Annotated in this window: 53 protein-coding genes and 2 pseudogenes (2 of these 55 cut by a window edge); 36 read left to right on the forward strand and 19 right to left on the reverse strand. The window is 42.8% G+C overall.

The features are described 5' to 3' along the window. On the reverse strand, positions 1–243 hold the 5' end (the start) of the coding sequence (locus P150_RS0101320; RefSeq protein WP_028896147.1) for a glycosyltransferase. The gene continues 753 nt to the left of window position 1, outside the view; 243 of the gene's 996 nt are visible here — the first part of the coding sequence; it begins with the start codon at positions 241–243; the stop codon falls past the left edge of the window. A gap of 177 nt (positions 244–420) precedes the next feature. Between P150_RS0101320 and P150_RS0101330 the strand changes: the two genes are divergently transcribed. The 12 genes from P150_RS0101330 (at position 421) to P150_RS0101385 (ending at position 11,503) form a co-directional block, all read left to right on the forward strand. Continuing rightward, the gene (locus P150_RS0101330; protein WP_028896148.1) at positions 421–1,917 is read left to right on the forward strand and encodes an oligosaccharide flippase family protein; all 1,497 of its coding nucleotides are present in this window, start codon (positions 421–423) and stop codon (positions 1,915–1,917) included. Beyond that, complete coding sequence (locus tag P150_RS0101335) at positions 1,904–2,893, forward strand: glycosyltransferase family 2 protein (protein ID WP_028896149.1); 990 nt, start codon at positions 1,904–1,906, stop codon at positions 2,891–2,893. Before P150_RS0101330 ends, P150_RS0101335 begins: the two co-directional genes overlap by 14 nt. A gap of 234 nt (positions 2,894–3,127) precedes the next feature. After that, positions 3,128–4,105, forward strand: coding sequence for a 6-phosphofructokinase (gene pfkA, locus P150_RS0101340; RefSeq protein ID WP_028896150.1), 978 nt, complete (start codon positions 3,128–3,130; stop codon positions 4,103–4,105). A gap of 52 nt (positions 4,106–4,157) precedes the next feature. Beyond that, positions 4,158–5,684, forward strand: a complete 1,527-nt coding sequence (gene atpD / locus P150_RS0101345; protein WP_028896151.1) for a F0F1 ATP synthase subunit beta — start codon at positions 4,158–4,160, stop codon at positions 5,682–5,684. A 31-nt stretch (positions 5,685–5,715) separates the two neighbouring features. Beyond that, positions 5,716–5,955, forward strand: coding sequence for an ATP synthase F1 subunit epsilon (atpC, locus tag P150_RS0101350; protein WP_028896152.1), 240 nt, complete (start codon positions 5,716–5,718; stop codon positions 5,953–5,955). Between the two features lie 26 nt (positions 5,956–5,981). After that, entirely contained in the window at positions 5,982–6,395 is a 414-nt protein-coding gene (locus P150_RS0101355) for a hypothetical protein (protein ID WP_028896153.1), read from the forward strand. 6 nt (positions 6,396–6,401) lie between these two features. After that, positions 6,402–7,502: a F0F1 ATP synthase subunit A gene (gene atpB / locus P150_RS0101360; RefSeq protein WP_028896154.1), complete on the forward strand. Its 1,101-nt coding sequence runs from the start codon at positions 6,402–6,404 to the stop codon at positions 7,500–7,502. Between the two features lie 48 nt (positions 7,503–7,550). After that, entirely contained in the window at positions 7,551–7,793 is a 243-nt protein-coding gene (atpE, locus tag P150_RS0101365) for an ATP synthase F0 subunit C (RefSeq protein ID WP_028896155.1), read from the forward strand. Positions 7,794–7,863: 70 nt separating this feature from the next. Continuing rightward, positions 7,864–8,376: a F0F1 ATP synthase subunit B gene (atpF, locus tag P150_RS0101370; RefSeq protein WP_028896156.1), complete on the forward strand. Its 513-nt coding sequence runs from the start codon at positions 7,864–7,866 to the stop codon at positions 8,374–8,376. Between the two features lie 7 nt (positions 8,377–8,383). After that, complete coding sequence (locus P150_RS0101375) at positions 8,384–8,920, forward strand: F0F1 ATP synthase subunit delta (protein ID WP_028896157.1); 537 nt, start codon at positions 8,384–8,386, stop codon at positions 8,918–8,920. A gap of 12 nt (positions 8,921–8,932) precedes the next feature. Continuing rightward, entirely contained in the window at positions 8,933–10,516 is a 1,584-nt protein-coding gene (gene atpA, locus P150_RS0101380) for a F0F1 ATP synthase subunit alpha (RefSeq protein WP_028896158.1), read from the forward strand. 12 nt (positions 10,517–10,528) lie between these two features. Further along, positions 10,529–11,503, forward strand: coding sequence for a F0F1 ATP synthase subunit gamma (locus P150_RS0101385; protein ID WP_028896159.1), 975 nt, complete (start codon positions 10,529–10,531; stop codon positions 11,501–11,503). A 208-nt stretch (positions 11,504–11,711) separates the two neighbouring features. Here the strand turns inward: P150_RS0101385 and P150_RS17760 are convergent, their stop codons facing one another. The 3 genes from P150_RS17760 to P150_RS0101400 form a co-directional block, all read right to left on the reverse strand. Continuing rightward, positions 11,712–11,912 carry a hypothetical protein gene (locus P150_RS17760; RefSeq protein WP_197018025.1) on the reverse strand — a complete coding sequence of 67 codons (201 nt, stop codon included), beginning with the start codon at positions 11,910–11,912 and terminating at the stop codon, positions 11,712–11,714. 55 nt (positions 11,913–11,967) lie between these two features. Beyond that, positions 11,968–12,888, reverse strand: a complete 921-nt coding sequence (locus tag P150_RS0101395; protein WP_028896161.1) for an IS982 family transposase — start codon at positions 12,886–12,888, stop codon at positions 11,968–11,970. 103 nt (positions 12,889–12,991) lie between these two features. Beyond that, positions 12,992–13,837 carry an EFR1 family ferrodoxin gene (locus tag P150_RS0101400; protein ID WP_028896162.1) on the reverse strand — a complete coding sequence of 282 codons (846 nt, stop codon included), beginning with the start codon at positions 13,835–13,837 and terminating at the stop codon, positions 12,992–12,994. Positions 13,838–14,108: 271 nt separating this feature from the next. Here P150_RS0101400 and P150_RS0101405 point away from each other — a divergent pair, with 271 nt between their 5' ends. Beyond that, positions 14,109–15,437, forward strand: a complete 1,329-nt coding sequence (locus tag P150_RS0101405) for a hypothetical protein (RefSeq protein ID WP_036931973.1) — start codon at positions 14,109–14,111, stop codon at positions 15,435–15,437. A gap of 722 nt (positions 15,438–16,159) precedes the next feature. On the opposite strand, the gene pgl is transcribed toward P150_RS0101405, so the two are convergent. The 3 genes from pgl to gnd form a co-directional block, all read right to left on the reverse strand. Beyond that, on the reverse strand, positions 16,160–16,864 hold the full coding sequence (gene pgl, locus P150_RS0101410; RefSeq protein ID WP_028896164.1) for a 6-phosphogluconolactonase: 705 nt from the start codon (positions 16,862–16,864) through the stop codon (positions 16,160–16,162). A 21-nt stretch (positions 16,865–16,885) separates the two neighbouring features. Next, on the reverse strand, positions 16,886–18,382 hold the full coding sequence (gene zwf / locus P150_RS0101415) for a glucose-6-phosphate dehydrogenase (protein ID WP_028896165.1): 1,497 nt from the start codon (positions 18,380–18,382) through the stop codon (positions 16,886–16,888). An 81-nt stretch (positions 18,383–18,463) separates the two neighbouring features. After that, on the reverse strand, positions 18,464–19,939 hold the full coding sequence (gnd, locus tag P150_RS0101420) for a decarboxylating NADP(+)-dependent phosphogluconate dehydrogenase (protein WP_028896166.1): 1,476 nt from the start codon (positions 19,937–19,939) through the stop codon (positions 18,464–18,466). Positions 19,940–20,230: 291 nt separating this feature from the next. On the opposite strand from gnd, the gene P150_RS0101425 reads away from it, so the two are divergent. From P150_RS0101425 to P150_RS0101435, 3 genes are all read left to right on the forward strand, one after another. Further along, positions 20,231–21,604: a DUF5687 family protein gene (locus tag P150_RS0101425; RefSeq protein ID WP_028896167.1), complete on the forward strand. Its 1,374-nt coding sequence runs from the start codon at positions 20,231–20,233 to the stop codon at positions 21,602–21,604. Positions 21,605–21,715: 111 nt separating this feature from the next. Continuing rightward, positions 21,716–22,423: an ABC transporter ATP-binding protein gene (locus P150_RS0101430; RefSeq protein ID WP_028896168.1), complete on the forward strand. Its 708-nt coding sequence runs from the start codon at positions 21,716–21,718 to the stop codon at positions 22,421–22,423. 114 nt (positions 22,424–22,537) lie between these two features. Further along, positions 22,538–22,945 (forward strand): polyketide cyclase, encoded by a 408-nt coding sequence (locus P150_RS0101435; protein ID WP_028896169.1) that lies wholly within the window; start codon positions 22,538–22,540, stop codon positions 22,943–22,945. 414 nt (positions 22,946–23,359) lie between these two features. On the opposite strand, the gene uvrA is transcribed toward P150_RS0101435, so the two are convergent. Further along, positions 23,360–26,209, reverse strand: a complete 2,850-nt coding sequence (gene uvrA / locus P150_RS0101445; RefSeq protein ID WP_028896170.1) for an excinuclease ABC subunit UvrA — start codon at positions 26,207–26,209, stop codon at positions 23,360–23,362. Positions 26,210–26,325: 116 nt separating this feature from the next. Between uvrA and P150_RS0101450 the strand changes: the two genes are divergently transcribed. Together P150_RS0101450 and P150_RS0101455 are read left to right on the forward strand one after the other, a co-directional pair. Next, positions 26,326–26,721 (forward strand): hypothetical protein, encoded by a 396-nt coding sequence (locus P150_RS0101450; protein WP_028896171.1) that lies wholly within the window; start codon positions 26,326–26,328, stop codon positions 26,719–26,721. A gap of 127 nt (positions 26,722–26,848) precedes the next feature. After that, a complete protein-coding gene (locus tag P150_RS0101455; RefSeq protein WP_028896172.1) occupies positions 26,849–27,532 on the forward strand; it encodes a WG repeat-containing protein in 684 nt (227 codons plus the stop codon). A 273-nt stretch (positions 27,533–27,805) separates the two neighbouring features. On the opposite strand, the gene P150_RS0101460 is transcribed toward P150_RS0101455, so the two are convergent. Beyond that, positions 27,806–28,417, reverse strand: a complete 612-nt coding sequence (locus P150_RS0101460) for a superoxide dismutase (RefSeq protein ID WP_028896173.1) — start codon at positions 28,415–28,417, stop codon at positions 27,806–27,808. Between the two features lie 273 nt (positions 28,418–28,690). On the opposite strand from P150_RS0101460, the gene P150_RS0101465 reads away from it, so the two are divergent. Together P150_RS0101465 and P150_RS0101470 are read left to right on the forward strand one after the other, a co-directional pair. After that, the gene (locus tag P150_RS0101465; RefSeq protein ID WP_155952888.1) at positions 28,691–29,863 is read left to right on the forward strand and encodes a hypothetical protein; all 1,173 of its coding nucleotides are present in this window, start codon (positions 28,691–28,693) and stop codon (positions 29,861–29,863) included. Positions 29,864–29,959: 96 nt separating this feature from the next. Beyond that, positions 29,960–30,256 carry a glutaredoxin gene (locus tag P150_RS0101470; RefSeq protein WP_028896175.1) on the forward strand — a complete coding sequence of 99 codons (297 nt, stop codon included), beginning with the start codon at positions 29,960–29,962 and terminating at the stop codon, positions 30,254–30,256. A gap of 540 nt (positions 30,257–30,796) precedes the next feature. On the opposite strand, the gene P150_RS0101480 is transcribed toward P150_RS0101470, so the two are convergent. Next, positions 30,797–31,912 (reverse strand): cation diffusion facilitator family transporter, encoded by a 1,116-nt coding sequence (locus P150_RS0101480; RefSeq protein WP_051617484.1) that lies wholly within the window; start codon positions 31,910–31,912, stop codon positions 30,797–30,799. A 179-nt stretch (positions 31,913–32,091) separates the two neighbouring features. Here P150_RS0101480 and P150_RS0101485 point away from each other — a divergent pair, with 179 nt between their 5' ends. From P150_RS0101485 to P150_RS0101505, 5 genes are read left to right on the forward strand one after another with little or no spacing between them, the layout of a single operon-like run. Beyond that, a complete protein-coding gene (locus P150_RS0101485; protein ID WP_028896177.1) occupies positions 32,092–32,955 on the forward strand; it encodes an RNA polymerase sigma factor RpoD/SigA in 864 nt (287 codons plus the stop codon). Positions 32,956–32,971: 16 nt separating this feature from the next. Then, positions 32,972–33,445, forward strand: coding sequence for a hypothetical protein (locus P150_RS0101490; RefSeq protein WP_028896178.1), 474 nt, complete (start codon positions 32,972–32,974; stop codon positions 33,443–33,445). 16 nt (positions 33,446–33,461) lie between these two features. After that, entirely contained in the window at positions 33,462–34,349 is an 888-nt protein-coding gene (locus P150_RS17765; RefSeq protein ID WP_028896179.1) for a hypothetical protein, read from the forward strand. Between the two features lie 7 nt (positions 34,350–34,356). Next, complete coding sequence (locus P150_RS0101500) at positions 34,357–34,839, forward strand: S24/S26 family peptidase (protein ID WP_028896180.1); 483 nt, start codon at positions 34,357–34,359, stop codon at positions 34,837–34,839. 19 nt (positions 34,840–34,858) lie between these two features. Then, positions 34,859–35,272 (forward strand): PqqD family protein, encoded by a 414-nt coding sequence (locus P150_RS0101505; protein ID WP_028896181.1) that lies wholly within the window; start codon positions 34,859–34,861, stop codon positions 35,270–35,272. 46 nt (positions 35,273–35,318) lie between these two features. On the opposite strand, the gene P150_RS0101510 is transcribed toward P150_RS0101505, so the two are convergent. Together P150_RS0101510 and P150_RS15635 are read right to left on the reverse strand one after the other, a co-directional pair. After that, entirely contained in the window at positions 35,319–36,188 is an 870-nt protein-coding gene (locus P150_RS0101510; RefSeq protein ID WP_028896182.1) for an IS982 family transposase, read from the reverse strand. Between the two features lie 218 nt (positions 36,189–36,406). Beyond that, positions 36,407–37,541 (reverse strand): annotated as a pseudogene (locus tag P150_RS15635) (YhcG family protein). A 165-nt stretch (positions 37,542–37,706) separates the two neighbouring features. On the opposite strand from P150_RS15635, the gene P150_RS0101520 reads away from it, so the two are divergent. Genes P150_RS0101520 through P150_RS0101530 form a run of 3 tightly spaced genes read left to right on the forward strand, consistent with a single transcriptional unit; the run spans position 37,707 to position 41,729 of the window. Then, positions 37,707–38,786, forward strand: a complete 1,080-nt coding sequence (locus P150_RS0101520; RefSeq protein WP_036931976.1) for a DNA cytosine methyltransferase — start codon at positions 37,707–37,709, stop codon at positions 38,784–38,786. Continuing rightward, a complete protein-coding gene (locus P150_RS0101525; RefSeq protein WP_028896184.1) occupies positions 38,786–39,826 on the forward strand; it encodes a restriction endonuclease PLD domain-containing protein in 1,041 nt (346 codons plus the stop codon). Before P150_RS0101520 ends, P150_RS0101525 begins: the two co-directional genes overlap by 1 nt. A gap of 1 nt (position 39,827) precedes the next feature. After that, positions 39,828–41,729 carry a Z1 domain-containing protein gene (locus P150_RS0101530; RefSeq protein ID WP_028896185.1) on the forward strand — a complete coding sequence of 634 codons (1,902 nt, stop codon included), beginning with the start codon at positions 39,828–39,830 and terminating at the stop codon, positions 41,727–41,729. Between the two features lie 39 nt (positions 41,730–41,768). Here the strand turns inward: P150_RS0101530 and P150_RS0101535 are convergent, their stop codons facing one another. From P150_RS0101535 to P150_RS0101550, 3 genes are all read right to left on the reverse strand, one after another. Then, positions 41,769–43,172 carry a hypothetical protein gene (locus tag P150_RS0101535; RefSeq protein WP_028896186.1) on the reverse strand — a complete coding sequence of 468 codons (1,404 nt, stop codon included), beginning with the start codon at positions 43,170–43,172 and terminating at the stop codon, positions 41,769–41,771. A gap of 147 nt (positions 43,173–43,319) precedes the next feature. Continuing rightward, positions 43,320–44,285, reverse strand: a complete 966-nt coding sequence (locus P150_RS0101540) for a toprim domain-containing protein (protein WP_028896187.1) — start codon at positions 44,283–44,285, stop codon at positions 43,320–43,322. 250 nt (positions 44,286–44,535) lie between these two features. After that, a complete protein-coding gene (locus tag P150_RS0101550; protein WP_028896189.1) occupies positions 44,536–45,777 on the reverse strand; it encodes a primase-helicase family protein in 1,242 nt (413 codons plus the stop codon). Positions 45,778–45,994: 217 nt separating this feature from the next. On the opposite strand from P150_RS0101550, the gene P150_RS0101555 reads away from it, so the two are divergent. After that, positions 45,995–46,876 (forward strand): hypothetical protein, encoded by an 882-nt coding sequence (locus tag P150_RS0101555; protein ID WP_028896190.1) that lies wholly within the window; start codon positions 45,995–45,997, stop codon positions 46,874–46,876. A gap of 47 nt (positions 46,877–46,923) precedes the next feature. Here P150_RS0101555 and P150_RS0101560 read toward each other — a convergent pair whose 3' ends face one another. Then, positions 46,924–47,286 (reverse strand): hypothetical protein, encoded by a 363-nt coding sequence (locus P150_RS0101560; RefSeq protein ID WP_028896191.1) that lies wholly within the window; start codon positions 47,284–47,286, stop codon positions 46,924–46,926. A 3-nt stretch (positions 47,287–47,289) separates the two neighbouring features. Next, positions 47,290–48,510: a site-specific integrase gene (locus P150_RS0101565; RefSeq protein WP_028896192.1), complete on the reverse strand. Its 1,221-nt coding sequence runs from the start codon at positions 48,508–48,510 to the stop codon at positions 47,290–47,292. 452 nt (positions 48,511–48,962) lie between these two features. Between P150_RS0101565 and P150_RS15645 the strand changes: the two are divergent. The 3 genes and pseudogenes from P150_RS15645 to P150_RS15650 all read left to right on the forward strand — a co-directional run bounded on the left by P150_RS15645 (position 48,963) and on the right by P150_RS15650 (position 51,892). Next, positions 48,963–50,231 (forward strand): annotated as a pseudogene (locus P150_RS15645) (tyrosine-type recombinase/integrase). 12 nt (positions 50,232–50,243) lie between these two features. Then, complete coding sequence (locus P150_RS0101575) at positions 50,244–51,473, forward strand: site-specific integrase (RefSeq protein WP_036931977.1); 1,230 nt, start codon at positions 50,244–50,246, stop codon at positions 51,471–51,473. An 8-nt stretch (positions 51,474–51,481) separates the two neighbouring features. Beyond that, positions 51,482–51,892: a hypothetical protein gene (locus tag P150_RS15650; RefSeq protein ID WP_155952889.1), complete on the forward strand. Its 411-nt coding sequence runs from the start codon at positions 51,482–51,484 to the stop codon at positions 51,890–51,892. Positions 51,893–51,961: 69 nt separating this feature from the next. Here P150_RS15650 and P150_RS0101585 read toward each other — a convergent pair whose 3' ends face one another. Both P150_RS0101585 and P150_RS0101590 read right to left on the reverse strand, forming a co-directional pair. Beyond that, entirely contained in the window at positions 51,962–52,270 is a 309-nt protein-coding gene (locus P150_RS0101585) for a helix-turn-helix domain-containing protein (protein ID WP_231477557.1), read from the reverse strand. A 5-nt stretch (positions 52,271–52,275) separates the two neighbouring features. Beyond that, entirely contained in the window at positions 52,276–52,560 is a 285-nt protein-coding gene (locus tag P150_RS0101590; protein WP_028896195.1) for a helix-turn-helix domain-containing protein, read from the reverse strand. Positions 52,561–53,303: 743 nt separating this feature from the next. Between P150_RS0101590 and mobA the strand changes: the two genes are divergently transcribed. The 4 genes from mobA to P150_RS0101610 all read left to right on the forward strand — a co-directional run. Then, the gene (gene mobA / locus P150_RS0101595) at positions 53,304–53,729 is read left to right on the forward strand and encodes a conjugal transfer protein MobA (protein WP_028896196.1); all 426 of its coding nucleotides are present in this window, start codon (positions 53,304–53,306) and stop codon (positions 53,727–53,729) included. 103 nt (positions 53,730–53,832) lie between these two features. Beyond that, on the forward strand, positions 53,833–54,039 hold the full coding sequence (locus P150_RS0101600) for a helix-turn-helix transcriptional regulator (RefSeq protein WP_028896197.1): 207 nt from the start codon (positions 53,833–53,835) through the stop codon (positions 54,037–54,039). 11 nt (positions 54,040–54,050) lie between these two features. Further along, positions 54,051–55,109: a DNA cytosine methyltransferase gene (locus P150_RS0101605; protein WP_028896198.1), complete on the forward strand. Its 1,059-nt coding sequence runs from the start codon at positions 54,051–54,053 to the stop codon at positions 55,107–55,109. A gap of 2 nt (positions 55,110–55,111) precedes the next feature. Beyond that, positions 55,112–57,671 carry the 5' portion of an ATP-binding protein gene (locus tag P150_RS0101610; RefSeq protein WP_028896199.1) on the forward strand. 395 nt of this gene lie beyond the right edge of the window, so only the first 2,560 of its 2,955 coding nucleotides appear in the window; its start codon is at positions 55,112–55,114; its stop codon lies off the right edge, out of view.

Below are 57,671 nucleotides of genomic sequence, written 5' to 3' on the forward strand. Positions count from 1 at the left end.
TCCGGCATTGCTTTGACGAAAGTACTTAATGCGCTGATACAATGACAGTAAATCGTTCAAAACAGTATTGGCTGACCCATCATCGACGACAATGATTTCTTTTTCCTCATTGCTCAGCGAAAGACGGAGAATACTCTCAACGCATTCTTTCAGCATCGGATACGGCTGATTGTGATAAGTGATGATAAAGCTGATCAAAGGATTGGCTTTAGAGGCTTGCGGAGTAATCGACTTGGTTTGCATAGGCGTTTTCTTCCAGTTAGGTTAAGTGCGAAATTCTACTGTCCGTGCTTTGAAAATAGTGAGCTTCAGGGCATTTAAAAGCGTTTTCTCAACATTGCAGACGATGATAATTGCACTTAGTTTCATAAATATATATTGCAAAAATAATAAAAACTTTTAACTTCCGTTTAAATATTAATGAAAAAAACAGACGGCTATTCGCATATTGTAAGATATACCGGGCTTTTTGGTGGCGTGCAGGGATTGAACATTCTTGTAGGAATCGTGCGTAACAAGCTCGTGGCTATGTTGTTGGGCCCCGAAGGAATGGGACTTATTTCGCTGTTCAACTCCACGTTGAAGCTCGTTGGCGACTCCACGAACTTCGGTATTCCGATGAGTGCCGTAAAGAATATTTCGGAGTTCTACGACAAAGGATGCGAGGAGAAACTGAAAGAACAGATAAGGATTGTGCGTTCGTGGAGCTTGATAACCGGGCTTTTGGGTATGTTTCTCGCAATGGTGCTGAGTCCTTTGCTGAGCAAGTTTACCTTTTCTTGGCACGGACACACGCTGCACTTTGCACTCCTCTCGCCGATTGTAGCCATAACGGCTGTTACCGGAGGCGAATTGGCGGTGCTGAAAGGCATCCGAAAGCTCAAGGAACTGGCAGTAACGTCTATCTATAATGTGTTGGGCGCACTGGTAACGTCGGTTCCATTATATTATTTTTTCCGCGAACAGGCCATTGTTCCGTCGTTGGTTATAATGGCTCTGATACAAATGTGCATTACCATCGGCTTTTCCTATAAGCTCTATCCTGTGCAACTGACGAAGAGCCGAACCGTTCTCGGCAAGGGTTTCGGAATGATGAAGTTGGGATTGGCGTTCGTTCTTGCCGGCATTTTGGGTTCAGGTGCCGACTTCCTCATCAGGAGTTTCCTGAGCAATGTGGCGGGAATAGAAACCGTGGGACTCTTCAATGCGGGCTATATGATGACGATGACCTACGTGGGAATGGTGTTTTCGGCGATGGAAACGGACTTTTTTCCTCGTCTTTCTGGTATGAACGGAATGGATTTCAGCTTCAATCAGACGGTAAGCCGGCAGATCGAAGTGATGCTCTTGCTCGTTTCGCCCCTGTTGGTCGTCTTTGCGCTCTTCCTTCCCTTTCTTCTTCCTCTGTTATATACGGGCAGGTTTATGCCGGCATTGGGAATGATGCAGGTGGTTATGCTTGCAATGTATTTCAGGGCGTTGAAACTGCCGGTGCAGTACATTCCCCTTGCCAAGGGCGATTCGCTGTCCTATCTGCTGCTCGAGGCTATCTACGACATCGTTCTGGTGCTGCTCGTTATGCTGCTGTTCAACAAATATGGCCTTGTAGGGGCAGGTTTCGGAATTACGATAGCGGGAATCATCGATTTCATCGTTGTTTTCGTCTATGCCAGATGGAGATACAATTACAGACCTACGGCAAATATATTCCTCTATTCAGCCATTCAGATTCCAATCGGCATCCTTACGTATGTCTGCACCTCGTCGCCAAGCCCTTTGGTGTACTGGGGAATCGGAGCATTGCTGGCGATAATGAGTATCGCCACTTCGATAACCATTCTCCGTTCAAAGGTGGGACTATGGAACAGTCTGGCTTCAAAAATTACCAATCGCTTCAGAAAAAATGGCAAGGATTAGTATATTAGTAGCTGTCTACAACGCAGAAAAGTTTCTGAATCAATGTCTTGACTCTTTATTGAGCCAAACGCTGCAAGATATTGAAATTATATGCGTTGATGACGCTTCTAAAGACAGTTCCTTTTCCATATTGGAGGACTATCAGAACAGGGACAGGCGCATAAGCGTGATGCGACTGGAACAGAACTCCGGGCAGGCAGTTGCACGCAACAGAGCTTTGGAAACAGCATCGGGAGAATACATTTGCTTTGTGGACAGCGACGACTGGCTTGCGCCCGATGCCTTATATAATATTGTGGAAACGTTCGATTCTGCCCCCGATACGGATTCCGTGCTGTTCAATGTGGTCTATTATTATGGAGAGCAGCGTCAGGAAGTCTATGCTATGCCTGATTTTGAAAGCAAAACGGGCGAAAAGGCGTTCGTGGACAGCCTCACTTGGAAGATTCACGGTGTGTATGCCGTGAGGAAAGAAATACACAAAAGATTTCCTTACGACGACTCCTCGCGTGCTTACAGCGACGATAATACGACGCGTCTGCACTACCTTAATTCGCGAAAGGTAAGGAAAAGCACAGCCACCTATTATTATAGGCAGCATTCTGATTCGGTTACGCACGCCATAAGTCCGAAGAGATTCGACTATCTTCGTGCCAACTGGAGTATGAAGAAGCAACTGGAGGGCCTGAACGTATCGGATGAAATCCTCGATATATATGAAGAGATGCGTTGGCTGAACATCGTAGGACTCTATATGTTCTACTATCTCCATCGAAACCATTTACCGCCTGAAAGCAGCGAAGAGGGTTTGGCATTGATTAAAAAGATGTGGCAGTCGATAGAAACCGAAAGATTGCCACGCCGTTTAATGCGAAAATTCGGATATATGCCGTTCCGTGGCTGTTGGCTTCTGTTCAGATTACAGGAGGAACTCTATTTCTTTTTGAGAGGATTGCTGAAGAAAAACATTGAATGATGGGCGAGGAAATCTTCATCAGGATAGAATCCGATAATATACAATAAATCATAAGAGAGTCTGTTTGTAAGACGTTTTGCAGGCAATTTGGAACTTTTACAAAGTTGATTTCCCCGGGATAGAAAGAAAAACAAGCAAAAAAAGATTTTTTTCACGATTAGGTTTTGTGAATAAATAATAATTTACTAACTTTGTTGCGCAATTAATCTATGACAAAGACAACATAAGATATTTATGGCTAAGATAAAGACGATTGGTATTCTGACTTCAGGAGGCGATGCTCCCGGTATGAATGCAGCGATTCGTGCAGTAACACGTGCTGGTATATACAACGGATTTTCAATCAAAGGCATTTATCGCGGCTATGACGGTCTTATTACAAACGACATAAAACCTTTTACTACGGAAAACGTAAGTGGCATTATTGGTCAGGGTGGTACGATTTTGAAGACGGCAAGGTCTGCCGGTTTCGCAACGGAAGAAGGCCGACAGAAAGCGTATGAGAATCTTGTGAAGCAAGGAATAGATGCGCTTGTTGTCATTGGTGGAAATGGTTCGCTCACGGGAGCGATGACTTTCGCACAGGAATATGATTTCTGCTGCATAGGATTGCCGGGAACGATTGACAATGACCTGTACGGAACGGACAACACCATCGGATATGATACTACGATGAACACCATTATGGAGTGTGTAGACCGTATCAGAGATACTGCGCAGAGCCACGAACGCATCTTCTTCATAGAGGTAATGGGGCGCGATGCAGGTTTTCTGGCGCAAAATTCAGCCATTGCGAGCGGAGCAGAAGCAGCTATTATTCCTGAGGATTCAACGGATGTGGATCAGTTGGCCCGCTTTATGGAGCGGGGCATCCGCAAGTCGAAGAAGAGTTGTATCGTGATTGTCTCAGAAAGTCCTAAGTGTGGAGCTATCTATTATGCCGACCGTGTGAAGAAAGAATTTCCCGATTACGACGTGCGTGTCTCCATTCTCGGACACTTGCAGCGTGGAGGTCGCCCGTCGGCACGCGACAGAATCCTCGCAAGCCGAACAGGTGTGGGTGCTATTGAAGCCATCTTGCAGGGGCAGCGCAACATTATGATTGGCGTAAGGAACAATGAGGTGGTGTATGTGCCGTTGTCGGAAGCAATCCGTTCCGACAAACCTTTCGACAAGAAACTCATAAAGGTGTTGGCGGAATTGAGTATCTGATTAGAAACCTAAACAATCAGCAAAGAAAATAAAAATATAAAAATATAAGCGTATGTCACAGATAAATGGACGTATATCCCAGATTATTGGTCCGGTAATTGACGTCTACTTTGATGTTCAAGGAGAAGATCCGGAAAAGGTTCTTCCAAGGATTTACGATGCTCTTCGAGTAAAGCGTCCAAATGGACAGGATTTGATTATTGAAGTTCAGCAGCACATTGGCGAAGACACGGTAAGATGTGTTGCGATGGACAATACAGAGGGCTTGCAGCGCGACTTAGTCGTTGAACCCACCGGCAGCCCTATTGTTATGCCTGCCGGCGACCAAATCAAGGGTCGTATGCTGAACGTGGTTGGTGTTCCTATCGACGGTATGGAAACGCTCAGTATGGAAGGAGCGTACCCAATCCACCGTGAAGCTCCTAAGTTTGATGAACTTTCCACACAGAAGGAAATCCTGTCTACCGGTATCAAGGTGATTGACTTGCTGGAACCTTATATGAAAGGTGGTAAGATTGGTTTGTTCGGTGGTGCCGGTGTAGGTAAAACGGTGCTCATTATGGAGCTTATCAACAACATTGCCAAAGGCCATAACGGTTATTCAGTATTTGCCGGAGTCGGCGAACGTACCCGTGAAGGTAACGACTTGATTCGAGATATGCTTGAATCTGGCGTAATTCGATACGGAGAGAAGTTCCGCAAGGCAATGGACGAAGGCAAGTGGGATCTTTCCCTTATCGACAAGGAAGAATTGCAGAAGTCTCAGGCTACGCTTGTATATGGTCAGATGAACGAACCACCGGGTGCCCGTGCCTCAGTAGCTCTGTCAGGTTTGACCGTAGCAGAAGAATTCCGCGACCACGGTGGCAAGAACGGCGAAGCAGCAGATATTATGTTCTTCATCGATAATATCTTCCGTTTCACACAGGCAGGCTCTGAGGTCTCTGCGCTTTTGGGACGTATGCCTTCAGCCGTAGGTTATCAGCCGACATTGGCAAGCGAAATGGGTGCAATGCAGGAGCGTATCACATCTACGAAGAAGGGTTCTATTACATCCGTACAGGCTGTTTATGTGCCTGCTGATGACTTGACCGACCCTGCACCGGCTACAACCTTTGCCCACTTGGATGCTACGACGGAATTGAGCCGTAAGATTGCAGAGTTGGGTATTTATCCTGCCGTGGATCCGTTGGGAAGTACCTCTCGTATTCTTGACCCACTGGTAGTAGGCAAGGAACACTATGATTGTGCGCAGCGTGTGAAGCAGCTTTTGCAGCACTACAATGAGTTGCAGGATATCATTGCCATCTTGGGTATGGACGAATTGTCCGACGAGGATAAGTTGGTGGTAAACCGTGCGCGTCGTGTTCAGCGTTTCTTGTCGCAGCCGTTTACCGTTGCAGAACAGTTCACGGGTATTCCAGGTGTGATGGTTCCGATTGAGGAAACTATCAAGGGCTTCAACTGCATCTTGAATGGCGAGGTGGATGACCTTCCGGAACAGGCATTCCTCAATGTCGGTACAATCGAGGATGCGAAGGAAAAGGCTAAGAAACTTCTTGCAGCTGCTCAGGGCTAAACAAGTTGTAACATAATAACAATAGTTGCTGATGTTAAGTCTAAAGATAATATCACCGGAGAAGATAGTTTTCGCAGGCGAGGTAGACAGCGTTCTCGTTCCCGGCGAAGTGGGCGAGTTCGAGATTCTCAACAATCACGCACCGATTATCTCTACATTGGTTGCCGGTCGTGTGGTTTATGCCATCGGTAGCGAGAAAACGACGCTTCAGGTTCTCGGTGGATTTGTTGAAGTAAAGAAGAACGAGGTAAACCTCTGCGTTGAAATGTAATAGCATCTAACCGTGTGGATAGGCTGATGACGAATATAGATAAGATAAGTAGAACATACAATAAGATAAGTTTGTGGGTTGTTTCCGGGCTTACGCTCGCCGGATTGCTCGTAACACAGGCTTTGATGCGCTCAAACTTCATAATACCATTGGTGGTCAGTGCTGTATTCTATCTTGTCATCAACATATTTTACGGCAAGGCTTGGAAAGCTATTGCCAGCAGTTCTCCTAATTCTTTAGGTAAGTTCTATATGGCAGGCTCGATGGCAAAGATGTTCGTAACGCTGATGGCTGTGATAATCGGGGCTGTCGCTTGGAGAAATAACAAGGAAATGATTGTGGCATTCGTGTCAGTTTTCGTAACTTTTTATCTCGCGAACCTGATTCTGGACTCTGTCTACTTCTTTAAAGTTGAAAAAAATAATAAAATAAACAAATAAGAAGATATGAAATATTGCAAACAACTTCTCTTGTTGATGTTGCTCTTCATTGCGCTTGTTCCGGCAATGGGACGAGATATGAATACGAAGGCAAAGGTCGATGTGGAGGAGATATTGTGGGGACATATCAAAGATTCTTATGAATGGCATATCACTGACATTGGAGGGCACCCAGTCGTGATTCATTTGCCTATCATTGTGAAGAGTTCTACCGGATGGCATATCTTCAGCAGCAGCGAATTTGCTGAAGGACACGGCGAAAGCGACCGTCCCGGACCTTACAATCTTCTCATCAAAAATGGTAAGGATAAGAAGAATCCGAACAAGATAGTTGAAAAAATCAATGGAGAGGAAGTTGCTCCGTTTGATATTTCAATCACGAAGAATGTCTGTACGCTTTTCGTTGATGCCATCGTGTTGCTGCTTGTAATTCTGATTCCGGCAAGATGGTGCAAGAAACACAAGGCAAACGATCCTGCACCAAGTGGTTTTACGGGATTGATGCATATGTTCATTATGAACGTTCACGATGATGTTATCAAGCCTTGTATGGGAGAGGAGGATACACGCAAGTATGGTCCGTGGCTATTGACTTGCTTCTTCTTTATCTTCTTTGCCAACCTGATGGGACTTGTTCCGTTCCCTCCGGGCGGAGGTAACCTGACAGGAAACATTGCTTGTACCTGTTTCTTCGGCGTTTGCACGTTCCTGATTACCAACTTCACAGGTTCTAAGGAATATTGGAAGGAAATCTTCTGGCCTGACGTACCTGTTTGGATGAAGTTCCCGGTACCATTGATGCCGTTTATCGAGCTGTTCGGTATATTCACAAAGCCGTTGGCATTGATTATCCGTCTTTTTGCCAATATGCTGGCAGGTCACGCTATTGCATTGGCATTTGCAGCGATTATATTCATAATGTTTGGTATCGCAGACAATGCTGTCGTGAATTGGTCAGCAGGCTCTGGTATCACAGTCGTAAGCGTGCTTATGAGCGTGTTTATGATGATGTTGGAAGTCCTTGTAAGCTATATTCAGGCTTTGGTATTTACGATGTTGAGTGCAGTATTCATTGCGCAGGCACACGTAAAGCACCACGAAGCATAAAAGAGACTATTTAAAAGTAAAATATTAATAAATTAAAGATTTAAGATTATGTTATCATTATTATTAGCAGATGTTGCTATCGCAAAGTTGGGTGCTGCCTTTGGCGCAAGTTTGGCTGCTATTGGTGCAGGTATTGGTATTGGTCGCATTGGTGGTCAGGCTATGGATGCTATGGCACGCCAGCCGGAAAAAATCGGTGACCTTCGTTCTTCTATGATCATTGCAGCAGCTTTGATTGAAGGTGTAGCCTTCTTTGCTGTCATCGTTGCAATTCTCGCAATCGTAATGTAATAATGAGTAAGTGCCGTTAGGTACTGTAAGATATACTCATTAACAAATAATGTAAGAACAAAACCAGCGTATGGATTTATTAATTCCCAGTAGTGGACTTCTTTTTTGGATGACTGTTGTCTTCCTTATCGTTGCATTTATTGTGATAAAGTTCGGTTTTCCGGCAATTATCAATATGGTAAATGAGCGTAAGGAATATATCGACAGTAGTCTCCGCAAGGCTCACGAGGCTAATGAAAGATTGTCCAATATTCAGAAAGAAGGTGAATCCGTCATGCAGAAAGCACGTGAGCAGCAGGCTCTTTTGTTAAAAGAAGCGACTGCTACACGTGACTCCATCGTAGAAAAAGCGCAAGACAAGGCACGTGAAGAAAGTGCCCGTCTCATTTCTGAAGCTAAGACAGAAATTGAAGCAGAAAAGCAGAATGCTTTCCGTGATATCAGAGGTCAGGTTGCAGAGCTTAGTGTGAAAGTTGCGGAGAAGATTCTTCACGAGCAGCTTTCAAGCGATGAAAAGCAGATGGAATTGATAGGGAAATTGCTGGATAATGTTTCTTCTACTGGAAGCAATGTAAGTAAATAATAAGATTATGGATATAGGTGTAATATCTGTTCGCTATGCTCGTGCCTTGCTAAAGGGAGCAACAGAGCAAAAGCAAGAAGATGAACTCTATAAGGAGATGCAGACTTTGCTTGAGAGTTATTCTCAAGTGGAACAACTGCGTTTTACTATAGACAATCCTATGCTCTCAAAAAACAAGAAGCAGGAGATTCTCGAGATAGCTTGTGGCAATCAGCCTAGTGAACTCTTGAAATCCTTTCTGGCTTTGGTTTTGAAAGAGGGACGAGAAGGGATCCTACTCTTTATTGCGAACTCTTACATCACTCTTTATAGAAAGCAGAAGAATATTATTCAAGGAAAGCTGACTACGGCTGTTCCTGTAACGCCAAGTATTGAGGAGAAGATGAAGGCTTTGGTACACGAGAATGCGCAGGGAACTGTGGAATTCAATACAAAAGTCGATCCTGATATTATTGGTGGATTCATCCTTGAGTATGATACATATAGAATGGATGCTAGCGTGAAGACAAAGCTCAATGCTGTCCTCACACAGTTAATGAAATAAAGAAAATTACACATGTCAGATAAAATAAAACCAAGTGAGGTGTCTGAAGTTCTTTTGAAGGCACTTCAAGGCATCAATGCGGAGGAGAAGTTTGATGAGGTGGGTACCGTACTGACCATCAGCGACGGTGTGGCTCGCATTTACGGACTTCGCAACGCAGAGGCCAACGAACTCCTTGAGTTTGAGAATGGCACGATGGCTATTGTAATGAACCTTGAAGAAGACAATGTTGGTTGTATTCTTCTCGGTCCAACTGCTGGCATCAAGGAAGGACAGAGTGTGAAGCGTACACATCGTATTGCTTCTATCCGAGTTAATGACAATTTCTTAGGACGAGTTGTCAATCCTCTTGGTGAAGCTATTGATGGTAAGGGCGATATCGACTTGACGGATTCATTTGAAATGCCATTGGACCGCAAGGCACCGGGCGTTATCTATCGCCAACCGGTAAAGGAACCACTTCAGACTGGTATCAGAGCGGTAGATTCAATGATTCCAATCGGTCGTGGACAGCGTGAGCTGATTATCGGCGACCGTCAGACAGGTAAGACTGCCATTGCAGTGGACACCATCATCAATCAAAAGAGTTTCTACGAGCAGGGAAAACCTGTATATTGTATATACGTTGCCATCGGTCAGAAGGCTTCTACCGTTGCCAACCTCGTACAAACATTGAAAGACCACGGTGCTCTCCCATACACAATCATCGTAAGTGCCACGGCAGCAGACCCTGCCGCTATGCAGTATTATGCTCCTTTTGCAGGTGCGGCCATCGGTGAATATTTCCGTGATCGTGGTTATTCTGCGCTCGTGGTTTACGATGATTTGTCAAAGCAGGCCGTTGCTTATCGTGAAGTATCGTTGATTCTTCGTCGTCCTTCAGGCCGTGAGGCATATCCCGGTGATGTATTCTACCTCCACTCACGCCTTTTGGAGCGTGCAGCACGTGTGAACGATCAGCAGGAAATTGCAGAGAATATGAACGACCTTCCTGAATGTATGAAGGGACACGTGAAAGGTGGCGGCTCATTGACGGCTCTTCCAATCATCGAAACACAGGCGGGAGACGTTTCAGCGTATATTCCAACGAACGTGATTTCCATTACTGACGGACAGATATATCTGGAAAGTGACCTTTTCAATCAAGGTTTCCGTCCAGCTATCAACGTAGGTATCTCCGTTTCTCGTGTAGGAGGTTCTGCACAGGTAAAGAGTATGAAGAAGGTTGCAGGTACTTTGAAGATTGATATGGCTCAGTATCGTGAGTTGGAAGCCTTCTCCAAGTTCTCTTCAGATATGGATAAGGTTACGGCAATGACATTGGATAGAGGTCGTAAGAACAATCAGCTTCTTATTCAGCCACAATATACTCCGATGCCAGTAGGCGAACAGATTGCTATTCTTTACTGTGGTGTACACGGTTTGATGCACGCTGTACCAGTTGAAAACATCAGAGAATGTCAGGATATGTTCCTTGAAAGCCTGCGTTCAAGCCATCAGGATGTAATTGACAATCTTTCAGCCGGCAAGTTGTCGGATGAAGATATCAAGGTTATTGAAGAGGTAATGAAAAATATCTCCGGACAATTTAATTAAGAGAATTAGTAAATGCCATCTTTAAAGGAAATTAAAAATCGAATAGCCAGTGTAAATAGCACTCGTAAAATTACGAGTGCTATGAAAATGGTTGCTTCGAGTAAACTGCACCACGCACAGGTTGCCATTGAGAATATGCTTCCTTATGAAAGTATGCTTGAGCATATTCTTAAAAGTTTTTTGGTTTCTACTCCTGACACGGATACACCATACGATGTAGAACGCCCAGTCAGGCGAGTTGCGTTGTTGGTGTTTTCTTCCAACAGTTCGTTGTGTGGAGGATTCAATACCAATGTCGTCAAAATGTTTCAAAGCATTGTAGACGAATATTTGAAGCAAGGTCTGTCCAAGGACGATATCGTAGTATATCCAATTGGCCGAAAGGTAGCTGAGAAGGTAACGAAACTGGGACTTAAAAGTGCAGGAAATTTCCAAGAACTTGCTGATAAGCCAAATTCAGAAGAATGCCAACGCATTGCCGTCGAGATAGAGAATCTTTGGATGAATGAGGAAATCGACAGGGTAGAGATGATTTATCATCACTTCAAGAGTGCCGGTAGTCAAATTCTAACCAGAAAGACTTATCTCCCAATCGACTTGGAATCAGAATTAAATGCTGATCACGAGCGCGACTTGACTTCTAATGTTGTAACAAAGAAGACCCAAGAATATCTCAAGAAACACGGCAAGGAAGCTGAGAAAAAGGAAAAGGAAGTAGTTAAGCCTTTGAATGACGACTTCATAATTGAGCCTGATTTGAAGACGGTTTTAACTTCATTGGTTCCTAAACTTCTGCACTTGATGGTTTATACAGCTCTGTTGGACAGCAACGCATCGGAACACGCAGCCCGTATGGTTGCAATGCAGACTGCTACGGATAATGCCGATGAATTGTTGAGAGGATTAAAACTCCAGTACAACAAATCACGACAGGCCGCCATTACTTCCGAATTGCTCGATATTGTCGGTGGTTCAGTAAACAACTAATATAAGAAAAAGTCTCTTAACCTTTTGGTTTAAGAGACTTTTTTATTGAGCAAATACTGCGTGAAATTCTATTGTCAGAGTTTTGGTATTATGTTGAACCTGTCTTTTTCGTTGTAGTCGTTTATAGTTTGGATAAATAAACCTTGAATCTGTTCTTGTTTTCCTTAAAACTCTAAGCCACCATCAGGCATAATTTCTTCAGAACAACTTATTGTTTTCTATTTGTATAAAATCTCTCTAAATCAAAACCGTGTTTCAAGGCTAATTCATAATAACTTTGATCAGGGGCTTCGCCAATGATTCCATAAACTTCTTTTCTGTACTCAGGATAAAATCTGAAATCACGGGGAATAAACTTCCATGAGTCTGGATAATTTGTCCTTTGCATTTCATTCTTTCTGTTTTGCATATAAAGAAGCCTATCTGCAACAGAATATATATACGCCAGTTCGGGATAATAAATCTTAAAAAAGTTCCAGTTGTCTTTTATCTTCCAAATATACTGACAGCCCATCCGGTTTATTTTCAAAGAAACAATACGCCGCCAATGCCGAGCATAAGTTTATGATGAAATTATGTATCGACCTGTGTCTTGAATGTACAAGGTTTGCCTTGTTTTTTAATAACTCATTTATACACTCTATTATATATCTCTTTCGTAGCATGATTTTATCATACACAGGCATAAGTTTGTTTTTCATCTTTGCTTTCAGTCCGTGTACAAGATGTATTCCCTGCTCAAAGAGTCCCTCAAAGAGTTCCCGCTTGATATATCCCCTGTCTGCGAATACTTTTCCATAGAGCACTTTTGTGAAAACAGACCATACCCTTTGATCTCTGTCGGCCACGTTGGCAGGTGTAAGACAGAATGTTATGACCTCTCCTGTGTCATTGCAAAGCAGATGCAGTTTGAAGCCATGGCACCATCCCATTGTGCCCTTTCCGCTCTTGGCAAAGCCCTCAAAAACCCTATTGAAATATCTTCTTACATTATGGCATACAGGTATCATAGTACTATCGACAAAGCTGATTCCCGTGCATTTGCCAAAGGCGTAAAGTTTCATAAAAGTAAGCATTGTAAAGAACTCCCGAGGCATAAGTTCCACAAAGCGATTGTAGGATACTGCGGTGGGAAAACATTGGGCAAGATGAACTTTCACAAAGAACAGATAATAATGTTTGAAGTTTCGGAAAGTCCCAAAATGGCAGCATAGCAAAATGGTCATAATCTCACTTTCACACATACGCCCCTTACGGTGTCTGACATGCTTGTAGCCTTCGTCTGTGGGAGCTATTTGAAGGTTTTTATTCAATTCTGCGCCTAAATTCTTGCAAAACTCATCAATAACACAGAAAATTTCTATAACTTTGTCTTCGGTAATCATCGCTTATATTGTTTGTAATTAATTGATGTTCAACTGTAAAGTTACAAAAAATAAGCGAGATTACCAACATTTTCAACAACTTTCTTATCCCGAACTGGCGTATTTATAGCTTTATTTTCTGTTCATTTTTTCTTCCGAGGAAGTATTGTCCTTTCTTTCGGGTTCTGTTTCCATATTCAATGGCGTGATGCGGACAGTGATGATAGCACGCAAAACAGGTCAGACACTTGCCATTATGAAGCCATTCGGGTTCCATCCCCACTCCACCTCTGATGTCGTTTACCGGGCATACGTTTGCACATATCCCACATTTCACACATCTTTCGCTTTCCACTCTGAAAGGTTTATCGGAAATGAGCCAATTAGTAAATACTGCACCAACGGGTCCGGAAAAGAAACCGGGAATCGGACCTCGCATAAGTGATTGCCATCCTAATGGTTGTGCGTCGTTGCTTTTTGCGCGTTCGTTGAGCAGTTTGCAGAAAGCGGCAGTTTCTTCTTCGGTCTTCTTTAGTTTCTTTTTCTCTTTTTCGGCCGTGTCTACATCCATTCCCGGCAGTCCGACGTAGGATTCCGGCATTATGAGCGAACCTACCAAATGGAGTTCCAACGCTGTTTCAGACTTTATTTCAGCGAATTGCTTTCGGAATCTTTCCATTGTCTTGCCGATAGTGTCGCCGGCTGTGAGCAGACAGAAACAGTAATGTGGTTTCCTCGTGTCCGTAACTTCTTCCGTGAAACTCAGTTTCTGCAGAAATTCGGTTACAATCTTTGGAACTCTCCATCCGTGAACCGGGAAGATGAAACCGATCATTTCCTCTTCCTTGAGTTGGAAATGACAATTCCCTTTCAATGCTTCCGGAATGCTAATGAGTTTCTCGCCCGTCTGATTTGCCACCATCCCGGCTACCCACTTGCTGTTTCCGGTTCCTGAAAAATAGAATATCATTTTGCAAAGATATATATAATTTTCTGATTTCCAATTATATTAATGTATAAATTCTTCGTATTTAGAGTATGGAAACTACATTTGCTGCAACGCATTTTTCCTTCCGACAGTAGCTGAACTCGTGTTTATAGGCGACAAACTGTCCAGTCAGAAAGAAGAAATAGAATGAATTTTTACGAGAAAAAAGAAAGAAAAAATACTGACAAATTAAGAGAATTTTGTAATTTTGCACTCCTTTTTGCCCGATGGGCGCATTAAAAAATTTGATCGAATGTTAGATACAGAGATGGATAGCAACGCAGTTCAGCCTGTCGCTTGGACAGAAGTTAGTTATAAACCAGAGAATTACAATGCTTTCGTTAAGATGGGCTTGTTCGACAAGACCACCGAGTTTCGTCTTTGTCGAGAGGGCGAAGAACCTAAAACCGTGCGACAGAGTTTTGTGGTTTTCCGACAAAAGGGTGCTGAAGAATGGGAAGACGATGCGCCCCTTGGACTTATCGAAGCGATGGTATTGGGCGATGATGATGAGGAAGTGCAACCGGTGGAGATAGTAAATCTTGAAATGCCTGCTGAATCATTCCTTACTATTGTCAGTCAGACGCCTGAATCCACGACTGTAAAGGCAAACTGGTGGCACGGAGAAGTGTCGATTCCGTTTGCAAAGCGCACAGACGAAGGCTTTATACTGAATAAGGCTGATTTTGCTGATGGAAAAAAGCTGTTTTGCGAACTTACTCCCGAGAATGATTCTGTGCCTTTCCAACTGGAGATAGAACTTCCTTTCGTTGGTTTCTCGCTCTTCGATGCTGAAGGTAATATGGTTGTAGGCAATCTGGAAATCGATGCCGACGACTTGAAACACTACACTTACAAGTTTCTCGGAAACGAATCCGACGACCGTTTTGCCATCAGTTTCGACGATCTTTCGCTCGCTTATCAGTATGTATGGTACGAAGACGGCACACTTTCCATTCGCAATCAGCGCAGAAAAATGGAGAAAGTGGGAGAGACAAAGGCTACTGGTTTATTGAAAGATTTGCTCAATGATTCAAGGAACGCTTTAGTAAAGCACAAGGACACTCGATGGCGCATCACGGTTGTTGCAAAAGAAGCCGTAGCCGACGAGCGCGAGATGGCAACAGACCCTACATTGCTCGCCCGTGAGGTTTTCTCGGCAATCAAGTCGGGTAAAGAGGAGGAAAAAGCACTGACAAAACGTCTTCTCAAGATGCAAAACGAAGAGCTTTTCCAATGGTTTTGGCTAAAACAGAAAGACTGGAGCCACGAGCATTTGCTCGACCTGTTGGATATGGCAGATGCAGAATTGGATCAGCAAAAGATGCTGGAGCAGGCACTTCTCTACAATCGTTTCGATGTATTTATGCAGAAGCTCCGCAAAGCCTCTTTGCAGTTGGAGAGCGAAACTCCCGGTGATGCGTTGCAGGCGCGTAACAATAAGCGCAAGATAGCACGTGTTCAGCATCTGTACGACCGTCATTTCTCTGGCGAATCTATCCTTTGGAATGGTGATTTGGGCGTGAGAGAGGAGGTGCTGAACATTCATTGGAACTTCAGAACCTATCTTGAAATTGATTAAGCAGAGGATTGTTTTGTAAGAATAATGTAAAATTATTCTGAAAAAACAGGCATTTTATTTTACCTGAACCAGACGAAACCAACACGAAAAACGGTCATTGAATTGCAAGGATTCAATGACCGTTTTTCATTCTTCTCACAAATGGTTTGCTATCTTGCGAAGATTGGTTTGCATTCTTCGTACAAATGGAATACGTTTTTGCGAAGAATACAACTGATTTTTCAGCCTTTCAAAGTATAATTTAACCGTGTTTTTACGAAGAACACATCGTCAGAAAAAATCAAAAAGAATTATTGCAGAATTATAATCGCTGATAATCAATTGTTTATAAATATGCTAAAATACGCCATAATTTTGGACGAAGGCATCTTTTTTTCAAAATACCCTCATTTTTCGGAGTGTATTGTAAACATAATTCCTAATGATACGCATTTAAACTATCCCTGTAAGGGCTCGCAAAATTCTTGTTATAAAAATTAATCTGCATTATCTGCGCCATCTGCGAGACCATTATCTCTCGCAGATGGCGCAGATTACGCAGATATTTTTCTTTGCAATTCGATTTTATTCTATTTAAACTTTAGATAAACAATCTATTAATCTCTTTTAAAGGAATTTATATAAAACGAAATCAGCGCAATCTGCGTAATCTGCGAGAGCCAATTTCTCTTACAGGTTTACGCAGATTGCGCTGATATTTTATGATTCTGAGAGAGCAGAGATTACTCTGCTGCTGCCTCGTCGGCAAATATTTCAACCTCTCTGAGTGAATGATGAACGATGTAGGCAGCAGGACCGCTGTCAGCCTCATCGGCAAACGATTGCAGAATAGGGGCTTTTGATGCGCCGGTCATCAGGAATATGATGTTCAGGGCGCGCATAATCGGCTGCCCGGTCAATGCCACTCGCTGCTGTCCACTCGTCGGATGCGTTCCAACGGCATAAACATTTTCTGTCGTCAAGAGATTTTCTTGTCCCGGAAAGATGGAAGACGTGTGGCCGTCGTCGCCTGCACCCAGAAGAACCACGTCGAAAACGGGCAACCCTTCTACTATCGGCACTTGTCTGGCTACGAGTGCTGAATATCTTTCGGCTTCTTCTTCAGGATTGTTTTCTCCCATAATGCGAAACACATTATCGGGATTTACAGGCACACGATTGAATAAATGTTCGCGCGTCATTCTGTAATTGCTCTGCGAATCGTCAGGGGCTACGCAACGTTCGTCCACCCAATAGAAACGGATTCGCTGCCAAGGCGTGGCATCCGAAAACTCGTCAGCCCATATATCGAACATCAATGCGGGCGTACTGCCACCACTTAACGCGATGTTGAATACTTCTTTATTGCTTGAATTTATCAGTTCGAGAATATGACGAACCAATGCTTTGGAAGTGTCTGATGGTGTGGGAAATATATTCTTTATCATATTGCATTTAGGCAGCTTGAATTACAGTTCGCAATACAAGTCTGTATTGGTAAGGTTCTTGCAGGGATTGGTCCATTCTGCACCGTGTTCTCTTACGAGTTTTTCGCTCTCGAGAGGTCCCCAAGTGCCGGCAGGATAACCATACAGATGTGCTTCGGGATGCTCTTCCCAATACTTCAGGATGGGATCAAAGAACTTCCACGATGCCTCCACCGCATCGCTGCGGGTAAAGAGTGTAGGGTCGCCCTTGATGCTGTCGTCTATCAGTCTTGCGTATGCATCCATAATGGATTTGCCATCCATACTGTCGTAAGTGAAATCCATTGCAACCTGCTTCACGTCGAAGCCGGAACCGGGCACCTTCATACCGAGGTTCAGCACCATTCCTTCGTTGGGTTGGATGCGAAGTGTGAGTTTGTTGGGACGTGGATGCTGCCCTAACGTTCCCTTGAACATCTGGTGTGGTGCCGCCTTGAAGTGAACCACGATTTCCGTTACCTTCGTAGGCATCTGCTTTCCTGTGCGAATGTAGAAAGGAACGCCGTTCCATCGCCAGTTGTCTATCTCCAGTTTCATTGCAACATAAGTTTCGGTGCGCGAGTTTGGATTGACACCTTTCTCCTCACGATAGCCCTTCTTGTCGCCTTCAGTCATATATTGCCCTCGAACGATGTTTTCATTGAAATCTTCTTCAGTGAGAGGTCTCAGCGATTCATACACCTTTACCACTTCATTACGGAAATAATCTGCATCAAACTTTGATGGTGGTTCCATCGCTGTCAGTGCAACGAGCTGTATGAGATGGTTCTGCACCATATCGCGAAGCGTACCCGTAGTGTCGTAGAAGCCACCACGGTTTTCGATTCCGAGATTCTCAACTGCCGTAACCTCTACGTAGTCAATGTAATTACGATTCCAGAGAGGTTCAAAAATGCCATTGGCAAAACGGAATGCCAGTAAGTTCTGCGCCGTTTCCTTGCCCAAAAAGTGATCAATACGATATACCTGATGTTCCTCGAATGCTGAACTGTATATCCTGTTAAGCTCCAATGCCGACTCAAGATTGTATCCGAAAGGCTTTTCAACGATGATTCGCGATCCCGGAGTGTTCAATCCAGCACGTTTCAGATGCAAAGGCACAACACCATATAGCGAAGGTGGGGTGGCAAGATAGAAGAGAAGATTGTCCGGATTTTCTGTTTTGGTGAGTTCTGCAATGCGCTGACGCAGCAGAGGATAGCCTTCTTCCTTTGCAGGATCTATTGAAAGATAATGCAGATGTCCCACAAACTTCTTCATTGTAGACTCATCCCGTTCCTCTTCCTTCACGAAAATGTGAAGCTGTTCCAGTATGTATTTCTGATATTCTGCGTCTTCATAATCGGTACGTGATACTCCGATGATGGAGAAATCGCCCGTAAGCCGCTCGTCTTTGAAGAGCGAATAGAGAGCAGGCATAAGTTTTCGCTTGGTAAGGTCGCCTGAAGCCCCGAATATTATCATTGAAAAATTATCCATTTTCTTGTGTCTTTGAGATTGAATGATGGACGATGATGCCATCTTTCATCATTTTTCATTGTGCATTATATGTTTCTAATCTCATACATTATATGTTCCCGACTTTGTATTGCCACCACGACCAGTCCAATTTTCGTGGAAAAATTCGCCACGTTCTTTGTCTTTCCGCTCGAAAGTATGTGCTCCGAAGTAATCTCTCTGCGCCTGAATCATATTCGCAGAAAGGTCTGTTGACGTGAGAGAGTAGAAATAATTCAATGCAGAAGAGAAAGCCGGAACAGGCAGCCCCTCTGTTAATGCAAGCGCAACAAGCTGCTTCCATCCGTTCAGCAACTCATTCATTTCGGCAGTGAAGTAAGGGGCTAGCAGCAGATGCTTTGGTTTCTCGCTGCCTTCATACGCTTTTGCAATGTCATTGAGGAATGCACTCCTGATGATACAGCCACCACGCCACATCCGAGCAATGGAAGCCATATCGAGATTCCAGTCAAATTTGTCGCTTGCTGTCTGAAGAACGGAAAATCCCTGTGCATAGCTCACGAGCTTTGATGCGTAGAGGGCGGCATAAACGTTTGACAATAATGTCTCACGGTCGGCTACCTGCTTGACATCTGACTGTGGAAAAGCCGTCGAAGCCAGTCCGCGCATATCCTTTTGAGCCGAAAGACTGCGCTCGAATACGGCCGTTGCAATCAATCCCAACGGCATACCGAGTTCCATTGCGTTGATAACCGACCACTTACCGGTGCCTTTCTGTCCAGCAGCATCGAGAATATGGTCAATCAGGTAGCTGCCGTCTGCCTCACGATGGCGCAATATCTGTGCAGTAATCTCAATCAGATAGCTGTTCAGTCTGCCCTTGTTCCATCCCTCGAATACGTCTGCCATCTCCTCGTTTGTCATACCGCCGAGGTGCTTCATTACCCAGTATGCCTCGGAAATGAGCTGCATATCTCCGTATTCAATACCGTTGTGAATCATTTTTACGAAGTGTCCAGCCCCCTGAGGACCTACCCATTGGCAGCAAGGACTGCCGTCTTCCGCCTTAGCCGAAATACTTTGGAGCACAGGCTGCACGCTTTCCCAAGCCTCTTTCGAGCCACCGGGCATAATGGATGCACCATTCAATGCACCTTCTTCGCCACCGGAAACGCCACTTCCCACAAACAGGAAGCCTTTTTCTTCGGCCAAAGCCACACGACGGTTGGTATCTTCATAGTTTGAATTACCTCCGTCAATCATTATATCGCCCGGAGAAAGCAACGGGAAAAGCTGTTCCATCAATTCGTCCACGGCCTTTCCGGCACGCACCATCATCATAATCTTTCGGGGTTGAGCTATTGATTGAACGAAAGATGCCATATCCGTATAGCCCTCAATGCTTTTACCTTTAGCCCGACCGTCCATAAAACGCTCCACAACACCTTCCTCAATCCCGGGTACTGTACGGTTATATACCGACACCTGCCAGCCATTGTTTGCCATATTCAAGGCAAGATTCTCGCCCATTACTGCAAGTCCGATAAGTCCGATATCCGATTTCTTCTGATTTTCCATCCGTTTACCTTAATTATATATTCGTATTTTATTTTACCAATCAACTGTTGAATTATCTGTGATAGCTCCTATCCTGACGAGCATTATCCTTGAAACAGTATTTCTTCATTCGCAAAGTTAATCAATTTTTTCAGCGATTCCTAATTTTTCCGATTGAAAGATTTGATGTAGCAATAGATAAAATCTATTATATGTTTGCGATTAGCGTATTACTGTCTTCGATAGTTTTGTCTGCACTTTTGCGCTAATTGGAAAATAATATTTATCTTTGTGGACTAAAAATATCTTATTATGTTGAAAACATTAATAACAATATGGTTTAAGCAGAAGCGAAGGAGCTTTAAGTGGCTTACGCTTTTTATGACGCTTTATTTCTACACCATATTCATAGGCAGCTTTGTTTTCGGGCTTATCGAATCGGGAATAACCTACGGAGAACTGAGGGAAATAAACTGGATAGCCATCGTTCCCGTAATTCTTGTTTCCATTATGGGTTTCGACATCATTTCAAAACTGCTGTTCAAGCGTGGAAAAGCCACAATGGATGCGTTTCTGAAAACCCGGCCGGTGGACAAATCCTCTTGGGGAAAGTTCATCGTGGTGGAAAATCTCTTTGAAAACTGGAACATCTTCTGGGCAGTTCCAATGTCAATCGCAGCTTTCATCCTTATGCCGCTGCATCAGGCACTGGTAGCTGCCATACTGATTATCCTCTTTTCGCTCGCCAATGGCATTGCCGTAACGGCCTTCTATACTGCCAAAGGATGGGAATACAAGATGGCAGTAGTTACCGGATGGATTTTCTGGACAGTAGTATCATCGCTGCATTCCTTCAATTTCTTCAACTTGCCTTGGGCTGTTCACGTCGGACTCTTCATTCTGATGTGCCTCTTTTCCATTTGGATAACAGTCTATTACATCTGCAAGTTAAAGGTTTACGTAGAGCCGAAACAGGAAGAAAAGCATTCTACGAAAGTGGGTACACGCTCTCTCTATGCGATGGAATACCGGGCTTTTTTCCGAAGCAAGCGACTGCGCTTCTTCGTCTTCTTCATATTGTTTATGATTTTCAACGCCTACTTGCAGACATCCAACGGCATTGACGAGATAGGACCGTTTATGCACTACTATGGAGTACCATTCGCCATCCTTTTTGCAAGTGCCATCTATCTGCAATTTACCTTTGCCATCGAGGGAAACTTCTTCGACGGACTCTGGAGCCGCCCTGTTCCTGTCAGGGAAATCCTTGTCAGAAAGTTTAATTTCGGTGGACTCCTCACGCTGCTTAGTGGCTTGCTCGTGCTGCCGGTATGCTGGATGAACGACATTGAGCTGCTTTTCGTCCTTTCAACCATCGTGTTGGGCATCGGATTCGCCAATCCGATATTGCTTCTCTTTGCTCTGACTACAAAGCGAATAGACCTCTTCACAACTGGATTTATGAACTATCAGGGCAGCGACTTCTCGCTGAACTCCTTTGCCGTTACGCTGACCGTACTCGGCGGACCGATGCTGATTCTCGCTTTCTGTCCGATGAATATAACCATTCTGCTGTACTTCATCCTCGGCGGACTGGGGCTTGCCGCACACAGACTGATTATCAACAAGATTTCAGAACTATACATCAACAACCGTTACAAGCATTTCGAGCGATACAGAAGCTGATGCCTCCGTGCTTCTGCCCGATAACGGCATTCAGCAATTACCTTATTAATATATAAACAACAGCCCTTCGCATTGACCCAATGCAGAAGTGGAAAACAAAATACAGAATATATGGAAATCAGAATAGAGAACCTCAAGAAGATATACGGCGAAAAGACCGTGATAGACATTCCGGAACTGGCTCTGAATCAGGGAGAACTCGTGGGACTTGTGGGAAACAACGGAGCCGGAAAAACCACATTGATGCGGCTGATGCTCGACCTTATCAAGGCCGACGGCGGACGTGTGCTCTCTAATGGCAATCAAGTGGATGAGGACGAGGCGTGGAAGAAATACACAGGTTCATTTATCGACAAGAGTTTCCTCATCGACTACTACACACCGGAGGAATTTTTCGACTTCATCGGCAATGTCTACGGCATCGATGCTGACACCATTACTGGGCGTCTGTCGCAATTTGAATCGCTGATGCGCGACGAAATCATCGGAACGGGCAAGTATATCCGTAATTTCTCCGAAGGAAACCGTCAGAAAATCGGTATCATTGCGGCAATGATTATCAATCCCGATTTCCTCATTCTCGACGAACCGTTCAACTATCTCGACCCGTCTTCGCAGATAACGATAGCCAAACTGATTCAGAAAATCAACAAGGAACTCGGCACTACCGTGCTTCTTTCAAGCCACAATCTCAACTTCGTTTCCGAAATCTCCACCCGTATCATCCTGATGGAGAAGGGAATCGTGCTCAGGGACATTTCCAATGTGGATGGTTCTGCCGAGAAAGAACTTCAGGAATATTTTGAAGGTACGGAATAATCATTTGGAGTAAGAGAGTTTACGAGCAACAGTCCCGAGCAAATAGCTGAATGGTATGACTTCTATAAAAATGGTTTCGTGAGATAAGGTTATTTTTCAGAGATACTAAAATTTATGTTCATAACGTCAAACATAAAAGCCACGTTTCCGTGCAATTTACAGAGCGTTTGGCAAGTCGTAACATCGCTAACAGACTATTCGTGGAGAAGTGATGTTGAAAAGATAGAGGTCATATCAGACACGCAATTTGCAGAAATAACGAAGAGTGGATATAAGACAACTTTCACGGTAACAAGACAAGAACCTTTTTGTCTTTGGGAGTTTGATGTGGAGAATGACAATATGAAAGGACATTGGGTCGGTGTCTTCAGTGGCAATGAAAAGAATACTACGATTGACTTTACAGAACACATTGAGCCTAAGAAATGGTTTATGATTCCGTTTGTGAAGATTTATTTAAAATATAGGCAAGTTAAGTATGTCAGAGATTTAAGGAACGTGTTAAAAAGAGTACGACCATAGAGTTTTGGAAACCATTATGACAAAATACGAATTGATAATGATGCTTCTCCCTGATTATGGTCAGTTGTTGGGATTATCCTTACAGTGCTGAGCTTACTCTCCGCTTTTTTCTTGATAGGACAAGCGAACAGGCTTACAGGAAACAAGTGCAGATGCAGCGAAGTTTCCAACAGATTTATTCACAACAGCACCGTTCGGGCATTACACTCTTCTTGCTTCTTCTGTTGTTCTGAAACAGCTTTGTAAATAACTGATAATCAATAGATAAAATATCTATTTGCAAACGTGCGAAGAATGCGTTCCATTCTTCGCACGTTTGCATTGCGTTTTTGCGAAGATTGAAATGCAATCTTCGCACGTTTGGAAAACACGTGCAGGTTCGAGAAAATCAAGGGACTGAACAAGGGAAATTCTTTATCCGTTCAGCTTCGCTGCAAGATACTTTCCTGTGATGCTTTCCTTGCGTTTTGCTATCTCTTCCGGCGTACCTGCTGCCACCAGTTTTCCTCCGTTTTCGCCTCCATCCGGACCAATGTCGATAATATGGTCGGCTGATTTGATTACGTCCATATTATGTTCTATCACGAGTACGCTATGCCCTCTCTCTATCAGCGCGTCGAATGCTTTCAGGAGTCGCTTTATATCGTGGAAATGAAGGCCTGTTGTAGGTTCGTCGAAGATGAAGAGGGTTGGTGCCTGACGCTCCTGACCTATAAAATAAGCCAGTTTCACACGCTGATTTTCGCCGCCGGATAGGGTGGAGGAGCTTTGTCCGAGCTTGATATAGCCCAAACCGACATCCTCTAATGGTTTCAGCCGGGCTACTATGGCTTTCTTCTTGAGCGAACCGAAAAACTGAATGGCTTCCGAAACAGTAAGATTGAGCACATCGTTGATGTTCCTGCCGTCCACCATCACGTCGAGTACCTCACGTTTGAAACGCTGACCGTGGCATTCCTCGCATTCCAGCACAAGATCGGCCATAAACTGCATTTCAATGGTAATCTCGCCGGCTCCCTTGCACTCTTCGCATCGGCCTCCGTCGGTGTTGAACGAGAAGAACTGGGGCGTGAAGCCCAACTGTTTTGACAATGGTTGGTCGGCAAACAGCTTTCTGATTTCGTCGTAAGCCTTCACGTAGGTGGCGGGATTGGAGCGCGTACTCTTTCCGATTGGGTTTTGGTCTACAAATTCCACGTGTTTGATATGGCTCACATCTCCACCGAGTGAAGAATATTCTCCGGGGATTTCTGCCACTTCGTCCATCTTTCGCTTCAAGGCGGGGTAGAGTGTGCCTTTCACCAATGACGATTTTCCGCTGCCGCTGACCCCCGTTATCACGGTAAATACGTTCAGGGGTATCTTCACGTCGATGCCCTTGAGATTGTTCATTCGGCACCCGTTCAGCTCTATTGCCAGATTCCAAGGCCTTCTGCTCGTGGGCACGTCTATGGTTTCGTCTTCTGTCAGATATTTTATCGTGTATGATTCGGGCGATTCGGCAAGAAGTTGCTGCTTGTTGGTGTCGTTTATTTCGGGAACTTTGCCTTCATACACGATTCTTCCACCCAGTCTGCCTGCATCCGGACCTACGTCGATGAGATAGTCGGCCGTTCGGATGATTTCCTCGTCGTGCTCCACTACGATAACCGTGTTGCCGATGTTTTTCAATTCCTTCAGAACGTGAATCAGTCGGTCGGTATCACGGCTGTGAAGACCGATTGACGGCTCGTCGAGAATGTATAGTGAGCCTACCAACGACGAACCCAGCGAGGTGGTGAGGTTGATACGCTGACTCTCACCACCGCTCAATGTGTTCGATGGTCGGTTGAGTGTGAGGTATTGCAGCCCTACATCAACGAGAAATTGCAGTCGGCTCGTGATTTCCAGCAGCAATCGTCGGCTTATATCCTTTTCGTGGTCAGTCAGTTGCAGGTCGTTGAACCACTCCTTGAGCTTTCCTACGGGCATATCCACCAAATCGGCAATCGACATTCCGTTTATCTTTACCCATTCAGCTTCCTTCTTCAGTCGCCTTCCGTGGCAGTCCGGGCAGACAGTCTTGCCTCTGTATCGGCTCATCATCACACGGTATTGAATCTTGTATTGGTTTTCCGACACCATCTGGAAGAACGAATCGATGCAGATTCTGTCTGAAACATCGTTCTTTGCCTCGCTCGGAAGACCGTGCCAAAGCTGGTCTTTCTCCTTTTGTGTGAGTTCAAAGTAGGGTTTGAAGATGGGGAAGTTGTCCTTTGCAGCTCTTCGGCAAAACTCTTCCTGCCACATTTTCATCTTATCGCCGTGCCAACACTGCACGCAACCGTCATAGACGGACAAGGTAGAGTTGGGAATCACGAGCCTTTCGTCGATACCCATTACCTTTCCGAAGCCTTCACAGGTGGGGCAGGCACCCAACGGCGAGTTGAACGAGAACATATTATCGTTTGGTTGCTCGAACTTGATGCCGTCGGCTTCGAATCTCGTGGAGAAATCGTAGGTGATGTTTGACGGCAGAAACATAACCCTCAGCATACCGTCGCCTTCATAAAAGGCCGTTTCGCACGAGTCGGTAAGTCGGGAAATCACGTCTTTCGAATCATCAACGGCCAATCTGTCGATTACGAGGAAGATGTCGGAAGCGTTGATATGTGTGCTTTCTTCCTTGTTTCCCTCCATCCAGTCGTCTATTCTTACAATCTCTCCGTTTACGTAGATACGTGCATATCCTTCCTGAACTTCCATCTGAAGCTGCTGATGGATGGTTCTGTCGGCAGTCAGATGAAGAGGTGCGAGGATGCAGAACTTGGTTCCTTTGGAATAGGTCATTACCTTTTCAATCACATCTTCCACGGTGTGCCGCTTCACTTCAACGCCGCTCACGGGACTGAATGTCTTTCCGATTCTTGCATACAACAGGCGAAGATACTCGTAGATTTCGGTAGATGTACCCACCGTAGAACGTGGATTGTGGGAGATTACCTTCTGTTCTATGGCGATGGCAGGCGGCAGTCCCTTGATGAAATCAACTTCGGGCTTTGCCATTCTTCCCAAGAATTGACGGGCGTATGCCGAAAGGCTCTCCACATATCTGCGTTGTCCTTCGGCGTATAAGGTGTCGAAAGCGAGCGAAGACTTGCCGGAGCCCGACACGCCTGCGATAACAATGAACTTCTCTCTCGGAATTTTCACGCTCACATTCGCAAGATTATTTACCCTTGCACCCTTGACTTCAATGAAATTATCTAATTCTTTTTCTGCCATTTTTCAGTAATCGTATGTAAAATACATTTATTTTATAAATACAAAATTACAAAAAAGATTTGGTTTCTTCTGCCATTTCCTGTATATTTGCATTATTATCATAAAGAAAGAATATAATGGGAATTAAATCATTTATTGTAGGTATTTGTATGCTGGCACCTTTATCTATGTCAGCACAAGTGGTTTTTGAGGAAACAAATCAGGTAAACAGCGTAGAAAATTTAACGGTAAACAGCGAATATCAATATTGGTTGAACAGCTATCAGAAGGTTGGCAACGAGATAAACGAGGTTTCTGAACAGTATCAGTCTGAAGTAAACAAACGAGGATATCCAAAGAAGAAGACTGTGAAGAAGAAGATTCTCCTCGTTGCACAGTATATTGACTTGCTCAAACAGCAGAGAGACACGCCTGCTTTGAACCAGAATATTGATTTCAACAAGGTAAACAGAAAGATTGCCGAGTGGGAAAATCAATTAAACGGACTCAACATTCTGCTGAAGAAGATATAATAATATATATGGTGGGAACAAAAAACGATTTGCTCCTGTCATAATTTTCAAAGGTATTGCCCGCAAGTGCGATTTTTCAACATCAAATACTTAATACTCATCTAAAATATAAGGGGAGGTAAATCGTATGGAAGAAGTTAAGATAATCAACGAATATCACGATCCGATAGAGGAAAGACAAATCAGACACTTCGCTTGTATGGAGATGTCTCGTCAGATACACAGATACATTAAAGGTATGCGCGGCTCGAAAGAGCACATGCTCCGTGTGGAGGAAACGCTCAAAGACTTGCCATTGGAACAGAAGGAAAAGGCCATCGCCCTGTATTTCGACTTGAACAGAAAGGCTCTTAAAGGCTTGGATATGAAGGTTGTGCTGGCTCGTGCTATGGCAAATTATTCCGACACCTTCGAATATCTTATGACACTGGTCAATGACAGGCGGAAGATGGTGCGATACCTGAACTTGCTTCGTGAAATATACATCCAGTATCACGAGGTGATTGAGCGCAACGGAAAGTTTGGAATACTCGACCATCAAGGCAATACGATTCTGAGTCCGAAGTACGAATTTGTCCGTACCTGCTATGTCTACGTGGACGATCTGCGGACAATGCCTATCATCTGTCAGTTGGACGGAAAGATGGGACTGGTACTTCCCGACGGAAAAGAAACCGTTGTGGCACCATTCAAGTACGACAGCATTTCGCTGAGAGAAGAACCACCTTATTTTGAGGTGAGATACGACGGCAAGGAAATGCTGATGACTACCGATGGAGTGGAGAAAGAAAAGCCGGAACAGGTAGAATAGGGGACGGCTCTGATAATTCTGCCTGGCAATTCAGGCAATTCTGCCCCGGTAGCTTACCTTATTTAATGACCAATCCAGACAATATAAATTTGATAATGCCATCAGATTTCAGTTTGTTGCGTGCTTTTCAAAAGCATCTGTATAGCTAAGAAAGCGTTTCTGATGCCTAAGAAAATTTTATTTGTATAAGCGAGACGTTCGCATCTGATTGATTAATCTGCCCGAAAACAATTATCCCTGACTGTTCGCATTTGGACAGTCAGGGATAATTGTTTATTTCAGTCGACTCTCAACCACCTTCCAGTCCACGATATCCCACGTAGCCGCAATGTGATCGGCACGTCGATTCTGATAATCAAGATAGTAAGCGTGTTCCCATACATCGAGACCATAGATGGGATTCAAGCCATTTCGGAGTGGATTTCCACCGTTCGGTTCTTTCGTTATAACCAATTTGCCATCCTTATCTTGCGACAGCCAAGCCCAACCAGAGCCGAAAACGGTAGCTGCTGCCTTCTGAAATTCAGCCTTGAAATTGTCGAAACTTCCAAAAGATTCGTTGATAGCCTTAGCTATTTTTCCCTCAGGCCTGTTGTCTTTTACGGGAGACTTGAATTGTGTGAAATATAATGTGTGGTTGAGAATCTGTCCGGCATTGTTGTACATAGGACCTTCAGGAACCGTCTTCACAAGTTCCTCGATGCTCTTGCCGTCAAATTCCGTATCTTTTATAAGTCCGTTGAGCGTGTTCACATAGCCCTGAAGATGCTTGCCATAGTGAAATTCGATAGTTTGCTCGCTGATAACCGGTTCCAACGCATTGTTTGCATACGGAAGCGTTGGCATCTGAATACTCAAAATCAATAATAGTTTTGTTAGAAACATAGTCTTTAAAAATTAATTTATCATTCTATTTTACGTTGCTAAATTAATTATTAAATCCCAATTCCTCAAAAGATTTTCTCTATCAGCTCATAGAACAAACCTATAATCACGCCAAAAGCATTAGTTTCAAACGTTTTCAGATTCCCAAATAATTATATTAAAAACGTAATACTCCTAATATCTTTTCTTCATCCTCACGCTATCTATTTATCATAACTGTGATTACATTTCAAAATACGCTATAATATTCGACAAGTAAATTACGTTAGTATTATGATGAATAGACTTTTATTAATTATAACAATCTGTTTGGGCAGCATTCCAAAGCTGAATGCGCAGAACAATATCGGTCTGATGAAGATTGACAGACGGAATTTTGCCGACACGATACCTGTCAGGTTCGTCGGACACAGAATACTTCTGGACGTGAGAATTGGGAAACGAACCGAGACTTTTTGGTTTGATACAGGCTGTTCGCACACGCTGCTGTTTGATTTTCGGGATTTTGACGTGATTCCAAAAGAATGGAAAAAGTCTGTTGATGCGAGCGGAAAATTAGGTCAGACGCTGAATTGCGTGATTCCGGAAATGCAAATCGGAACAACCGTGGTGCATAACGCAACTGCAACAACTGCACCTTTCGGCAGTCTGATGGATATTGTACGCAAGACGGAACGTGTGTATGGCTGCATCGGAGCTGATTTTGTTTCGGATGGCCGTGCCGTGAAGATTGACATCAAGAACAAGCGCATTATTCTGACCGACAAACCCGAGATTTTCTACGGCGAAGCAGCCGTTTCCCTTCCTTTCAAGTCAAGTGCCAACTGCCCTTATCTGATGGTTGAACCGTTCCGTGGAGTGCGGGATTACGCTATCTTCGATACTGGTTCAAAGCCGTTGCTTTTACTGGGCGACAATATGATGAGACAGATATACGGTAAGCGTAAAATTTCAAAGGATATTTTGCGGCAGACTATCGACCAAACCATTGGCTCAGACGCCTCCGGGCTGTTTGGGCAACAGTCGGAAATGCCAAAAATACTGTACCAACTGGAAGCATTGAAACTTGGCGGTATTACTTTAAGCAATACTTTAGCCAACAATACAACAGGCAAGACAAGATTGGGGACGGAATTATTTGATTATACGTCTGTTATAATAGATTATTCAAGCAATACATTCGGTTTGATTCCGTATAAGGATGAGACTGCAATCGAGGTTCATAATCCGATAGACAATGTGTCATTTTCACTTAGAAATGGCGAGTTCTACGTCAGCAACGTGTGGCCAAAGAGCGTTGCATTTGCAAAGGGCGTGAGAACCGGAATGAGACTTGAGGCAATAGATGGCGACAGGAAAAATCTGACGGAGCGATACTTCCATATAGCCGAAACGGAAGCAAAAGGCCATATACTTACCATTGACGGTATAGAGACAGAGAGATAGATTTTAAGGTTTCGGTTTCATCAGGATTATTGTCGGTTTCAAGATAATTTTCGTAAATTTGCACATCAACAAATCAACATAATAAAAAGGAAAACTATGATTAAAATGTTTGTAATGGACACTTGTCCGTATTGTTCTTATGTAGAAAAACAGGTTGAGGATAACCCAAACTTTGAGATAATCAACATTGGTGCTCACGTCAGGAATCTGAAGCAATTCCTTGATCTGCGCGACGCTCATCCAGCATTCAAGGAGGCAAAGGAAGAAGGCGACGTTGGCATTCCCTGCTATGTGCTCGAAGACGGTTCGGTTACCTTGTCATCAAAAGATGCAGGTTTGGAACCAATGCCAGACGATGGCCCTTCTTGTGGAATTGACGGAAAGGGCTGCTGAAATCCAAAATACGATAGTCCTTCGCTGTATGATACGGCGAAGGACTATTTCATTTCTATGTTTCAAGGGCATTTTTGTAAGATTTGATTACCGAAAAACGTGCATATTTTTTCGGCAAAATAGAGATTTTCAGAGCATTATCCGACTGTTGAAATCCTGTTTTGGCAAGTTTGAATTTCAAACTTCCGACAAGTATAATGCGTTCTTGCGAAGAACGGGCGGCAGTCTTCGCAAGAATGGACGATGAAATAGCAGAGAATGGAGCCTAAAATAAGGCGGTTAATTCCCTTTTATTGTTCTATTTGCGAATTACAGAGCGATAATTATTTGCACAAACAAATGCAAGAAAGCAACAATCAATTAACAATTAAAGACTTATAATTGCACACTCATAATTCGCGTATTTGAAAAATAAAAACTCTTTGCCGAAAATAAACGAATTATGGAGCGTGTTTTGTAAAGATTCTATCAGAAATTTGGAGTGAAAACAGCACGCTTGTTTATTCCTTCACTCGCTGCCTTGTCCCCTACTCTATTAATTCAGTCCACTATCGGACACTCTGTATAATTCCGGTCGATGTTCACGTGGAACGTATATTGTGGGAATTTATTGAACAGGTTGGCTTCAAACCTCTCTGCAAGATGGTCGTCGTTGCGATACTCCAAATTGGGAATGATGTCGAGCGTAATGCTGTTGTCGTCCTTGAAATAATAGAATCCGTGCGTAGAATAAACCTCCGGCGTGCTCAATAAATAATTCGTAACCTCCTTCTGCACCACCGACATCTCACCGGTAGTGTTGATGGCGTAGATTCCAACCGTTGCAAGGATGCCGTATTCGGTGGAAAGGCGTTCCACGATATGGCTTGTCAGCACGTGAATCTCGGTTGCTGTGGCTGTGTCGGGAACGCTGATATGGAACGAGCCCACTATGGTTTCAGGTCCGTAATAGTTCATCATTATGTCGTGAACACCCCGAACGCCGGAAAATTTCATTACTTCCGTCCTGATTGTCTCCACCAGTTCTTTCGAAGCACCACGCCCGAGAAGCTGACTGCTCGGTGCTGCAATCATAGAAATGCCTGCCTTGATGATGGCCAATGCGATGAGTCCGCCCAGAATGCCGTCGAGATTGATGTTCAGGAGCAGCATAAACCCTGCGGAAATGAGTGTGCCGATTGTGATTATCACGTCGAACATCGCATCGGTACCGGTGGCTATGAGCGAATCGCTCTGCAATTCTATTCCTTTCCGCTTGATATAGCGCGCCATAAATATCTTCACGACGATGGCAGCGACGATTACGATGAGCGTTTCTTTCGTGTAAACAGGAATCGTGGGATGAATAATCTTCTTTACCGACTCGAACAGAGACATTATTCCCGCCATCAGCACGAGCACGGCAATGATGATGGCAGCGAAATACTCAATGCGTCCGTGGCCGAAAGGATGCTTCCTGTCGGCAGGCCGTTCCGATAATTTTGTTCCGATGATGGTTACCACACTTGAAAGCACGTCGCTCAAGTTGTTCACCGAGTCCATTACGATGGCGATTGATCCCGAAATAAACCCAACTATGGCTTTGAACAATGCCAGCATAACGTTTGCAAACACGCCCATTATGCTGGTACGGATGATTTGTTTATTTCTTGTCACGTCATCAATGTTTTTGAACTGCAAAGTTACGAAAACAGATTTGAATAACAAATGATTGTGGGCAAGAGAATGTATATTTGCGAAATAATTGACTGCATAGAGAGTATATTGTGGCGTTTTCTTTGCTCAACTCGGCAAATTTATGTATATTTGCGCATCTTAATAAACAATCCACGCCAATGAGACAGCTGAAAATCACAAAGTCGATTACTAATCGGGAGAGCGTATCTCTTGAAAAGTATCTGCTCGAAATAGGACACGAGGAACTCCTGACAGCAGATGAAGAAATAGATTTGGCTCAAAGGATAAAAAATGGAGACGAAAAAGCCTTGGAAAAACTGACGAAGGCGAATCTGCGCTTTGTGGTTTCCGTGGCGAAACAGTACCAGAACAAAGGTTTGTCTCTGCCCGATTTGATAAATGAAGGCAATTTGGGATTGATAAAGGCTGCGAGGAAATTCGACGAAACGCGTGGTTTCAAGTTTATCTCCTATGCGGTGTGGTGGATCAGACAGAGCATTTTGCAGGCAATAGCCGAACAGAGCAGAATGGTAAGGCTGCCGCTGAATCAGGTTGGCTCGGTGAATAAAATCAGAAAGGCACTGAGCAAGTTTGAGCAGGAACACGAACGGCAGCCGAGCATCAGGGAAATAGCTGAAGACGTGGACCTTCCGGAAGAGAAGGTGGCCGAAACGCTTTATGCGTCTTCCACTCACGTTTCAATGGATGCACCTTTCTCGGGAAACGAGGAGAACAATCTTCTGGATGTAATTCCGAATCTTGACTCTCAGTCTGCCGACAAGCATCTAGTGGACGAGAGCCTTTACAAAGAAATAGAAAGTGCCGTGAAGGTGCTGAGTCCGCGAGAAAAGGAAATCATCTTTGCATTTTTCGGAATCAACCAGCCGGAAATGTCGCTCGAGGAGATTGGAGAAATGACCGGACTGACAAGAGAGAGGGTTCGGCAGATTAAGGAAAAGGCTATAAAGCATCTTCGCCATCACAGCAAGAGCAAGATGCTCAGAACATATTTGGGACAATAATATTTTAAGAAAGATAATGAAATTTATAAGATTCGCACTCTTGCTTGTCTGCCTCTTAGGCATTTCAAGCATTGCTTCGGCAAAAGGATATAAGCAGACAAAGGTATATATGTTCGGCTTTGCTGCTTCTTTCAACGACTCAACCGTTTACTTCACGGATATTCAGCAGGTAAACGCCTATTTGGAAGACAACCGGTCGCACTTTCTTGTAAACCGCGATGATTATGCTTATCAGTTGCGCAACTATCTCACTGGCAGCACTTCAAGCTCTCATCCCACCTGTGTGGTGGTTTATGCAGAGACGGAAAAGGAAGCAATGAAGAAGTATGTGAAGTTGCAGGAAAAGTACACGACGAAGGCGAAAAGGCAGTATCTCGTGAACAGTATCACAGCCGGTCAGTTCAGATTTGAAACCGTTGGCCCTGATGATATGATTGTCGAGGAACAGCCGGTGGACAAGGCTGCGCGCAAAAGTGATGAGGATAAATAATTTGACTGGTAGGTAAATGCAGACATACAACTTTAGGATTGCCGAATTTAACATACGAATAAACTTTGCCGACTCAGAAGCTAATGGAATGCACCTTTTGCGTTCCTTCGAACCGTTTATGGTTGAGGAACTTGAAGGCGAACTGTTTTTCCAATTAACCGTAGACGATACTTTCAAACCTGTGCCCAAGGAGCGCAGGGAAAGAATCAGAAATTTTGATACAGGCAACGGCGATACGATTGTAGACCGTATAGACGACGGTGGATATCAGTATATCATCAAGGATATTGGGGGTGCAGATTGCTCATTGCTGATAACCAATAGGGATTTTTCTGATTGCAGGTGTGCCCTGAACGGCAATTTCAATATGCGGACGTTCGGCCTTAACAATGCGCTGATGCTGATTTTTGCATTTGCTGGCGCACGTAAGCAGACGCTTCTCGTACACGCTTCGCTTGTCCGCAACAATGGATACGGCTATGCTTTCATTGCCAAGAGTGGAACGGGTAAGTCTACGCAAGTGAGTATGTGGCTCCGCTATATTCCCGGCAGCGACTTGATGAACGACGACAATCCTATTATCCGCTTCATTGATGGCGAATTCTGGATTTTTGGTGGCCCTTGGAGTGGCAAGACTCCTTGCTATCGGAATGTGAAAGCGCGTCTCGGAGCCATCACACGCATTGACCGTGCAACGGAAAACTCCGTTGAGAAGCTCTCTCCTATCGAGGCTTTCGCGTCTTTCCTACCCTCCTGTTCGAGTATGAAGTGGGATTCGGAGATTTATAACGCCATCTGCGACACGATAACAAAGGTGGTGGAAACCACCGGAATCTATACCTTGCATTGTCTGCCCAATGAAGAGGCGGCGCAGGTTTGCCATAATGCCATTGCGGTAAAATAAATACAATATGCCGGGAAAACTTGCAGTAACGGAAATTCAATTTGCAAATGCACAGCTTCTGCCCGAGATTGTGAAGATGCTGAACGAGGGACGCACAGTTACGTTGCGTCTGAAAGGTTTTTCTATGCGCCCTTTTCTGGAAGACAACCGCGATAAGGCATTGCTCATTAAGCCCAGTAATGTAAAGATTGGCGATCCCGTTCTTGCGGAAATAGAACCGAAACATTTTGTGCTCCACCGTATCATCAGGATTGAAGGAGAGAATGTTACGCTCTTAGGCGACGGTAATCTGGGCGTGGAGCATTGCAAGTTGGAAAATATTGTCGGGGCAGTTGTTGGATTCTATCGCAAAGGCAGGTCGGAAATGGACAGAACCGATGCTTGGAAATGGAAGACTTACAGCAGAATATGGATGACTTTACGACCTGCAAGAAGGTATCTTTTAGGCATTTATCGCAGATTGTGGATACCTGTTTTTGGTACGATTTAAAAATAAAAACTATAATATAATGAAAGCAAAGAATGGATTTAACCTCCGTCAGGTTTGCGGAGAGAATATAATTGTTGCAGAAGGTAAAGAGAATATCGACTTCAGCAATATCATATCTATGAACGAAAGCTCGGCTTTTCTGTGGAAAGAAGTTCAGAATCTGCCGTCGTTCACGGTAGATGATATGGTTAGGATTCTTACTGATGCCTATGATGTGGATGAGGATACGGCTCGAAAGGATGCAGCTACGTTGGCTTCGCAATGGGGAACAACCGGAATCATAGAGGGAGATGATATTCCTGTAATTGAAGAAAGCGCAACTTTATCAGAAAACAACTCTCCAGTTTTCGAAGAAACTCCAAAGGAAGAAAAGAAGGAAGTCCTAAAGAAGCCATCAGGTGTTATAGAAAAGGAGAATAAAGTATCTCAATAAATAAGCCCAAGCTACCAAGTATATAATTAACGTGAGTTCGACGAATTCAGAACAAAGCAAGCTGTGTGTCCAATGTCCTTTGTACATTGATGCACGGCTTCTTTGGAAACAGGCAATAGGCCGCAATGCCCCCCAATAAATTGACGATGAAATTGTCAAAGGACCGATGCCTGGAGTGCTCCACCTGTGCAATGTTCTTGAGTTCATCGTTCACCGTTTCTATGATAGCCCTCTTTCTGAGCAGCAGTTTGTCCGAGACGCTCATCAATGCTCCTTTCATGTTGCTTTTCAACTTGGTAATAAGTTGTATGCCATCAACGAAAAGTCTTTGGAAGAGCCCCTTGCTGATATATCCCTTGTCACCGACCAACTTGCCATGTATAAACTCTACAAAGGCTTTGTATTCCAAAGGCTTACGGTCATCAAGACCACCTGGGGTAATCATGAAGTTGAGAAGTTCTCCTCTCTCGTTGCAGATTAAATGCAACTTGAATCCGAAGAACCACCCCATGGAGCATTTCCCTCTTTGGGCAATGCCCCTGAAAACCTTATGAATGTGTATTCTCTGGTTTCGGCAGACGCGAAGAGGTGTACTGTCAACAAAACTGATGTCTGTGCATTTGCCCAGCAGGACCTTTTTGATAAACAAAGCCAAGGGGATGGCGACTTCCCTTTCCAATTCTACGAAACGGTTGTACGAGACTACCTCGGGAAACAGATGACGTAAATGCTTGCACACCTTCTCAAGATAGAAATGCTTCAGGCAACGATAGCCTGAATCGTGAAAGAGTATCATAATCAGCATGATTTCAGCCTTGGACATCGTGGAATCACGGTGATACTTCCTCTTGTCAGACGGTTTTAGCGTATATTTTGCCATCAGTGCGTCAAAAAACTTGCAGAAGTCATCTGCCATACAAAATATTTCTGTAACTTTTGCAAGAAAAGATAACTCGCTTAGAATAAATCGGTTATTCGGATTGCTTGAAAATTGGGTAACGAGATAGCAACCGTTCGTATTTCTGAGTTCTTCATCGTTATGCTACAATGTGATAACTCTTGATGCTACAAAGGTACAAAAAGAAATGCAGACGAAAGAGGATGATGATAATTTTCTTTTCGTCTGCATTTCAATTATAGCAATTTTTTCAGTTCTTCAATATCGGGCAATGCTTGTTTCAATTTCTCAGGCATTTCGTCCGAAGTTTTGTATGTTGCAACACCTAATGGCTTGTCATAGTCTTGGATTACATACTCAACATACTTTTTATCGGCACTCTTGCATAGAACTATACCGATTGACGGATTTTCGTGTGGCTTACGCATTTGGTCGTCCACTAAACGAAGATAGGTGCATAATTGCCCTAAATAAGAAGATTTGAACGCACCTTTCTTTAATTCAATCACCACGAGTGCGTTCAGTTCTCGGTTAAAGAAAATCAAAACAGGGAAATGTTCTACTCCGTACACCTCCAATTTGTACTGATTGCCGACAAAAGCAAAGTCTCGACCAAAAGTGAGAATAAACTTCTTGATATTGTGTATGATTTCCTGCTCTATGACTCGTTCGTCAATATCTTCTTTGTCTCGCTCACCAAGTTCCTCTACATTGATAAAATCCAAAAGATATTCATCTTTGAACATTCCAATGGCTTTCAATGACTGTCGGGCATCAGGTATCTTCTGTATAAAGTTATTTGCAATCTCCCCTTGATGATTAAACAAGTCATCTTCGATTCTTGCTGACAATACCTCTTTACTCCATTTATTCGCAAGAGCTTGACGAATGTAGAACAGACGCTCTGCAAATGTTTTGGTCTTGCGGACAATAATCATATGATGTGTGAATCCCAATCCCAAGAATGAAGCAACATCAAAATTCTCTTTTTGAGGGCTCTCGCAAGGAATCAATAACTGCGTATCTATTTCGCTAACCGCAGTTAGCAATTTATCATCCCCCTAATCCGCTAATCGTAGTTAGCGATTTCAAGTCCTCGCACCAAGTCTCATAGAATTGACGCATAAATTTGATATTCGCAACAGAGAATCCACGAAGTCCCAGTAATTCTTTCTGTAATCGTTCGCTAATGGTTTCTATTGCACCTTTGCCCCAAAAACCATTACGGGAGTTTTCTGATACATATTTGCCAATGCCATAATATAGCGATAATTGTTCTTTGTTAGCAATGGAAACTGCACGATATTGGCTTTGCAATATCGCCTCTTTGATAACCCTTACAGCTTCGGTGTAAACCTGTATCTCACTCATATCTCCTTAAATTTTCTGCAAAGGTAAGGAAATAATGCCAATCAAACGCAAATATCATTGATTCAATTACCCCTTTTAAGCAAATTATTTGTACTTTTGCAAATTAATTCGTATATGGCAAGTTTTACGATGTAATATAAGTTGTACATAAAACTCTAAAAAGGAATGGCAAACATAATATCTCTATTCTCTGGCTGTGGTGGTCTGGATTTAGGATTTGAACAGGTCGGAGATTATACTACAGTATGGGCAAATGATTTCAAACACGAGGCATGTGTTACATTTAGAAATCATTTCGGAGATATTATCGTGGAAGGAGATATTGAAAGAATAGACCCTTACAACAATCCTGATATACCAGATTGTGATTTGATATTGGGCGGTTTCCCGTGCCAAGATTTTAGCATTATTTGGAAACAACCAGGACTGAATGGAGAACGAGGAAATTTATACAAGAGTTTCTTACGCTTTGTTGATGCAAAGAAGCCTAAAGCTTTTGTTGCAGAGAATGTTAAAGGAATTTTAACTGCAAACAAGAAAAGGGCTATTGAGCAAATAATTCAAGATTTTCAAGACATAGCACCAGGCTATATCGTAAAACCTCGTCTTTATAATTTCGCAGAATATGGCGTACCCGAACATAGGGAGCGAGTTCTAATTGTAGGTATTAGAGTTGACACAGGCTTCAACTTTGAGCATCCAAAGCCAACGCATGGTGTGGGTGATGGACTTCAACCATTAGTAACCGTAGGAGAAGCATTTAAGGATGTAGAAAAAGTTAAAGCAAACAATGAACTTATACGCTGTACTGAAAGGACTAAGAAGATAATTAGTTTAATTTCGGAAGGTGGTAATTTTACGGATATTCCACAAGATAGCCCATATTATGTAAAAGGTATGATTAGCCACGTATATAGACGCGTACATTTGAATGAACCATCAAAAACTATTATTGCAGCGGGTGGTGGCGGAACTTGGGGATATCATTATCCTGAAAACAGACCTTTAACGAATAGGGAGCGAGCAAGAATTCAATCTTTCCCTGATGACTTTATCTTCTATGGAAATACTACAGAAGTCCGCAGACAAATTGGAAATGCAGTGCCTCCTGTTGGTGTACACGCAGTTGCAAAGGCCCTAAAACCACTTTTCTTAAATGATTATGAAAGGATTGATTTAGTAGCAGAGTTAGAAGCTTTAAGAAATATGCCATTTAGTGAAAGATATAAACTTATACTTAAATAATGATGGACTTACTGCTAACCAAGAATCCTATCATTAATTCACTTCGTGCAAAGAGTATTAATGATTATACCTCAAAATATTTTGAGACGGCGACTCAATTAAATATTGCTACGGGATTCATTTCTAATGAGTCTATTGCAGAATTAAAGCGACTGGTTGAATATCGAGAACGTTCGTTGAATCTTTCGCTTTTTATCGGTATGAATTATATTGATGGATTTACGAAACTACAATATGATGCAGTAAAAGAACTTGGGGCAAATTTATTGGCAAATGGAATAGGCAATGTATATGTTTCACCCAAAGCTTTATTCCATGGAAAGATGTATTCCTTTTTGAAAGGAGACCAATGTTTAGGAGCATTTGTAGGCTCTTCAAATTTAGGAAGTTTTATTGGGACTTCTCAAAATCTAATAGAATCCGATATTTTCTTTGAGGCAGATTGTGGAATGCAAGTCCACAATAGAATTGTTGAAATTACAAATATTTTAGGAGAGCCTATATCGCAGGCAAAACCAATAGAAAATTTCAAGGAACCTACAACTGCTCTTTTAGATGGTTTTGAGTATGTAAAGAAGTTAAGTAATGATGATAAGGCAAAATGTCTTTTGAAAGCTTCACAGAATGTTGTTAGAATACCTTTGAAAACAGAGGAAAAATCTAATCTTAATGCTTACTTCGGGGCTGGAAAAGTAAAGGGCCGATTCAGTAGAAGAGATTACTATGAAGTAGAAATCATAATCAGTACAAAACTTCCAAACCGTTCCATATTCCCCGTATCAGATGATGGCAACTTTACTGTTATTACAGGAGATGGCTATATGTTTGAATGTGCTTGTCAAGGTACAAATAGTAAAAATTTCCGTTCTGCCCACGATTTGAAAATTTTAGGTCGTTGGATAAAAGGTCAAATGGAAAATTCGGGTGCTCTCAAATTGGGCGAAAAAGTTACCGAGGAGACATTAAGACGATTTGGGAAAAGCACTTTGGTGCTAACTCAGTCAATAGATAAAGATTTTTGGATTTTAACTCTTGAATAGTATGGGTTATCTTGAAACATACACTAATTCGTTAAATAATCCGTCTCTTGCTGCTTCTATAAAAAAGACAGCAAAGGAAGTTGCCGACAATGTAGAAAGCCAATTTGATTTCTCTGGTCAATTAACAGGATTACTATTAGGTAATGTCCAAAGTGGTAAAACAGGGCAAATGTTAGGAGTTATCTCTGATTTAGCAGATAAGGGTTTTCGTGTGTTCATACTATTAACAACTGACAATGTCGACCTACAAAGACAGACATACAATAGAGTTAAAGATGCATTGACAACATTTACCGTTTTATCGGAGAGCGATGTAGTTTCTTTTAACCCTCAAAATCTATTAAAACCCATAGTCATTGTGTTAAAGAAAAACACAAGTGTATTGAGAAAATGGGGTAATTTATTAGCCTCTTCACAACTGAACACAGGCTTATGCTTGTGTATTTTTGATGACGAGGCTGATGCTGCAAGTCTTAACACTTTAGTAAATAAGAATAGAACAAGTACAATAAATAAGCATCTTCAAAAGATAAAAGAAACCGCATCTTCATCACTTTATTTCGAAGTTACTGCAACTCCACAATCAATTATATTGCAATCAATAGTATCAGGTTGGAAGCCTGCATTTATAAACTATTTCAAGCCAGGTGAAGCATATTGGGGAGGTAATTTCTTTTATTCCAATCCGACTTCATATTGTATCAGATTTACATCTGAAAATGAATTAGAAGAAATTAGCGAAGAAGGGGATATATTATGCCCAGAAGGTTTAAGAAAAAGCATAATGTCCTTTTTGGTCGTATGTGCATACAAAAGAATCAAAGGTGAGACAAACTGCAACTTTATGATTCATCCAAGCATACGAATTGCCATACACAATAAATTTACTGAGTGTGTTCAGGAATACTTGAATCTACTACAACAATCAACTTCTGATGCAGGATTTATTGAACAATTAAAAGAGGCTTGGTCTGATTTGCAACAAACGAAACCAGACTTAACTCATTATGATGATATATATGAGCAAGTTATCGATATTTTAGATAACACTTTAATTTGTGTTATACCACTTAACTCAAAAAGTTTTATTTGTCGAGACTCCAACAATCCAGATGCTTTAGATTTATCAAAAGGCTTTAATATTGTAGTAGGAGGTAATACGCTGGGACGAGGTATTACATTCCCTCATTTGCAAACTGTATATTACTGCCGTTCATCCAAAACTCCTCAGGCTGATACATTTTGGCAACATTCACGAATTTTTGGATATGATAGAGAGAAGGAACTGGTGAGAATATATATACCTCATACATTACATTCTTTGTTTGTTTCGTTAAATGAAGCTAATGAGATTTTAATCAAACAGATAGAAAATGGTATAGATAATGTGCAAATAATCTATCCAGAGGGAATCAAACCCACAAGAAAGAATGTTCTTGATAACAAGTACCTAAATATGATAGTAGGTGGAGTAAATATGTTTGCCTCGAATCCTATCTCAAGGTACACACAAGATATTGATGATATTGTGGACGCATATACTAACTCTGAATATGTAGATGTGCCAGCGGAACTATTAATAAATATCTTAGGAAAAACAGGTAGCGATATTCAATCTGACTTTGATAGCAAGAAATATATTGCATGCATAAAAGCCCTTCAAGAAAAACGACCAACTATTAAGTGTCGTTTAATTGTTAGAGTTAATCGTGATATCAGTAAAGGTACGGGAACACTGCTCTCTCCAACGGATAGAAAGTTGGGTGATAAGTTTAATGATGATATAACTTTAACAATCTATCGAGTTAATGGCTCGGTAAACAAAGGTTGGGAAGGTATTCCTATTTGGATTCCCAATATCAAGTTCCCTGACGGAATATGTTTTTATGATATTACAGAATAACAGTAATGGCGACCACTTACAGATTGGTCGCCATTATTGTTAGAGTTTCATGCCACTACTTCTTCTCGGCTGTATAGGCTGACGGAATGACTGTCGGAGTTTGTCATATTGCTCGTTGAACCATTGGCTGAGAGGTATTCGATTTGCGGTTAAGGTCAGACGCTTATCGTTATCTCGTAGAATCTGTAACGGGGTGTTTTCAGTAGCAAACCATCGGTTATGCTCTGAGGAGAATAGTCGTCCCGTAAAGTTCAGCACTTTGCCTTTAATCAGTTCAGCAAACTCCATAGCCGAGAGCCCGATTTGCTTGGCGAGGCGTTCCAATCGCAGGAGGTGGGCAAAATTTGGATACCAACGATGAGCAGTGTTGATTATCGAATTGAGGATGTTGGTCTCTTCCTTATGCTCAGCCTCCTTTGCTTCGAGAGCCTTGCGATGCTCGTTATCCTTGTTCATCATAGTTCTGCTATGCTCCACCTGCATTTGCTTGATGTTGGTTTGCAGTTGCTCAATGGTCTCATCTCGGATTGCGATTTCATCTCTCAAATCCTCGTTCTTGCGTTCCAATGATTTCATCTTACCACTACCGAAAAGAGAACTCACACCGCTTGCAAGGGCTGTGGCTGCATCGGTGGCTACGCTTTTGAGTTTGTCGGTGCGTATCTCCGATTTCACCTGTTTGAGTTCTTGCTCGGCAAGATCTATCTGGTGTTCCTTATGCTGCCTCTCAGCCTCGATGCGTTCAAGCTCGGCACGCTGCTTCTCGATGATGAAGTCGTTACGCTCCAAATGCTCCTTGCCCGTCTCGGCTTTGGATTGCCCTCGCTCCATTGATAGAATTTCAGATAGCAATGTCTGCATCTGTGTCATATCATCATCGTTGAGTTTGTAACTTTTGCCCGTTTCGTGATTCATCCAATCGAATACGATATGGGCGTGGTAGTTCGGCTTAAACCATCTGCCACCGATTTGAAAACTCTCCTTATCGTCTGTATCGGGCTTGCCACTCAGCCAATGCCCCTCGTCTTTGTGTAGGAATATCTGAAGCGGTGTGATGCCCCAACGCTCCCGGCACTCCTCGCCAAACCTGAGAACATCTTCCAATGTGGTGTCGGACTTGATGAGTAACACGCCCTCACGAATGGGCGAGCATCCCGACACCTTGATAATCTTGCCACTCTTGGTTTTGCGTTCTCGCTCTTTCTCCTGCATCGCTCGCCCCGTCTTTGCCTTAACCATCTGCTTGATGTTGTCGTAATGCGTCTGTAAATCGTAGTCACCCAAGCGAGGGTTTATCCAATGCTCGTTGTCGGCAACGAGTTCGGGAATGAGGTAGATTTTCGACTCCCCGATGTTACGGATATATTCGGGAGTTCTGAGGTTGTGAGCCTCGCTTGATGATATGTTGCAAGGCTTGATATGTATGCTGCTTTTTATTGCCATAGTTCTTTGATTTTATTGGTTACAATTAGACCGTTTGTTTGCTTGCTTCCGCTTACGGGGTTCTTAGGGGCAACGCCCATAAGCGGAGTGCAGAGAGGTCACTCTGCCCCACAACTACACATCGGCGAAGCGTGTAGTTATAGTGGGCTATAACCTGAAGCCTCGTTTCTTCTTCGGCTGCGGTTGTAGTATCCGTTTTACGGATTGAACTTGCGATTTCTTTACTGCTTGTTTCGCTTGTATTCTGTGGCGTAAGTAGTCGTTCAAATCCTTATGCTCGGCATAGTGTTTCGACATATCCCGAAGCCTGTCTCCGAACATCTTTTTCAGACTCTCCACTGCTGTTTGTCCTGCCTGGTCGTTGTCGAGGAAACAGCCGATTCTGCTGTATGGTCTTAGCAGTCGTTCCGCTTTTGAGAGGTTGGTGACGGAGTTGAGTACCATATAATCCTGTGCCTCGATGCGAGGCTCTTCGGGGTGGTCGTTTGCCCGAATGGTGAGATACGAGAGGTAATCCATAAACCCCTCGAAGAGATAACACGCTGCTCGTGGCTCGCCCTGCTGTCGAATATGGGTAATATCCTTTGGAGCGACGCACCCCTTGAAGTAGCGGTTGCGGAGCTCATAGCCTCCTGCCATATTCGGAAAGCCGATGGCGAAGTATGGTTTGCTGTTATACTCAAATCGTAACTCCTTACACTCTCTTTTGGCGAGTTCGATGTTTATGCCTCGCTCCTGAAAGTAGGCGGTTAGTGCAGGCGAGGATAACTCGCCAACCTTTATGTCCTCAAAACTATGATTAGAGGTTTGTTGCTCGCCAAAAGAAAAGGTGGCAGGGCGTATGTATGGTGTCCGCTCCGCTATGCGTGCCAACAGATAGGCAACATTGTCGCTATGGTACAACTCGGCTGCCAATGCGATGATATTGCCACCCTTGCCGATACCAAAGTCATACCATTGGTTAAGTTCGGTGTTTACCTTAAACGAAGCATCGGTTTCGTTTCTCAGTGGTGATTTATACCATAGGCTTTTGCCCTGTTGCTTTACAGGCGTATAGCCCAAACTTTGCAGATAGTCTGCTAACTTGATTTGCTTTGCATCGTTGATTGTCATATTACTACGATTTTAAGGTTAATGAAATTTTGTTGATTTGTTGAATCGTTGATGTAATATGCTTATATTCAGTTTTGTAACCTCTCAACATCTTCTCAACAAACCGCTCACCAAAAGAGAAATCCACAAACGGGCGTTGTCGCTCTCTCAACTTCTCTTTTGGCTTGTTGAGATTTTGTTGAGAATGTATATTGCTTGTTATCAGTGTGTTTATACTCATATTCAACAATTCAACAGAAAACAGATGATATTACAAGGATTCGAGTTGTTCCTTTGTGATTGTGTAGAAGCGTCCAACCCTCCTTGTCGGCTCATAGTGGCAACTTTGGTTGTAGTTGCCTTGATAGGTGGTATAGGTAAGTCCGTTGGGTGCAGGTATCAGTTTCCAACACTCCTGCACCACCTTTCGCACTTGGTGTTTCTCTACCTTTACCTGCGAGTGCATCAACAGCACAATAAGGTCGTTAAGGCAGAATGAAACGCTATCCACATTCATAGTAGCCATAATGTCGAGCAACAGCTTCGACATCTCTATCTCCAAACGGTTTCGATTGCTGCGGATAATCCTCTGCAATGCTTCGGTATGCAGCAATGAGGGGTTGAACCACATTCGGCTCTCCCTCTCGGTGGATAGTTGGCGATGACTGAGAAAATGAAGAAATGCAGGTATCTCCGCTTTTAGGTGTTGCAGGAAGTTGGTATCATCGGATTGCAAGCGGTTTATCTTGCGTACCCAATAGCGTGTATCTCCTGCATCGATGATTACGGGCAGATACTCATTGTTGGAGCATAGCACGAATTTGGCAAAGAAGGCTATCTCATCACGGTCTTTGCCTTTGGCTTCCACCTTGTAGGATAATGTGGTACTAAGATTCTTCAATCGCTCGCTGTCCTCCCTGCGATTGAGCAGCACCTCATCGACCACGATAAGCAGCTTGCCAGCCCAATCGGAATTGAATTGACTGCGGAAATCCTCGTTGGTGTTGAATGTGACATTGTTCTGAAAGAGGGCTTTCAGAAAATTAAGGAATGTGCTCTTGCCTGTGTTTCGTTCCTCAGATACCAACAACAGGATTGGCAACTTCTGAACGGGTTGCAGGTAGAGCAGTTGCAGATAGTCCATACCCAACTCATATTGCTCACCGAAGATATGCTCTACCAATGATCGGATAGAGGGAAAATCTCCCTCCTGTGGTCGGTGGTCTATCGGCTCATAGAGGTTAAGGAACTTGCCGATTACAGGGCGGTAGCCGATGTGTTCGGGTACGGTGCAGAAACCGTCATACTTGGGAACGCTGCCGATATAGTCCTTGCTATAGTCTTGGCGGAGCGTTTCATTGTTCCACGGGATACGCCTCTTCACATATCCACCACTCAGTCTCGGCTGCTCCACAATCTTGTAGAGTGTTGTTCCCACTCGGATAAATTCTTCTTTTGCCATACCACCATCTGATGGCGATTGATGACTTGATGTAACTTTTTTAGCTTCCATATTTCACTCTTTTTGGTTTGAAAAATGTCAGCTACAAAAATATAAGTGATTGACGGATAAGTTGCTACGCAATTTATAGCAGAATGATGAATAAGATACATTGAGGGTGGAAATGTGAGGGGTATAGTTGGTATGATACCATTAAAAACCAGGTATTTACTCTTGTTTGTTATAAATTGACTAGCTTTGCAGTATAGTTTGTTTGAATAGTAAACATATGGTAGAATATACAAGTAGTAGATTGTGTTTCAAAGCTGATGTAATTGAGCCTTTGAAAGAGACTGATTCTTTTGTTGTACATACTCCTGATGGAACATTTATGTTTACAAAGGCAGATTTCTATCGTGTATTTCCAAATGTAATTGAAACAAAAAGCTATCAAGAGGGACGATTATATAGTTGTAAATATCCACCCAAACGAGCATTGCCATTTTTAATATCAGGTCAAAAACAAGGAGATAATAATACGAAAAAACAATCTCCTAAAAATGTACACAAAACGAATACTCCTCAAAAAGATATTGTCGGAGACGATATTCGACAAAAGATAAAAGAGATAGGTCTGTTGTGGCGTAACTCTCCTTATAATCCATCAATAAATATTGAAGTACTCAAAAAATGGGACAATCTAATTGAAGAATGGATTAAAGACGAAACGATGCCTTTAATTATTCGTAAAGAGACAAGCAAACGAGGTCAGGGGTTTAACCATCCTTGCGGAAGAGAAATTATAGTCTCAGATAATACGGTGGCAATTTGGGTGTTTAGCAATGTGCTTGATGGCAAAGTATTTACTTTGAGCGATATAAAAGAACTGCTACAAAACAATGAATTGCCAATGGTCTTTATGGCAACAAATGAGATTAAGGAAAAGGCTAAATATACCAAACCATTAGGTTGTCATTCGTTGCCGAATTGGAAATTATGCCATATTCAACCTGTGGGATTCAATACTAATAAAAGCATTGAAAATTTGGATATATCGGAAATCAAAGAGCATTTTAGGAAGTATGTAAATCCAAATAATATGTTCGTGCTTCCCAAAGAAATTGGCTATTTAGGGGAAATTGATGTATTCATTGAAGAGCAGAAACGATAAAAGACAAATAGCAGGTATTTGATTGCGTACCTGCTATTTGTCTTAAATTATGCCATACCCGACGTAGCATTTGCAAGCGAAAAGAGATAACATACTTTCTCTTTTCGTCCGCATATCCTCTTTAACAACTTACCCCGTATCTTCTCCGCACCGTATGAGTTGATGCGGAAAGCGAGGGCTGCAATCATATCCATATTGTAGAGGGTAGCCCAATAGGTATATGGTATCACCTCGCAATGTTGCGTGTGTTCCGCTATCACTCCGCTTTTGTATATGCCTCGGATAGCAGCCTTTAATGTGGGTGCTGCTACATCAAACAGCACCACAAGTTCCGAAAACGACATCCATACATTACTATCGGGGATGTTCACATAGCCCAATTCGCTGATTATTATAATTGCTCGTTCCATACCTTATGCCATTATTGTATTGCCGAATGATTGATTCAATTGGTTGCCGAACATCGTCAAATCCTTGTCAATTTTCTCGGTGGTAATCTTCGCATACAACTGTGTTGTAACTATGTTCGTATGCCCCAAAAATCGGCTTACACTCTCGATTGGCATACCCTTACTCAGAGCGAGGGTTGCGAATCCATGCCTTGAGCAATGAAATGAAATATCCTTGCCGACTCCGCACTCTTTTATCATCTTTTTCAAGGGTTTACAGATATTCCAATAGTTCAAATTCGGGAATACGAGTTTGTTTTCTTGGAATGGTTCATATCGCTTGATTATCTGCAATGGAATATCCAATAACTTCACTTGAAACGGGATTTTGGTCTTGTGTCGCTTCGACAATATCCATTTCTCACCATTCACCTCTACAATATCATCGGTGGTAAGTTCCTTAATATCCACGAAAGATAAGGCTGTGAAACTTGCGAACACGAACAAATCTCGGATATACGCCAACTTGCTATCGGTAAATTCGTGTGTCATTACCGCTTTCAATTCATCTTCGGTCAAAAACTCTCGTTCCTTGACATTGGGGCTTATGTGGAATTGGGCAAATGGATTTCTCGGCATCAGACCGTTGTAATGGGCACGCATAACAACACCTTTGAGCCACACACAATTTGCCCAAATACTTCCATTCTGCAACCCTCTGTCTGTTGCTAGGAATACCGCAAACTCCTTGATGAAGTCGGGAGTAAGCTCAATCATAGACATATCATTTCGTTTGTAGTTTGCCTTGATGAACGCTGCAACATGGTTTCTTGCCCGTACTCTTGACATATAGGTAGACATAGTTCGGTCTGTGCCTACACGCTTCTTGAATGTGGCATTATCTTTATCAAACGCACCGAGTAATGTTTCATACTCAGTTCCGATGCCTTGATAGGCATTGCGTACCATTTCAGCAGTTACATAGGCTTCTCTGTCCGACAAGCGTTGGTAGTGCTTGATGATTTGAGCCTTGATATTATCCAAAGCAAGATTGAGTTCCCTTGCTTCCTTGCTCTTGCCTTTGGCTCGGTTGCCTTTCACATCCCAAAGCTCTTTTGCAATGGTACGCTTACAACTGAATTGGGCTACTGAGCCGTTGATTGTCACTCGTCCCATAATGGGAACAATACCGTTTTTCTCTTTGCTTCCGTTCACGTAGAACAGCACCTTAAATGTACTTCGCATAACACAACTTTTTTGGGGTTACAAAATTATGTATCAGCGAGTTATACATTGCTACGCAATATGATGCAGAACTATGAAACGTGACGACACAAAGAAAAATCTTACTCCATTATCGGGTAATGATTAGGCAACCGTTCTGTTTCTGCGAATATCAAGGTTGTCGGGAATGATGAGGTTATTTCGGGTGAGATAGCGTAAATCGTTGATATTGCGTCTATTTGCGACCGTTTGCGCTTTTGAGATTCTTTCGGATTGGAAAGAACGTTGAGCCTGTTCCGTTACCTAAGTGTTACCTCGGTTACTACGTTTGGTAACTGGTAACACTTGGTAAAAACATGGAAGTCTGTACGAGAATTCCAACGACTCGGAAAAACATACATATTCTGGCATATTTTGCACGGCTGGGGACGCTCTGAGAATGTATAACTTTGCACCCAAAAACTCAGAAGCGTATGAAAGTAAGCAAATTCAAGGTGTTGCTCTACCTTAAAAAGAGCGGATTAGACAAGCAGGGCAAGGCTCCTATCATGGGACGCATCACCCTTAATAACTCAATGGCACAGTTCTCCTGCAAGTTATCATGCAATCCCAAGTTGTGGAACTCTCGCTCAGGCAGGCTGGAGGGTAAGAGCAAGGAGGCGGTTGAGACGAATGCCAAGATCGAGCGCATCCTGCTGTCTGTCAATACCGCAGTGGATAATCTCATCAAGCGCAATGTGGACTTCACGGCTACGACGGTCAAGGATATGATGCAGGGCAGCATCAACGGGCAGGTGACGCTTCTACAAGTGTTCGAAATCTTGCTTGAAGATACGAAGAACCGTGTAGGCATAGACAGGACGCCTGCCACCTATACCTGTATCAGACAGGTAAAAGACTCGCTTGCAGAATTCATCCCTGCAACATATGGGGTCAGAGACATAGCGTTCAGTCAGATGACCAACCTGTTCATCAGTGACTATGAGCATTTCCTGATTGACGGACAAGGCAAAAAGGCTACTACTGCCCATAAGTATTTCACCTATCTGAAACTGGCTTGCCGCAGGGCATACAAGGACGGACTGACAGACAAGTACCTCTTTGCACGTTACAAGGAACCAACCATACCCAAGAAATCGCCACGAACCATAACTCCAGAGAACTTCCAGCGGATAGTCAGCCTGTAAATCTCATTGAATAAGCCTTCACTCATTATCGCACGTGACTTGTTGCTGATAGCCTGCTATACGGGTATGGCTTATATTGACGCCATATCTGTTACACAAGACAACCTGTCATACGATGAGCAAGGGAGCCTGTGGCTGAAATACAAGCGCAAGAAGACAGGGGTACAGGCTGTCGTGAAACTGATACCAGAAGCCATTGAACTGTTCGACAAATATAAGGACGCTGGTCTGCCAACGCTGCTGCCCCGCCAGAACTATGCCTTCCTATTGAATAACCTAAAGAAAATAGCAGAAATGGCAGGCTGCACACAGCCAATCAGCCACCACATGGGAAGGCACTACTATGCCTCTATCCTCACACTGTCCAACGACGTGCCGATAGATGTCATCAGCAAGATGCTTGGTCACACAAATGTGAGAATGACACAAGTCTATGCAATGGTGACACAGGACAAACTCTTTGAGGAAGCCGACAAGTTCATTGAAGCAACCAAGGACTTTGTACTGGTGCTCAATGCAAACAGCAAAGCAATCGTAAACAAGCAAAGACAATAAATAATAGCAATTATGAACAGAAGTACATTCAGACTGATGCCCTATATCAACAGGGCAAAAACAAGGGCAGACGGTACAACAGCCATCCTGCTCAGAATCACCATTGACGGCAAGAAGACCGTCATGACGACGGATTTCTGTTGTCGTCCCGAACTATGGGATGCTAAACAGGGCGAAATCATATCCCCTACAAAGGATGCCAATGCCTTTCGGGAGTTCATCAAGAAAGCAGAACAAACCTATCAGATGCTTCTCAACGAACAGGGCATTGTCAGTGCAGAATTGCTGAAAAGTCACCTCAACGGCACCATCCAACCAATACGCACACTGATGGAAATGGCTGCGGAAGAACTGGAGCGGGTCAAGGTTAAGAGTGCTTGCACGGCATCAAACGGCTCCATCAAATTGGCAAAGTTCAAGAACAAGTGCCTGAAAGAATACTTGATGAGCATTGACCGTGAGGACATGTCCCTTGCTGACGTAACCCTGCAATTAGGGAAAGACTACCACATCTATCTCAGACAGCGGAAGCACCTCTGCCCGGCGACTGCCAATGACTGTCTGGCATGGTTGAGCCGCCTTGTGTTTCTGGCTGTTGACAAGGAGATACTGCGCTCCAATCCGTTGGAGGACATCGAATATGAGAAAGTGAAGCGTAACGTGGAAATCCGCTATCTGACCCGTGAACAAGTAAAGATGTTGCTTGCCCATCCGTTCCAACAGCGACAGATGGAACTGGCACGACACATGTTGCTTTTTACAGTATTCACGGGACTGGCTTACGTTGACCTAACAAGACTTCGCCCAGAACACATCCAGACTGATGCCAAAGGCAGACGATTCATCCGCAAGTGTCGTCAAAAGACTGACGTTGAAACCTTTGTACCATTACATCCCATAGCAGAGCAGATTCTCGCACTTTACAACACGACGGATAATAGCAAGCCCGCGTTCCCCTTGCCACCATATGCCAATTACAGACTATACAAGGAGTTTGTGGCTATTGGTATTTTCCTCGGACTTGACCGCAATCTCTCGCATCACGATGCCCGCCACACGAATGCAACCTTGTTAGTCTCGGCTGGTGTGAATATGGAGAGTGTTTCCAAGATGATGGGACATTCCAGCATCAAGAGTACGCAGAAGTATGCACAGATTACGATCAACCGTATCTCACAGGAAATTGACAAACTGATGGAGCGCAGAAAAAAGAAAGGACTCACAACAGAAGCTATCAACTAACAATGATTATGGCAACAACAAGCATTTTGATTCCCAAGGATGTCTTTGAACGAGGCATCATCAGAATGACTGAGGGCGGTATTATCACCATGCCTGACAAAGACGTGTGGATGACAGTGGACGAGATAGCAGACATGCTTTTTGCTTCATCAGCCACCGTGTTTCGCATGATACGCTCTTTATATAATAAAGGTATCGCACGCGAAGAATACACTCACAGATTTTTCCGTTTGTTCCCTTATCATCCGAACTGGAACATAGACGTGTATAACCTTGAAATGGTCATCCGCCTGGCATACACCATCGACAGCGACAATAGCCACAAGTTCTGTCAGTTCATTATGAACCGTCTGATGGGCAGAGCGATGTACGAGTATGTGTGTGTTACCATCCACATGGGTGATTACCCCAAAGATTGATAGTATAACGAAGAAAGGCCGCGAGTTTCCTACTTGGAATTCTCGCAGCCTTTTCCATCATAATAAGGTTTACTTCTGTGCTGACACATAGTTTCGTTGTAGGAGTTCTTCCAAATCCCGTTCGCGATAGAGTATCTTACCACAGAGCATCACGTATGGCAGCAGCCCTTTCTGCCGATATGTGAACAATGTATGCCTGCTGACTTTCAGAAACTCAGCGGCTTCTCTGTCGCTTATCCACCTGTTGCCATTGAGCAAAGGGCGATAGTCCTTGAAAGTATCCTTTGCTTTGTTAATTGCCTCGTCAATCTCACTGATGAAGTCAAGGATTTGCTCATCTTCCACCATCATGCCACTTTTCCATTCTTCTTTTTCCATAGCCGTTATTTGCTTTTCGTCATTACTTCCATCATCCTATCAATGTCCTCTGCCCGATGATATATCCTGCCCTCTATCTTGGTATAGGGCAATTCGCCTCGCTCCCGCATACTTTGTACCGAGCGTTTGCTGAGGTTGAGCATGGCACACACTTCACTCGTATCAAGCCATGTTCCAAGACTTTTGTTTTTCATCTGCTGCTCCTGAAGATGCAGGACACTCAGCAGTTCCTTCACTCGCTCCATCCACTTCGTGAATGTACTTTCGTTGATGATTACAATTCTTTCCATTTGTCTTTATTTATCGATTGTTACTACTTGTTTACGCTAATTTCGGTTGCAAAGTTAGCCCAAGAAAACAGACTGATTTGCATAGTATGTACATAGCTATATAAACTTTTTCCCAAAGAAATGAATAGCTGGATAAATATATGAGTGAATAAGTATATACTTATACAATTATTCGTTCATCCAATCATTTGGCTATTGAGACATCAATGTGTTGATTCAGCGATCTATCAATTCAATAATTCGCCAAGGCATTGAAGTACCGAACCATCAAATCACTAATGCATTCAACTGTTGACAATTTAGTTCCTTGACGGTTTGACATTCTAATGACCTGAAACTTTAGTGCTTCAAGTAGTGGAAAAACTGATGATTTAGTGCATTCATGAACTCATGCATTCACGAAAGCATAGTTCCTGACGGCATTTGTCTGTAAAGTGGCTGCAAGTGGCGGTTGATGGTTATTGTCCAATCGAATTTGTCGCAGTACCTTTGCACCCGCAAAAGACACTAAAGACAATTGTGATGGATAGAATAACCTATTATATGCAGCATCCGCTTGAAGAGCGGATTATTATGTTCGCCAGAACATAGCAAGGTATGTTTTCTGCTGCACGAAACTCCGTTTGCAGCACAAAACTCCTTGCTCTGCCGAGGGCTATGGCTGTCCTCCAAAGTCGGTCAGCCTATCCATACTTGCCGTAAGCATCAAGTGATAATTATATGTCAAACCCAAAATAACAAAGATGAACAACAAGAAGAATAAGGGTGGGAGAAATCCCAAGGTAGACCCAGCGATAAACCGTTACTCCGTTAATTTTAGCAGTGAGGAAGATATGCGTTTTCTAAAGATGTTTGACCGTTCTGGCATGACAAGCAAGTCCGCATTCATCAAGGCGCGAATTTTTGGAGAGCCTTTTCATGTGGTAACTTTCGACAAGAGTCTGCATGAGTATTATACCAAGTTGAGCGACTTCCATGCTCAATTCCGTATGGTGGGCAACAATTATAATCAGACCTTAAAAGAGTTGAAAAGCCACTTCTCTGAACGAAGAGCAATGGCACTTGTATGTAAGTTGGAGAAGTACATGATGCAGTTAGTGCAGATTATGCATGAGGTCGTAGAACTAACAAACAGGTATGAAAATCATCGAATTGGCAAGGATAATTGAATATAAACACATTTTTTTAACTCACAATTACCATTTTTTTACTTAACGGACATTGACTTTGAGATTTTTTGTGTATATTTGTAGCCAAATTATTAGCATACGGATGGAACGTAAAAGAATAAACCGCCTAAAAGTGGTACTTGCAGAGAAAGGAATGACCAACAAGCAATTGTCGGAAATCCTTGACAAAGACCCTGCGGTTATATCTAAATGGGTGACAAACGCCGCCCAACCTAATGTAGAGATGTTCATCCGACTGGCACAGATTCTTAGTGTCAGCGTGGATGAATTATTGTGGACAGAAAAATAAAAAGAACCTGTATGAAAAAGAAATCGCAACAATTCAAGGCTATAGACTTCTTTTGCGGAGGGGGAGGCATGACTTGTGGATTACGTCAAGCAGGTATTGATGTGATAGCAGGTGTGGATATAGACAAAGAGGCGAGAGCAACTTATGAGCATAATAATGAAGGAACTGTTTTTATCGAAAAAGACATAAGAAGGGTACATAGTGACTATTTTGAACGTAATTTCAGCATACAAAAGAATGACGACAGCCTGATTTTGGTAGGTTGCAGTCCATGTCAGTTCTATAGCATTATCAATACAGATAAGGAATCTTCTCTAAAGACAAAAGATTTATTAAGGAATTTTGCTCGCTTTGTGGATTATTATAGACCAGGATATGTACTAGTGGAAAATGTTCCCGGCATTTTAACAAACAAACAAAGTATATGGCCTATGTTTCACAAAAAGCTCAAAGATTTGGGCTATGATAAGATTGTATATGATATTATAGACATGAGCTATTATGGGGTCCCTCAGTCAAGGCGGAGGTTCTCGCTGATAGCCACAAGACTAAAGGATATTGAAGTGCATTTGCCACAAAAAGATGAAAGGCAAGCATTGCTTTCTGATTTTATTGGTGTGAGACATGGATTTGCTCAAATAAGTGCAGGGACAAAAGACACAACTGATTTCAACCATACCGTTGCAGGTCTTAGTGACAAATGCTTAAGACGATTAAAAAAGACGAAACATGATGGGGGAAGTAGATTGTGCTGGGCTGATGATCCAGAATTGCAGTTAAGATGCTTTGTTGGTAAAGATGATAGTTTCAAAGATAGTTATGGGCGTATGTGGTGGAATAAGCCTGCTCCAACTATAACGACAAAGTTTTTTAGTATCTCTAACGGTCGATTCGGACATCCAGATGAAGACCGAGCCATTTCATTAAGAGAAGGAGCAACTTTGCAGACATTCCCCAAGGATTATGTATTTAAATCTAATAGTATTGCAACTACAGCACGGCTAATTGGGAATGCCGTTCCGTGTGAATATGCAAGAAGATTAGGTTTGTTAATTCAACAAAATGGTTGATTATGGCACAATTCAGAACAAAGGCAAGAGCACTTGATTTATTAGGAAGACAGCAAATCGCAGGTATTCCGACAGCTATTAATGAGCTGATAAAGAATGCCCATGACGCGTATGCTGATCATTTTGATATAGATTTTCTGCGGAAGGACAATATGTTGGTTCTTAGAGATGATGGTATTGGCATGTCAAAATCAGATTTTCTTGATCGCTGGCTGACACTTGGCACCGATAGTAAAGTGGTAGGTAACAATAACGCATTACCTCCAACAGACCCTACTAAGCCTCAAAGACCAATAATGGGCGAGAAAGGAATTGGAAGACTGGCTATTGCATCAATTGGAAGTCAAGTCCTTATATTGACTAAAGCAAAATATAAATCATCAAATAAAATCGTTGCGGCGTTTATTTGTTGGGATGTGTTTGAATTAACAGGATTGAACATCGACGATGTCGTAATTCCTGTTAGGGAATATGATAATATTCCAACCAAAGATGATATAGATTCTATAAAAAGCGAATGTGTTGATTCTTTGGAACAACTTAATAAAGTCGGTAAGGTTACCAGTGACAAATTATATTGTATATCGCAGAAAGTTAAGGAATTCAATTCTGATCTTTACACGATTTATTCTTTAATAGGAGGTTCAACAGATATTCAAGAGGGTGGAACTCATTTCTTTGTTTCATCAGTAAGTGATTCATTAGTTCCTGATATTGAAGGCGAAGGTGATTCAAGTGAGGCAACCAAAATGGAAAAGATGCTGATGGGTTTTCACAACACTATGACCCCCAATCACCCAAAGCCCACGATAAACATATCATTCAGAGACTACAGGCATGATGACGGTACTTTTATTAGTCTATTAGAGGACAGACAGTTCTTTACCCCAGAAGAGTTTGAGATTGCCGATCATCACTTTTGTGGTCAGTTTGACGAATATGGACAGTTTAAAGGAACAATCAAGATATATGGTGAGAAGACCTACAATCATGTAATTAACTGGCGTGATAATCATTACCGAGAAACTGAATGCGGCCCTTTTACTATAAATCTCGCCTATTTACAAGGTGAATTAAAAAGCTCCAGGGTTGATGTGGAAAATTATGGCATTATACGCCGTAAAGGTGACAAGTATGGTGGTCTCTATATTTATCGTGACAATATTCGAATCCTACCTTACGGAGATTCTGATTATGATTTCCTAGACATTGAAAAGAATCGGTCTAAAAGGGCTTCAACATATTTCTTTTCATATAGAAGAATGTTTGGAGCTATTGAAATAGCAGATGGACAGCATAGTAAGTTAATAGAAAAAGCAGGTCGTGAAGGTTTTATAGAGAACAAAGCCTATCGACAGTTGCAATCTATCTTGAAAAACTTTTTCTGGCAGTTGGCTGCTGATTTCTTTAACGAAAAAGGAAATACACCTCAATCAGAATTCTACAATGCCCGCAAAGATGAAATCAACTCTTTTTATCGTGCATTAGAGCGTAGAGATAAACTGGCCAAAGGAAGAAAAGACAAATTCCAAAAAGATTTAGAAAAGTTCTTTGTACTTCTTTCCGAGCACAAATTTGAACAAGAATGTGATGCAATAACAATAGAACTCAGAAACGATCTGTCTGCATTGGTATATATGAAAGATACAGATGTAGCGAGTCAAAGACTTATAGATTCAGAAATGAAAGCAAGGCAGTCCCTGACTGACTATCGGAAGAAGATTTCTGTCAATCCTCCAAAAGGTTTTGCCATGAGCAAGTCTTTGAGGGTTGACTATGAGTCATACTTGGAAGAATTCAAAATATTGGAAGAAAGTGTGTTCAATCCGCATTTTGAGCAAATAGACAACTTGGTTGATGAATTTACACAGCGCCTTCAATTAGAAGTCAATAAAAGAAAACGTTTAGAACAAGCTGTTGACATCATTTCAAAAGAAGCACTTTCCACAAATAAACAGAAAAAAGATGAGACAAACGATGTTGTAACAAGGGTTTCGAAAAAAATAAAGGACTTGACAAGCGAATTGATTTTAGATTTGGATAATCAAATTCGAGAAGTTAAAGACCAATTTAAACTCCTTTCGACTAAAGATGACTTTAATCTTGTGTCGGAGAGAATGACTATGGAAAAGCAGATTGATTCAATTAGCCAGCGTAATACAGATGTAATGGATCGAATCATCCGGCAATTTGAGAGTTTCTATGTCGAAAAGAATGATGATGGACAAATTATCACTAATGATCAGATTGCAGATGCCACTTCGGAAGAATTAGAAGTGTTGCGCGAACGACTACAGACCGATGTAGAACTGAGTCAACTTGGCTTAGCCGTAGGTATTGTACATCATGAGTTTAATGGTACCATTAACTCAATTAGACATAGTATTAATGACTTACGTGCCTGGTCTGAGGTTAATGAAAATTTAGAAAAAGTATATAAGAACATTAAGATAAATTTTGAACATTTGGATGGATACCTGAACTTGTTCACACCATTGAACCGAAGACTCAATAGGCGAAGGGAAGATATTTCTCTATTGGATATAAAAACATTTTTGATTG

Origin of the sequence: Prevotella sp. HUN102 (genome assembly GCF_000688375.1) — a bacterium.
In the GTDB taxonomy this organism is placed as follows: domain Bacteria; phylum Bacteroidota; class Bacteroidia; order Bacteroidales; family Bacteroidaceae; genus Prevotella.

Coding starts and splice junctions, on each gene's coding strand:
- P150_RS0101330 (WP_028896148.1), top strand. CDS start 421: ATGAAAAAAACAGACGGCTATTCGCATATTGTAAGATATACCGGGCTT.
- P150_RS0101335 (WP_028896149.1), top strand. CDS start 1,904: ATGGCAAGGATTAGTATATTAGTAGCTGTCTACAACGCAGAAAAGTTT.
- pfkA (WP_028896150.1), top strand. CDS start 3,128: ATGGCTAAGATAAAGACGATTGGTATTCTGACTTCAGGAGGCGATGCT.
- atpD (WP_028896151.1), top strand. CDS start 4,158: ATGTCACAGATAAATGGACGTATATCCCAGATTATTGGTCCGGTAATT.
- atpC (WP_028896152.1), top strand. CDS start 5,716: ATGTTAAGTCTAAAGATAATATCACCGGAGAAGATAGTTTTCGCAGGC.
- P150_RS0101355 (WP_028896153.1), top strand. CDS start 5,982: ATGACGAATATAGATAAGATAAGTAGAACATACAATAAGATAAGTTTG.
- atpB (WP_028896154.1), top strand. CDS start 6,402: ATGAAATATTGCAAACAACTTCTCTTGTTGATGTTGCTCTTCATTGCG.
- atpE (WP_028896155.1), top strand. CDS start 7,551: ATGTTATCATTATTATTAGCAGATGTTGCTATCGCAAAGTTGGGTGCT.
- atpF (WP_028896156.1), top strand. CDS start 7,864: ATGGATTTATTAATTCCCAGTAGTGGACTTCTTTTTTGGATGACTGTT.
- P150_RS0101375 (WP_028896157.1), top strand. CDS start 8,384: ATGGATATAGGTGTAATATCTGTTCGCTATGCTCGTGCCTTGCTAAAG.
- atpA (WP_028896158.1), top strand. CDS start 8,933: ATGTCAGATAAAATAAAACCAAGTGAGGTGTCTGAAGTTCTTTTGAAG.
- P150_RS0101385 (WP_028896159.1), top strand. CDS start 10,529: ATGCCATCTTTAAAGGAAATTAAAAATCGAATAGCCAGTGTAAATAGC.
- P150_RS17760 (WP_197018025.1), bottom strand. CDS start 11,912: ATGCAAAACAGAAAGAATGAAATGCAAAGGACAAATTATCCAGACTCA.
- P150_RS0101395 (WP_028896161.1), bottom strand. CDS start 12,888: ATGATTACCGAAGACAAAGTTATAGAAATTTTCTGTGTTATTGATGAG.
- P150_RS0101400 (WP_028896162.1), bottom strand. CDS start 13,837: ATGATATTCTATTTTTCAGGAACCGGAAACAGCAAGTGGGTAGCCGGG.
- P150_RS0101405 (WP_036931973.1), top strand. CDS start 14,109: ATGTTAGATACAGAGATGGATAGCAACGCAGTTCAGCCTGTCGCTTGG.
- pgl (WP_028896164.1), bottom strand. CDS start 16,864: ATGATAAAGAATATATTTCCCACACCATCAGACACTTCCAAAGCATTG.
- zwf (WP_028896165.1), bottom strand. CDS start 18,382: ATGGATAATTTTTCAATGATAATATTCGGGGCTTCAGGCGACCTTACC.
- gnd (WP_028896166.1), bottom strand. CDS start 19,939: ATGGAAAATCAGAAGAAATCGGATATCGGACTTATCGGACTTGCAGTA.
- P150_RS0101425 (WP_028896167.1), top strand. CDS start 20,231: ATGTTGAAAACATTAATAACAATATGGTTTAAGCAGAAGCGAAGGAGC.
- P150_RS0101430 (WP_028896168.1), top strand. CDS start 21,716: ATGGAAATCAGAATAGAGAACCTCAAGAAGATATACGGCGAAAAGACC.
- P150_RS0101435 (WP_028896169.1), top strand. CDS start 22,538: ATGTTCATAACGTCAAACATAAAAGCCACGTTTCCGTGCAATTTACAG.
- uvrA (WP_028896170.1), bottom strand. CDS start 26,209: ATGGCAGAAAAAGAATTAGATAATTTCATTGAAGTCAAGGGTGCAAGG.
- P150_RS0101450 (WP_028896171.1), top strand. CDS start 26,326: ATGGGAATTAAATCATTTATTGTAGGTATTTGTATGCTGGCACCTTTA.
- P150_RS0101455 (WP_028896172.1), top strand. CDS start 26,849: ATGGAAGAAGTTAAGATAATCAACGAATATCACGATCCGATAGAGGAA.
- P150_RS0101460 (WP_028896173.1), bottom strand. CDS start 28,417: ATGTTTCTAACAAAACTATTATTGATTTTGAGTATTCAGATGCCAACG.
- P150_RS0101465 (WP_155952888.1), top strand. CDS start 28,691: ATGATGAATAGACTTTTATTAATTATAACAATCTGTTTGGGCAGCATT.
- P150_RS0101470 (WP_028896175.1), top strand. CDS start 29,960: ATGATTAAAATGTTTGTAATGGACACTTGTCCGTATTGTTCTTATGTA.
- P150_RS0101485 (WP_028896177.1), top strand. CDS start 32,092: ATGAGACAGCTGAAAATCACAAAGTCGATTACTAATCGGGAGAGCGTA.
- P150_RS0101490 (WP_028896178.1), top strand. CDS start 32,972: ATGAAATTTATAAGATTCGCACTCTTGCTTGTCTGCCTCTTAGGCATT.
- P150_RS17765 (WP_028896179.1), top strand. CDS start 33,462: ATGCAGACATACAACTTTAGGATTGCCGAATTTAACATACGAATAAAC.
- P150_RS0101500 (WP_028896180.1), top strand. CDS start 34,357: ATGCCGGGAAAACTTGCAGTAACGGAAATTCAATTTGCAAATGCACAG.
- P150_RS0101505 (WP_028896181.1), top strand. CDS start 34,859: ATGAAAGCAAAGAATGGATTTAACCTCCGTCAGGTTTGCGGAGAGAAT.
- P150_RS0101510 (WP_028896182.1), bottom strand. CDS start 36,188: ATGGCAGATGACTTCTGCAAGTTTTTTGACGCACTGATGGCAAAATAT.
- P150_RS0101520 (WP_036931976.1), top strand. CDS start 37,707: ATGGCAAACATAATATCTCTATTCTCTGGCTGTGGTGGTCTGGATTTA.
- P150_RS0101525 (WP_028896184.1), top strand. CDS start 38,786: ATGATGGACTTACTGCTAACCAAGAATCCTATCATTAATTCACTTCGT.
- P150_RS0101530 (WP_028896185.1), top strand. CDS start 39,828: ATGGGTTATCTTGAAACATACACTAATTCGTTAAATAATCCGTCTCTT.
- P150_RS0101535 (WP_028896186.1), bottom strand. CDS start 43,172: ATGGCAATAAAAAGCAGCATACATATCAAGCCTTGCAACATATCATCA.
- P150_RS0101540 (WP_028896187.1), bottom strand. CDS start 44,285: ATGACAATCAACGATGCAAAGCAAATCAAGTTAGCAGACTATCTGCAA.
- P150_RS0101550 (WP_028896189.1), bottom strand. CDS start 45,777: ATGGAAGCTAAAAAAGTTACATCAAGTCATCAATCGCCATCAGATGGT.
- P150_RS0101555 (WP_028896190.1), top strand. CDS start 45,995: ATGGTAGAATATACAAGTAGTAGATTGTGTTTCAAAGCTGATGTAATT.
- P150_RS0101560 (WP_028896191.1), bottom strand. CDS start 47,286: ATGGAACGAGCAATTATAATAATCAGCGAATTGGGCTATGTGAACATC.
- P150_RS0101565 (WP_028896192.1), bottom strand. CDS start 48,510: ATGCGAAGTACATTTAAGGTGCTGTTCTACGTGAACGGAAGCAAAGAG.
- P150_RS0101575 (WP_036931977.1), top strand. CDS start 50,244: ATGAACAGAAGTACATTCAGACTGATGCCCTATATCAACAGGGCAAAA.
- P150_RS15650 (WP_155952889.1), top strand. CDS start 51,482: ATGGCAACAACAAGCATTTTGATTCCCAAGGATGTCTTTGAACGAGGC.
- P150_RS0101585 (WP_231477557.1), bottom strand. CDS start 52,270: ATGGAAAAAGAAGAATGGAAAAGTGGCATGATGGTGGAAGATGAGCAA.
- P150_RS0101590 (WP_028896195.1), bottom strand. CDS start 52,560: ATGGAAAGAATTGTAATCATCAACGAAAGTACATTCACGAAGTGGATG.
- mobA (WP_028896196.1), top strand. CDS start 53,304: ATGAACAACAAGAAGAATAAGGGTGGGAGAAATCCCAAGGTAGACCCA.
- P150_RS0101600 (WP_028896197.1), top strand. CDS start 53,833: ATGGAACGTAAAAGAATAAACCGCCTAAAAGTGGTACTTGCAGAGAAA.
- P150_RS0101605 (WP_028896198.1), top strand. CDS start 54,051: ATGAAAAAGAAATCGCAACAATTCAAGGCTATAGACTTCTTTTGCGGA.